A 57,671-nucleotide genomic window follows, 5' to 3' on the forward strand; every position below is an offset into this window, starting at 1 on the left:
CATCGCCTACTACAACCGCAAACGCGAACAAGGAAAACACCACAACGCCGCCGTCATCTGCCTCGCCCGACGCCGCTGCGATGTCATCTACAGCATGCTCAAGAACGGCACCCTCTACCAGGAACCGACCCTCGCCGCCTGAACACCACGAAGAACGAACACACCAGCCGCCACCGGCAAGGCGAAGCACGCCCACGACAACCAAACAAAACCCGACACATCAACCCCCTACGGAATTGACAAAAACATAGGAACACCCCCCCCCGCCGCACCCGCGCAGCACTCGCCCGCACACACATGAAACGTGTGTCCCATCGGACACTAGCCTGCCATGACCGCAAAGGAACAATCGCCTCCCTTCTGGAAAGGCCGACACCACCCAGCCACCACTCAGTCACCGCATATCCGCATATCCGCATATCCGCACACCCGCACACCCGCACACCCGCGCAGCACTCGCCCGCACACACATGAAACGTGTGTCCCATCGGACACTAGCCTGCCATGACCGCAAAGGAACAACCGACGCCCCTCCGGGAACCCCGACACCACCTAGTCACTACCCAGTCACTGCCCCGGCACCACCCAGTCACCACGCATCCGACACGGTTCTTCCTATGGACGGCTATCAGACGGCGGAATACCGCCGATTCCCGGCCCTGACGCGCATTCGCGCCGAAAGCGCGAGGCTGGTAGACCGGGAGCATGACCTCAGATCTCGTGCATCACGGCGAATCCTTCGACGGCACTCCCCTCGGCTTCGCCACCAAGTCCATCCACCTCGGCAACGGGGTCGACGCCGAAACCGGCGCAATCCGTCGCCCCATCACCCTCGCCAACGCGTACGCGCTGCCCTACGACCCCTCCGACATCAACTGGTCCAGCTCGGACGTGAACCTGTACACACGCAACGGCCACCCCAACCAGCGCTACCTCGAAGCGAAACTCGCGAACCTCGAAGGCACCGAGGACGCCGTCGTGCTCGCCTCCGGCGTCGCCGCACTCGCCGCCACCTTCACCACGCTGTTGAACCGCGGCGACCACGCGATCTTCTCCGACACCACCTACATCGCCGCATACCGTCTGCTCAACCAGATCCTGCCCGAAAAGTACGGCATCGAAACGTCCATCGTTGACACGTCGGACCCCGCCAACATCGCACGCGCCATCAGACCGAACACGAAGCTCGTGCACATCGAGACGCCCGCCAACCCCACGCTCAAGGTGACCGACATCGAGGCGGCGGCGAAACTCGCGCACGACGCCGGCGCGCTGCTCAGCGTCGACAACACGTTCAACTCGCCGTTCAACGTGCGACCCGCAAGCCTCGGCGCGGACGTCGTCATCGAAAGCCTCACCAAATACATCAACGGACACGGCGACGCGCTCGGCGGCGCCATCGCCACCCGCAAGGAGCTCACCGACCAGATCCGCTTCACATACCAGGTGAATTACGGCGGCATCATCTCCCCGTTCAACGCATGGCTCATCAACCGCGGATCCGTCACGCTGCCGCTGCGCATGCGACAGCACAACGCGTCCGCACTGGCCATCGCGAAGCACTTGGAATCGCTGCCGCAGGTGCGGTTCGTGGCGTATCCGGGGCTCAAGTCGCATCCGGGGCACGACGTGGCCGTCCGCCAGCTCGCCCGACCGGACGCCGGCTTCGGCGGCGTGCTCTCGTTCGGGCTCGACACCGACCACGACGGGCACAACCGCTTCGTCTCCAAGCTCAACGTGATCACGTCCGCCGTGTCGCTCGGCCACGACGAAAGCCTCATCGTGTTCCTCGGCGAGGACGACGAACGCCAGTACCTGTACCCGCCCGAGTTCCACCGCGGCTTCTTCCGCCTCGCCGTGGGCCTCGAAGACACCGACGATCTCATCCGCGACATCGACCACGCGCTCGCCGAGGCCAGGTTGTAGGCCGGGTTGCAAAGGTCGGGCCGGGCCACACCATGCGGACATGATGGGGCATGAACATCGAACGGGGGTCATCCCGGACACTGGTTCCGGGACGACCCCCGTTTGTGAGACCGGCTGAAGCCGCGCCGCGTACGTCAGCGCACGTCAGTCGCGCCGACGGCGTGCGAGCGCCACGCCGCCCAAGCCGATGGCGGCAAGACCCGCGGCCGCGGCGAACAGCGCGGCCACGTCCGAACCGGTCTTGGACAGGCCGGTCGTCTTGCCGGACGTAACCGGCCTGGCCGAGGCATCGCCCTTCGCGCCGTCGCCCGAGCCATCGCCGGAACCCGAACCCGAACCGGAACCGACCGCCACCAGACCGTCGAACGCACGCTGCAGCGCGTCGGACGTCGCCGTCAGCGACGACTGGGTCGTCGACGCGTCGGCGAGCGCGGCGCGCGCCGCGGACAACGCGGCCGCAAGCGCGGCGAACGAATCGGACGTGTACGCGGACTGCTGCACGGCGGACGCCTTGTCGACGAGCGACTGCAGCGCCTTACGGGTAGAGGGCCATGCCTTCGCGAGATAGTCAGCCGCCTCAGGCGTGCGCGTCACCTCGTCGAGCGCGGTGAGCGAGCCGAAGCCGGACGAGACCGCGCCGTCGTCCACCACGCCGTAGTAGACGCCCTTGCTCACCTCGCCCTGCGGATAGTATTCCGCAGCGCCGCGCACCTGGGCGGTGCCGGAGAGGCGCGGGGAGTCGTTGAAGTAGTCGAACGCCTGGAAGTTCGTGTCGACCACCGCGTCACCGCTGACGGACGCGTCGGTCAGGAGCACGGAAATGCCCTTCACGACGGCGTTGCCGGACACCGTGCCGCCGTACATGGTGACGTGGTCCTCGATGCGCGCGTTGCCGGAGACAGTGCCGCCGAACACGCGGGCGTGCGGGCCGACGTACGCCGTGTCGGCCACGGTGGCGTCGTCGGACACCCAGCCGCCGCCGTTGGCGTGGCGGTGGCCGCCGGTCAGACCGGCCGTGTTGTCCGCGGGCGTGGCGCCGTCGAGATCCACGTAATACGGGTAGCGGTAGATGCTGTAGTCCTTCTGGTTCCACAGATAGTTCTGCATGGTGGACGGCGCGCCGGAGACCACAAGGTAGAGGGCCTTGTCGTCGCTCTTGGTGTCGAACGTGAGGAAGCCGTCGGTGGACGACTGCAGTTCGCTGTAGCGCGGCGTGCCGTCCGCACCCACGGCGACGAGACCCCACCGCCAGCCGGAGTCCGGGACGGGCACGGTCTTCGGATTGTCGTTCTCGCCGGCGAACGAGGGGAACGCGTCCGTGCCGGCCTTGTCCTGCACGATGCCGTGGAAGCCGACGGTGACGGTGGTGGTCTGGTTGGTCTGGGAGGTCGTCTGCGGGTCGAGTTTGACGATGTTATAGCCGCCCTGCTGCGGCGCCTGTTCGGTCAGCACACGGTAGCGGCCGTCCACCGGCTTGCCGTCGGCGTCGCTCACCTGATCGAGGTAGGTGAGGCGGTTCGTACGCACGTAGCTGTGCGCTTCGACGGACGCGTCCTCGACGGAGCCGTACGACTTCGCCATCGCCTCGCCCACGGTGGCGCCATCCGCGTTCTTCGCCGGATAATCCCAGGTGACGTCGTGCATGGCCCACTGGGCGAACACGTCGTTGAACTGGGCCTGGGTCATGCCCATGGCCAGACGCATGATCTGCATGGGGTTCTCGGGCAGGCCCTTGTAGAAGTCGGGGAAGCTCTGCGATTTGCGCCAGATGTCACTGACCACGCGCGGCCCGTACGTTTCGGCCGCGTATTCGAAGAACGGCCAGTTGCAGTACATGTCGCGGCTGGAACCGAAGTTGATGTGCGGGTTGTCGACGATCATGGCGCTGCAGTGCACGTTGGTGGAGCCTGTGGCGCGGAACGCCATCCAGTTCGCCACCGATTCGAAGATCCAGTACATGCTGCTCTCCGGGGTGACATAGGAGCCGTTGTACACGCCCACGCCGAACTGCAGCGTGTGGGTGAGCTCGTGCGCCACGCCCCACGCGTCCTTGAGGTCGTGGGGCAGCATCCACATGGCCGGGTAGTGGGTGCCGTTCTCGGTCCAGCCGCCGGCCAGCCCCTGCTGGTTGTTCACCATGACCACGATCTTGTATTTGGTGGCGGAGGTGCAGTACGGTTCGGGGAAGTCGATGCCTTGGGCATCGGTGTAGAAGTCGTAGTCCTGTTCGAGGGTCTTGGCGCCGGTCTGGATTTCGTTGACGTCGACGGGCTTGCCGTCGTCGGTCTTCACGTCGCTGGTCCAGTAGAACGCGAAATGGTCGGTCTCGTACTGCAGTTCGGTGCGGGTCTTGTCGTTCGGGTCGATGTCGGAGCTGGTGCCGAACGTGGACGGGTCCGGCGCGGTCCAGGTGCCCGGCGTGCAGCCGGTGTTCGTGTCCGGATAGTTCGGGTATGCGGTGGTGGCGGCAGCTGCGGTGGTGCTGGTCGCGGTAGCTGCGGTAGCGGCCGAGGGCATCGCGACCAGTCCGATGGCGGCGGCGATGGCCAGTGCGCCGGCGGACAGTCGCTGCAGGATACGGGGTTGCGGCTTCCGAGGTTGCGATGTCCGGGGTTGCGATGTCCGGCGGGATGGTGCTTGGTAAGGCATGAGGGTGCTCCTGATGCGGTGGCGTGGTTCAGGTGGACGCCGTGGGCCGGGCTGGGTCGTCGGGTTACCGACGCTCGACGCCGAAACGACGAATCGAATCGGAGTCGTGGTTCCGACTATCAGCCGTTATCGCTCACAGCATGGCCTCAGATATAGCGGCACGCTGTTTACGTGCATGTTTCATCGACGCATCAGTGGACATGCGCACGACGGCAGGCCTGGACATGACACCGGAACGCCACACGGCCCGCAAATGCCACTCCGGCCCACGTCACCTTGGTACGGAACACAGTACCGGCCACCAAATCGCACTCCGGGGCCACAATCCCTGCACCCGGAACACACCAACACCGCCTTCCCCGCACTCCGGACCACAGCCCCCTGGTCCGGAACGCGATACTGGTGCCAAATCGCACTCCCGGGCCACAATCCCTGCACCCGGAACACACCAACACCGCCTTCCCCGCACTCCGGACCACAGCACCCTGGTCCGGAACGCGATACTGGTGCCAAATCGCACTCCCGGGCCACAAACCCTGCACCCGGAACTCACCAACACCGCCTTCCCCGCACTCCGGACCACAGCACCCTGGTCCGGAACACCACACAGTCCCCGAATCACATTCCCGGTCCACTATCCCCTAGCCCCAGCGAAGCGACCTGGCAAGAACCACCCGAACCGCTTCACAATCCCCCCCTCTCAGCGAGGCAATCCGTCAGGAAACCGCTGACTTGCTTCACTAACCGGTCACCCCACGAAGCAAGACGACAAGAACCACCCGAACCGCTTCGCAACCCCCATCTCAGCGAAACAACCAGTCAGGATTCCGCCGAACCGCTTCACAAACCAAGCACCATGCGAAGCATACGAAAGGGGCCGCTTCCGAAATGTTTTCGGAAGCGGCCCCTGACCAGTCGGACTCAATCAGGCCCACGCTTCAGGCGTCAGACCCAGGCCCCAGCATAAGCCGAATCAGTCCTCGAACGGATCGAAGTCGCGGCGCACGCGGCGACGCGGGCGCTCGTTGCGCTCCACGCGGTCGGCGTGGTACTCGTCGTAGTTCTCGTCGGTGGCATAGCGCGGGTTGCGGTCGTAACCACCGCGGCCACCACGGCCGCCACGGGAGCCGCGACGGTCGTCGCGATCATCGCGATCGGCGGAACGACGGCGGCGCGGACGATCGTCATCGCGGTCGGAACGGTCGGAACGGTCGGCGCGGGAGCCGCGACGGTCGTCGCGATCGTAGTCGCGGTCGTCACGGTCATCGCGATCGGCGGAACGACGGCGACGCGGACGATCGTCGTAATCGCGGTCATCACGACGATCGTCGTCGTAATCGCGGTCGGCGGAACGACGGCGACGCGGACGATCGTCGTAATCGCGGTCGTCGTCATCGTCGCGGTCCACCGGACGGCGACGACGCGGACGGTCGTCGAAGTCGCGGTCGTCACGATCGTCACGGTCGCGACGCGGGCCACGGCCGCCGCGCGGACCACGGTCGCCACGATCGCCACGGTCATCGCGGTCGTCACGGCCGCCACGCGGACCACGGTCACCGCCGCGACGGGCGCCGGACTCCTGGTCCTCGAAGCCGGGGATGGCGAGGGAGATCTTGCCGCGGTCGTCGACGCCCTGGACGACGACCTCGACGGTGTCGCCCTCCTTGAGGACGTCCTCGACCTGGTCGATGCGCTCGCCGTTGGCGAGATTGCGGATCTGGGAGATGTGCAGCAGGCCGTCGGTGCCCGGCGTGAGGTTCACGAACGCGCCGAACGACGTGGTCTTGACGACCTTGCCGTTGTAGGTCTCGCCCGGCTGCGGCACGTGCGGGTTGGCAATCTGGTCGATGATCTCCTTGGCCTTCTGCGCGGCCTCGCCGCCTTCGGAGGAGATGAACACGGTGCCGTCATCCTCGATGGCGATCTCGGCGCCGGTGTCCTCCTGGATCTGGTTGATCATCTTGCCCTTCGGTCCGATGATCTCGCCGATCTTCTCGACCGGGACGGTGGTGGTGATGATGCGCGGGGCGTACTCGCTCATCTCGGCCGGGCCGTCGATGCACTCGTTGATGACCTCGAGGATGGTGGTGCGGGCGTCCTTGGCCTGCTGCAGGGCGGCGGCCAGGATGTCGGCGGGGATGCCGTCGAGCTTGGTGTCGAGCTGCAGGGCGGTGATGAACTCGGAGGTGCCGGCGACCTTGAAGTCCATGTCGCCGAACGCGTCCTCGGCGCCCAGGATGTCGGTCAGGGTCTTGTAGATGTGCTGGCCGTCCACGTCGCCGGACACGAGGCCCATGGCGATGCCGGCCACCGGGGCCTTGAGCGGCACGCCGGCCGCGAGCAGGGACAGGGTGGAGGCGCACACGGAGCCCATGGAGGTGGAGCCGTTGGAGCCGATGGCCTCGGAGACCTGACGGATGGCGTAGGGGAACTCCTCGCGGTCCGGCAGCACCGGGACGAGGGCCTTCTCGGCGAGGGCGCCGTGGCCGATCTCGCGGCGCTTCGGGGAGCCGACGCGGCCGGTCTCGCCGGTGGAGTACGGCGGCATCTCGTAGTTGTGCATGTAGCGCTTGGACTGCGGGCCGGAGAGGGAGTCGAGCTGCTGCTCCATCTTGAGCATGTTCAGCGTGGTGACGCCCAGGATCTGGGTTTCGCCGCGCTGGAACAGGGCGGAGCCGTGGACGCGCGGCACGATGTCCACTTCGGCGGACAGGGTGCGGATGTCCTTGAGACCGCGGCCGTCGATGCGGTAGTCCTCGGTGAGGATGCGGCGGCGCACGATCTGGCGCTGCAGCTCCTTGAACGCATTGCCGAGCTCCTTGTCCTTCTCGGCGTCGTCCATGTCGGTGAACTCGTTGGCGAGGATCTCGCGCACGTGCTCCTTGATCTCGTGGATGCGCTCCTGACGCGGCAGCTTCTCCGCGATGGTGAGGGCCTCGTCGAGGTCCTTGTGCGCGATCTCGTCGATGCGGTTGTAGAGGTCCTCGGTGTACTCCGGGAACAGCGGGAATTCGCGGGTCTCCTTCGCCGCGGCGGCCTTGAGCTCGTTCTGGGCCTCGCAGATGACCTTGATGAACGGCTTGGCGGCTTCGAGGCCTTCGGCCACGACGGCCTCGTCCGGCTTGGTCTGGCCCTCGTCGTAGATGAGGTGCCAGGCGTTCTTGCCGGCGCCGGCCTCGATCATGGCGATGGCGACGTCGCCGTTCTCGATGACGCGGCCGGCCACGACGATCTCGAAGACGGCGCGCTCACGCTCGCTCCACTTCGGGAAGGCGACCCACTGGCCGTCGATGAGGGCCAGGCGCACGCCGGAGACCGGGCCGCCGAACGGCAGGCCGGAGATCATGGTGGAGGCGGAGGCGGCGTTGAGGGCCACCACGTCGTACGCGTCATCCGGGTTGACGGCGAGGATGGTCTCGACGACCTGGACCTCGTTGCGCAGCGTGTGCGGGAACAGCGGGCGCAGCGGGCGGTCGATGATGCGGCAGGCTAGGATCGCGTCGTTGGACGGGCGGCCTTCACGGCGGAAGAAGGAGCCGGGGATCTTGCCGGCGGCGTACATCTTCTCTTCGACGTCGACGGTCAGCGGGAAGAAGTCGTAGTTCTCCTTCGGGCTGTTGCCGGCGGTGGTGGTGCTGAGCACCATGGTGTCGTCGTCCAGGTAGGCGGCGACGGCGCCGTCCGCCTGCTGGGCGAGACGGCCGGTTTCGAAGCGCAGCGTGCGCTTGCCGAACGATCCGTTGTCGATGACGGCCTCTGCGGCCTTGATTTCGGGACCCTCCATAGGGTTCCTCCTTTGTTCTTGTTCTGTTGTGTGTTCCTTGTTGTCCTGCAACCTGTGGCCCTTCTTCAGCCGGGCCTGGCTCTTCACATTCGCTTCTGGTTTCGGCGGTGCGTTCCGGCGCCTTCCGATTGTCCGGTTCCGGTGCCGTCCGTCGCCGCCGCGCGGCCCCCGGCCGCGTTCCTCGTGTCAACCTCTCGATTCGTAAAACCGGGCCTCTCTTGTCGGCCGCCCTTGCGGCCTATCCTCTTCGGCCCGTTCCCTTCTCGTCGGCGTTGCCGTTGGCAGGCGTATGCAAAACGCCCGAGCGCCTGTGGGCGCCCGGGCGGAAGTCTTGAGTTATCGACGCAGACCCAGCTTCTCGATCAGCGCACGGTAACGGTTGATGTCGTTGCGCTTGAGGTAGTCCAGCAGGGCGCGACGGTCACCGATCATCATCTGCATGCCGCGACGGGAGTGGTGGTCGTGCTGGTGCATCTTGAGGTGCTCGGTGAGGTCGGAGATGCGCTTGGAGAGGAGCGCGACCTGGACCTCCGGGGAGCCGGTGTCGCCTTCGTGCGTCGCGTATTCGTCGATGATCTGCTTCTTCTGTTCAGCCGTCAGTGCCACGGCATCCTCCTTATGGTCGGTTTGTTGCGCGGTGCCCCGGGCTTGCTGCTCGGAGCGCTCTCTATCCGCGGGCGATTTACGCCAAAGAGCAACTATAGGGGGTGGTGCGGACCATGCGGCGTTCCGTCGTCACGCCGCCGCGCCGACGGTGGCGAGCACGCCGCCGAACATCACGATGAGCAGGGCCGCGGTCTCGATGGCGAAGAACAGGATGAACGAGGTCCAGCTGCGGGTGAGTACGTTGAGCGGCGAGTCCTTGCGGATGATGACGAGCAGGCCCACCCACACCACGGCGAACACGGCCACGCCGAATCCGGCGGCGATGATGCCGAGGTCGGCGGCGTTGGCCATGGCCGCCGCATCGCCGTACACCACGTAGGTGGAGTACCAGAAGTCGAAGCGGAGAAGGCACACGCCGGCGATGAACTGTTCGGCGGCGAGGCCCGCGGTGAACACCACGCGCCACAGCCATCGCCCGGAGTCGACCACGGCGAGGCCGAGACCCGCCAACGCCACGAGGGTGACGGTCCAGGAGAGGAACGTCACGCCCTGCGGGGTGAACGCGGTGAAGCGTTCGGTCACCCATGCGGTGTGTTGCGCGGCGAGCATGCGTCCGTACCAGTAGGGGGCGATGATGGCGACGAGCACGGCCGCCCCGTACACCACCCATTGCACGGGGTGGGAGCGGCGGCGTTCGATGTCCGCCAGGGAGAGGTCGGTTTCGGGGATGGAGGGGTCCGGGTGTTTGGACACTTCGACCGTCTCCACCGCGCCGTCCACGATTTCGGTGGCTTCGTTGTGTTCGCTGCTGTCCGCCATGCGCCCGCTGCTCCGCCTTGTCTCGCCGTTGTTGTCTGGTTGCGTGGTCCAGTGTAGTAGGCCCGCCGGTGGAGGGATGCGCGACGCCACGCCGGCGCGACCATGCGGTCACGCGGACGCGGCCACGCCGGGATGGAGGTCGGCCTGCATGAGCGACGCGGTCTCCTCGCCGCCGTCGGCGGCTTCCGCGTCGCCCGTCTCCGGTTCGCCCACGCGACCGGCGGCTTTTTCGGCGTCAAGCATGGCGGTGAGCATGGCGACCTTGTGTTCGAGTTCGTCGATGCGTCGCACCTGCTGCGAGATGAGCAGGTCGCGGATGTCGTCGGACCCGCCCACGCCCATCGCGACGTCCGTCTCGCCGGACGCCGCGGGAAGCACGATGGCGCGTTGCGACGCGTCGACGGCGAACGACGCGGGTGTCTTCCTTCCGCGCGTCGCGCGGGAGGTCCATCGTCGCCGCTCCCCTCCGACGCCCTCCTCGCCGGACGTCCCCTCCGCCTGGTCCGAAAGGAGATCGCGGTAGTCCTCGCGCCAGCGCGCGAAGCAGCGTTCGATGCGCTTGTAGCCGATGAGCGCGGGGTCGAGTCCCGCTTCGCGGAACAGTTTGACGGGTGAGCCGCCTTGGTTGTATTGGATGATGCAGTATCGCTTGAAGGCCTCGGCGTAGGTGATCCGCTTGGGCGAGGCCTCGACGACCGCCGGCAACGATTTGAGATACGTGACTTCTTCGGGACTGAACTTCCCTCCGCCGCTGACCATGATGTACTGCGCTCCTTTGTCTACGGCGACGTTTCTGCTCGGATGGGGACGGACGTCGTTCATTCGTGGCGATTGCTCCCCCTCGTCGTCATATGGCGAAGATGGTAACCCCGCGGAACGGTTTACCAATAACCCCGATACGGGGGTATTTTTCTTCCCCGATGTCCGCGGGTCCTTTCGCGCGCATCCCGGTGGGTGGATGGAGATGACTGGGACGACGGAGCTGCCGGGATGAACGGCCCGGAACGACTTGGGAGACAGACGCAACCGGAACGACCGGAGGAGACCGGGACGCGGACCTTCCGATACGACGAGGTGGCCGGCCCGGAAATCCGGGCCGGCCACCTCATGTCGTCATCGTCCTTGCGTGTGCGGGTCTCGACCGTCGGGGCCGTGACCCGTCACACCACAGCAGCGATGGTGGTCAGGCTCACGCGTTGAGCGCGCGCTTGGTGCTGCGGCTCTTGGCGAACACGGTGGCCGCCGCGCCGGCGAGCAGGCCGCCGAGCACGACGAACAGGGCGATGCCCGCAGCACCGGTGAGCGGCAGCTGGGTGATGGACTTCACGTTCTTCACCGTGGCGGTGTTGTCACCGGGGGCCACCAGACCGAGCGTGTCCTTGGAGAAGGTCACGGTGCCGTCCTTGGCGATGGTCACGTCGAACGTCGGCAGGAACTGGGTGGAGTAGCCGTTCGGGGCCACGACCTCCTCGATGGTGTACTCGCCGGCGCGCAGACCCTTGAACTCCACGGTGCCGTCAGCAGCGCTGGTCACGGTGTAGTCGGTCTTGTTGGTGGTGGAGTGCCAGCTGGGCAGGGACCACTGATCGGTCTGACCGTACTCGAGGTACGTCTCCTCACCCTTGTACTTGATGGCGAACTGCGCGCCCGCCAGGGCCTTGCCGTCCGCGCCCTGCTTGGTGAACTTCACGTTCACGGTCTTGAGGGTGTCCGGCTTGCCTTCGACCCAGTTCTGGTTGTCATTGCCGACGGACGGGGTGTTGGTCACGCCGTCAGTGGCGGCATCCTCGGTCACGTATGCCGTGTAGGCGACCAGCAGGGTCTCGCCCGCGTGGCCGGCCACGTTGTCGATCTTCACGACAGTAGTGGTGCCGGTCTTGGCGTCGCCGGTCTGCGATTCGATGGAGTAGCCGCTCTTGAGCACTTCGGAGTTCTGCAGCTTGCCGTCCTTGTTGGCGTCGTAGCCGGCGCGGAAACCGGTGAAGTCGCCGACCTTGGCCGGGACCTTCAGGCCCTTGGACGCGACATCCTTGACGTACAGAGGCAGCGGGTGCGTCTCGTCATAGTTGGTGGTATCCGGAATGGTCGCCTTGATGGTGTAGGTCACGGACTCGCCGTAGCCGACCACACCGACCTCGTCCTTGTCGCTGGTCTTCCCCGGAACCGGGTTCTCGGAGTGCTTCGCGTTGAACTTGCCCGTCACGTCGATGCCATTCTGGGTCGGATCGGCGTTCGCGACCGGCAGGGTCTGGTCGTTCGCGTCGCCAAGCGGGGTCGCCACGATGGCGGACGCACCACCGGACACGACGGTGCCGTCGGCCTTGGTCACGGTGTCGGTCACAAGGTACCAGCCCTGGCCGCCCACGTTCAGCGTGGCGTCCTCGCCGGTGCCGGCCACGGAGCCCGCGCTGTCCTTGGTCGTGATGGTGACGTCGCCGCTAATGCCGAACTGGCCATCCAGGCTCTTGCCCAGAACCGCGGTGAATGCGTCGGCGAACTTGCGCAGCGTCGCCTGATCGAACGTGGTCACGTACGCGGCCGGCTCACCAGTGTACGGTTCCGGAACCGCGTCCACGCCGGCGGCCTGCGCGGCCAGACCGGCCACAACCTTCTCATAGCCGCTGATCGTCAGCTGGGCGCGAGAGCCGCTGGCGGTAGTCACCTCGACCTCGTTCTTGCCGTCACGCTGCACGAGCTTGAGATCGGCGAACTTGTACGCCGTGTAGGTGTGGCCCTCCTGCGAATTGCCCACGGTGATCGCGGACGGCACCTCCGCCGCATTCGCGGTGGCCGCGCCCAACGCGAGACCACCGAACAGGGTCGCCGCCGCGGCGACTCCTGCGAAAAGCTTCCTCAACTGCATGAGAAAACCCTCTCTTCCTTAACTGCTTGCCGTGCCGCCGACGGACGCCGCCGGCACGATGGTTGTTCTTGCAATCGCGGAGGCTCCGGCTCCTCCCAGAGCCTTCACGATCCGCAAATCTTCTGTTGCGCGGCCGGCCGGCAAGGGCCGGCCGCGTGGACCGGTCTCACCACCTCCCCGTCCGCGGGGTTCCGGCGAGACCAGCGGGACCGTCCGTCAGGCCGTCATGCGCCTGCGCCACACGGCGTAGGAGATGCCGGCCAGGGCGAGCATCACGCCGGACGCCGTCAGCCACATGCGTCCGGTCGTGCCGCCGGTCAGCGGCAGCGCGGAGACGGCGACCAGTGTGTTGGCGATCTTGCCATCTTCGCCGGCGCCCACCGTGAACTCGTTGTCCGTGGACGTGGCACTGCCGGGCAGGACCGTGACCTTGACGGGACTGGTGAGCTTGGCGTAGCCGCTCGGCGCCTTGGTCTCGGTGAGCGTGTAGTCGCCCCACTTGAGGCCGGTCACCTTGAGTGCGCCGGCGGTTGTGTCGGCGTCGTTATCGGCGTTGTCCTTCACGACCTTGTCGGCGAATCCGCTCACCTCGGTGGAGCCGAGGGTCCATTCGGATCCGGACAGTGTCTTGCTGGCGTCGTTCTTGTCGACCTTCTGCCATGCGATGCTGCCGGGCTTGGCGGTGTTGATCACCGTGCAGGTGACGTCCTTGCCTTGATCGAGGTTCATGGTCTGCGCGCCGCCGGAGGTGGTGGTGACCTTGACGGTCTTGCCGGCGGCATCAACGCAGGACCATGTGCCGGCGGCGTAGCCGCCGAAGTACTGGTACTTGGATGCGGCGTCCGCGGTCTCGCTCAGCGTGTAGGTGCCGGGGGTGAGCTTCGTCGTGGCGACGGCCTGCTTGGTGACCGCGCCTTCGGCGGTCTCCTTGCCTTCCGGGTTCTGGGACTGGATGCCGTAGGCGCCGTTGTTCTTCGTGGCGGAAAGCTGCCAGTACGAAGGCTTCGCGCCGTACTTGTCGCCGGCGTTGGTGTTGTCGACGCCGTTGACGAGCGTGAGGCTCGGCACATTCACCTGGATAACGGGCCTCGGGTAGGCGGCCTGCTTCTGCGGGCTCACCACCGGGTCCTGACCTTCCTGCTGGGTGACGGTCTTGTAGTACACCTGCGCAGTGGTGTTACCGTCGTTGTCGTCGGCGTTCGAGAAGAAGCCGGGCTTCCCTGAGCTGGTGTCGTTGCCTTCGGCGTCGGTGTTCGGTTCGCCGATGCTCGGGTACTGTGCAGAATGGTCGATGAAGTACTGGTACGCCTCGTCGGACGGCTTGAGCATGATGCTCACCGTGTAGGTGACGCTCGGGCTGAGCACGGTGCCTTCATCGAAGTTCAACGACAGCTGCTGGGTCTGCTGATTGTAGACGGCATGCATCTTCGTGGCGGCCGGGTCGGTCTTGGATACATCGTTGCCGTCTGCGTCATGCGCGGAGGCGGAGAGTAGATAGCCGGTGCCGCCGTTCTGGTCCGTCGAGACCGCATACCCGGAGAGCGTGTCCTTGATGAGCACGTCCTGGTACTTCGACTGCGTGGTGATCTGCTCGACGATGGAGTCGAACGCAGCGGCGAGTTTGCTTGCGTTGGTACCGTCGAAGAACGTGCCTTTCGGATCGATGGTGTTCGCGAACTCCTGCATCTTCTCATTCGCCTCGGAACCGGTGCTCACCGCATACAATGAGGCGCCGTTGCGCTGGTTGGCCTCGTTGACGGCGGCATCGAAGTTGTAGTTCTTGTAATCAGGAAGGCTTGATATACCACTGCCGTATACGCCGTCGGACTTTAAATAATCGCAATCCGTGAATTCACGGTCCCAATTATCCCTACCGGCAACCCCGCAATCGGTGTTCATGGAGCTGTTACGGAACGTCGGCGTACCGTCGGACACGAACACGATATATTTCTGCACACCGGCGCGTGCGGTGTTCAGCGTGTTGGCGTCCTCGAGCGCGGCCTCCCAGTTGGTGCCGCCGGTGACATCCATCCTGCCAAACGAATCGATGACGCTCTGCGCGGACGTGGTCCACTGCTGCCTGCCGAAGTTCACGATGTTCGACTTCGTACTGAAGTCAACCACGGACATCTGCACCTGCTGGTCCGTCGGCAACGCCGCATTCGCGGACGTCAGCAGCTTGCGGGCGAGCGTGGAGGCGGCCGACGTGGCGGTCCGCCAACGGTCGCCCGCCATGCTTCCCGAAACGTCCATCACGAGCACCACGTCCGCGGGCTGGTTCTTCTGCTCGGTGCTGGCGCGGGAGGCGCCGGTCACGTCGAGGCTCAGCCAGTACGTGCCGTCGTTGTTGTACTTGATGTACTTGTTGTGGGTCGGCGCGCCCAGATCGGAACCATTGTCTGCCGCGGTCGCGACGGCGGTGCTCTTCGGACGCAGCTGCTTTGCCTCATCGGCCTTCGCCTCGGCGAGTGCGGCCCGCTTGGCCGCGGCCTTGGACGCCTTGGCGGACGTCGTGTTCTTCGTGCCGTCCGCGGCCGTGGCGGCCATCGCGCTGGCGGTGACGCCCACAACGCCGGTGAGCATGGCGGCTGCAGCCACCACGGCGGTGATCCGTTTGCCGTTCCTCTGCGCCGCTTCCCCTAGGGCGGCGAGCCAATCTGCGAACTTCCTCATGTCTTGCCTGTCTTCTTGCCTCCACGCGCCAAGTGCTGGTGCGCCTCATACAGAAGCCCAAGCTATGGGGATTCACCATGCCATGCGTCCACCCTCCAAGTGGGTTCCCGCTCCCCGATTTTTCGCGGTTTCCTGTCTTCAGGCCGTATGTCTTCCCCCGCCATGTCCCCGTCCGTAACGGACAATTTTCACCATGCGGCCCATGTCCCGGCATGTCACGCGATTATGGTCCGCCATCGACGCCGTCATGATGCGCACCCCGTCACCCGCACACTGACGCTTGACGATGCCATTAGCAGACATTGGTATCATTTCATGCAAATCAAATCGGAAATCCAACGAAATCCTCTACGGGGGCTATCGATGTCTACTTCGACGACTACCACGACTGATTACTACAGCACCCCCGGCGAAATCCTCGACGAAGAATTCCTGCAGCCGCTCGGCATCAGCCGATACCGTCTCTCCAAGAGCATCGGCGTCAGCGAAACCGCAATCGGCGAAATCGTCAACGGCAGGCGACGCATCACCACCGCGATGGCTTGGCGGCTGTCCAAGGCCCTTGGCACCAGCCCGGAATTCTGGGCCAACCTGCAGACCGACTACGACCTGCTGACCTTTGACTCCCGTTCCCTGGGCGATATCCACCCACTCGTCGAGGCCTGAGCGGTATAAACCGGTTCTTCGCATTGTGGCGTGCAGGAGGGCGCGCGGTCTCATCGTGGCGGTCTCATCATGTCAGAGCGACACGCCCGATATGAATCACCACGGCACGTCACGCGCGCCGGGAATGGTACGCAACACACGATTGCGGCAGCCGGGCCGTTGCATACCACCAATCCGGGGCACACGACGCGGTCTCCGGGCCTTTCCACATCATGTACCAATCGCTCTATGGGGGCGTGTCGCGCCGGATATTCCAAGAATGTTGGAATTCCAGTCTTTCTGCGGAATCCGCGAATGGTACGTGAACCAATCAGGGACGGTTCGAGCGTCGTGTACCACAGGGCATTGGTACAAAACCATGCGGCACGCCGTCACGGCATTGCGTACCACGAATTCCTGGTACGCACACATATTCCGAGACTGTTTCGTGTTGAATCCCAATGACGCCCGCCGCCGAGGCGGGAGACAACACCGACCGATCCGGACAACACATCCGAACCACCCCACCAGCCACACGCCACAATGCGAAGAACCAGTTATCCGGCACGACAGCGACCGGCCCGGACCCCGGCTCCCAGTGCGGTGAGGCGGGCCTGAGAAAACGTCATATCCTGCGTCACATTTCATTGTTCGCAGTATGGAGCAAGGTACGTGAATCGTTGGAATACCGCCGAAACGACGGGGTAAATAGTGGAGCGGGCGACGGGAATCGAACCCGCGTAATCAGTTTGGAAGACTGAGGCTCTACCATTGAGCTACGCCCGCGTGCCGCCTCGCCGCTCGCCCGGGCAACGCTTCCAGCACACATGCCTCGGGTTCGCAATCGAAACAACTCGAGCCATTATACACAACCCCGCGCCCGCACCTCCCCGCGCGTCGCGGACGCGGCAGACGCGACGGGCGTCGCACCATCGGCCGGCTCAGGCCGGCAGCACGCCCACGTCGGCGGTGCGCACCACATGCATCGCACCATCATCGGAACGCAACGCCAACGACGCGTCGTCGTTCAACGCGATCGCCTCGCCCACCAACTCACGCCCGTCGACGAAATGCGCGACGGCGCGACGTCCCAACGTGACGCAGCACGACGCCGTCTCACGCCTGAGCGACACGGCCTCGCCGTGCGGATCGGCCGTGAACGCGGCAAGCCGGCGACGCAGCGCGGCGACGGTGCCCGCCGCGATCATGTCGCGCATCGCATCGCCCTCGGACAACGGACCATAGTGCAGATGCAGCGACGTGGCCTGCGCCGTGGGCAGCCGGTCCGCGGGCACGGCGAGGTTCAGGCCGACGCCGAACACGATGGCCACGTCGGCGGGCGAACCGGACGCGGGAGAACCAGACACGGGCGAGCCGGACGCGACACCTGGCAAGGCATCAGACGCGACGCCGGACACGGTCTCGGACGCGCGCCGCCCCTCCGGCAGCGGCACGAGTTCGGCGAGGATGCCGCCGAGCTTCCGGTCGCCTACGAAGATGTCGTTCGGCCACTTGAGTCCGAGTCGGTCGGCGACGACGACGTCTCCGGAAACGGGAACGGACTTGCCCCCGGCGACGGCGACGGCATCGCCGTCGGCTTCGGCATCGGCGTGCAGCGGACGGGCGCCCGCCCGCCGCAATGCGGCCCGCAGGCCGTCGAGCGTGGCGAGGCCGGCAATCATCTGCAGCCAGCCGTTCACGGTTTCGTCGCGGGCGACGTCGTACGGCACGCGCATCACGTACGACACGGTGGACGACTCCCCCGCGCCGCTCACCCACGTGTGGTCGAGTCGGCCGCGGCCGGCGGTCTGACGGTCGGTCGCCACGACGTCCACGGACGGCGCCACGCCCATGCGTGACGTCTCGTCGGCGACGGCGAGCGCGGCGGATGCGACGAGCCGACGCGCCAACGTGTTCGTCGAACCGGTCTCGTCGACGAACGCCACGCGTCGGGCCACGGCCGCCGTGCGCGGCATGCGTTTCGACGCAGCCGTCCAGTCGATGTCGTCACGCTCGTTGCCGTCGTACGCACCGCCGTCGCGGACGATGCCGTCGTGTCCGATGCCGTCCGACGTTATGCCGTGTTCGTTTTCCTTACGATGATCTTCACGAGGCTCTTCCATACCCCACGACCGTACGCCGCGACGGACGGAAGTACAACCGGAGACCGGGACCGCCGGACGCAGGACGCAGGACCCGCCCGCCGGGCGTCACTCGTGCGCGACGACCACCTGCGAGCCGTACGGCTCGAGCGCGATCTCGCGCGGCAGCGGCACGCCGTCGATGCTGTCGAGCACCGCGGTCTCGTCGGAATCACGGAAGTTGAACACGCCCACCACCACGCGGGAGCCGGACTTGCGGACCACGGCGAGCACGCCGTCGTCGTGCGCGTTCCACGTGGTGACCCAGGCGTCGGGCGCGAAGCACGGGTCGTGGCGCATCGCGCGCAGATCCTCCATGCCCTCCCACAGACGGTTCTGCAGCGTGCCGGACTTCTCGCGCAGCGCGGCCTTCGACCAGTCGAACGGGCTGCGGTGCAGGTTGCGGCTGTCCTCGATGCGGTCCGGATCCTCCTTGTACTCCCAGCCGTTCAGCTGGCCGATCTCGTCGCCGCAGTTGAGCATCGGGAAGCCGCGCAGGAACGCGCACGCACGATGCATGAGCAGGTCGCGCCTGACGGACTTCTCATAGGCGACATGGTCATGCGTGATGAGCGCCTTCTCCACGCCGCACAGGGACGCGGTGGTGCCACAGCTGCGCGCGTCGCCGGTGGCGGCGTCGTAGTTGTACAGCTCGCCCATCGACCAGCTGCCGGGCGTGCAGCCCTCGTAGAAGTGGTAGAGGTACTGCTTGTGCAGGAACGGGTCGATGCCGAGGCGACGCTCCTCATCCTCGTCGAGACCCCAGCCGATGTCGTCATGGCAGCGCAGATAGTTCACGAACCAGCAGTTCTCCGGCAGGGCGTTGAGCTTGTCGAGCTGCGCAGCGAGCAGACGCGTGTCGCCGGTGGCGAGCGCGCCCCACAGGTTCACCATGATGGACACGTTGTACAGCATGTGGCATTCGGGATGCTCCGGGGTGCCGAAGTAGGCGGCGAGCTCCTTCGGGGCCATGACCACCTCGCCCTTGAGCACCACGGCCGGGCAGACCACCTCGAGCATGATGCGCATCATGCGCACGATGGTGTGCACCTCGGGCAGATTGCGGCAGTTGGTGCCGAGCTGCTTCCAGATGTACGGCACGGCGTCGATGCGGAACACCTCCACGCCCAGGTTGGCGAGATGCATGACGGAAGTCATCATGGCCGTGAACACCTTGGGGTTGCGGTAGTTCAGATCCCACTGGAACGGGTAGAACTGGGTCATGACCCACTTGTGCATCTTCTCGTTCCACGTGAAGTTGCCGGGCGCGGTGTTCGGGAAGACCTGGGGGACGTGCGCGTCGTACTCGTCGGGCACGGTGCGATCGTCATAGCAGAAGTAGTAGTCCTGGTATTCGGGGTCGCCTGCCTGGGCCGCCTTGGCCCAGCGGTGGGTGGAGGCGGTGTGGTTCATCACGAAGTCGAGGCAGAGGCTGATGCCCGCCTTGCGCAGCTTGGCGGTGAGGTCGGCGAGGTCCTGGTTGGTGCCGAGCTGCGGGTCCACGGTGTCGAAGTCCTGCACGGCGTAGCCGCCGTCGTTGTTCGGGTGGGGCATGTCGAGCAGCGGCATGAGGTGCAGGTAGGTGAGCTTCTGCTCCTTCAGGTAGTCGATCTTGCCGGCGAGCTTCTTCAGGTCTCCGGCGAAGAGGTCGGTGTACATGGTCATGCCGAACATGTCGCCGCGCTTGTACCACTCGGGGTCCTGTTCGCGGGCGCGGTCAAGGGCCTTGAGGTCGGCGGGGCGCATGGCGTGGGCGGCGGCCATGGCGCTTTCGAAGACGCCGAGCTCCTCGCTGTCGCCGTAGAGGGAGCGGAACAGGCCTTCGAGCTCCTCGCGATGGCGGGCGAAGCGCTCGTTGTAGATGCCGCGTTCGGCGGGGTCGTAGGTGGAGGGGGCGGTTTCGGCGACGGTCTCCGCGGAGACGTCCGCGTGCGCGGTGTCCTTGCGCGTGGTGCGACGATGCGTGCGGTTGGTGTGGTGCGAGGCCATCTTCAGACTCCTTCTTCGGCGTTCCTGCTTGTCATGCCGTTCGACTGTTCGGCTATGGCGACCGTTCGTTGTCGCGGTGCGTTGCGTCCAGTGTATGCGCGTGCGATTCACGTCTCAAACCGGTTCGATACCGGCGTGTCGAACCGTTTCGATATGTGCCGCGCCATCGGCGCCGCGGCAAACGGCCGCCGAACAACTCCCGGCGGCCGAAAACCGCGGAAAGCGGGTCAACGGGAGCAGAGCATGACGACGGCGGAGGCGACGGGGCCGTCGTGACTCAATGAGATATGCCAGATCGGACCGGAAGCCGCCGCGGACACGGCCATACGCTCGGCTGCGGGCGCGGCGGAGGCGGCGGCCATCATCGCAGCCGGAGTCGGCGTCGCCTCGGACGCGGAAACGGAAACGGACGACGGACCGCCGGCGACGGGCGGCAGGGAGGAGCGCAACGCGGCCTCGACGTCGGCGCGCAGATCCACATGGGGCACGCCGCGCGAATCGTCGAGGATCTCGACGCCGGCCCACGGGAAATCATCGAGCGTGTACGGCAGCGGCATCTCCCCCAGCGCCTCGCACCACGCCTTGAGCACCGCCTCCTTGCCGGCCCATCGCGCGGCGAGATGCACGGCCTCGCCGTCGTTCTTGAGACGGGCGCGCGACATGGCCTGCCGCACCTCGCGCACCGAGAACAGGTTCCTCATGCGCGAGCCCGGTTCGGCGAGCTGTTCGCCGAACGCCGCCACGTCGACCACGTCATGTCCCAACCCCAATACGGACATATCCTCTGCACCTCGCATCCCATCGGTCCGGTCATCGCATGACACCACTGTATTGCGCCCCGGCCACCGCACCGGCATCCACGTCCGGCAGCCACGCATCGATCGGATGTCGGCACCATATCAACCCAGTCCCGCCAGAGGCGGATCGCCGACCACAGGCAACCGCAGGTCTGCCGGCATGTTGGATACGAATCACGGATCGACGGCGGGTCGGCCGCCGACCAGCCGCACCGCCGGCGCACCGGACGAACGTCAGTCACACGTCAACCGGACGTCGAACATGCGCGAACGAACGTCCATCGACATACACGATTGACGAAAACGTCAAACAGTCAAAATGTTGACCTCTCTACGAAACAGTCAAAAATGGTGTAAATCCTAGCGACACACCGCATCAACCATTCGTTGAAGTCAAACGTTTGACGTCTTAACTTGGTTAACACAAGCCGACAAAGGCTGGAGAGAGCACCACTGGAGCAACCAAGGGAGGAGGAGCCGTGGTCACGATGAAGCAGATCGCCAAACGCGCCAACGTCTCCATCTCCACTGTCTCCCTCGTCCTCAACAACCGTGACGCCGGCCGCGTCAGCCCGGACGTCGCCGCCCGCGTCCGCGACATCGCCGCAACCCTCGGCTACCGCACCAACCGCCTCGCCAGCGGGCTGCGCACCAACCGCACCCGCATCATCGGCCTGCTCAGCGACGAAGTGGCCACCACGCCCTTCGCCGGCAGGCTCATCGAAGGCGCGCAGGACGCGGCCCGTGCGCTCGGCTACATGCTGCTCACCGTGGGCGTCAACGGCGGCCCCGCCGGCGCCGACCGCGAGATCGTCGCCCTGCGCCAGTACGGCGCGGACGGCTTCGTGTACGCGCGCATGTACAACCAGCAGACCATCCTGCCGCAGTCGCTGGAGGGATGCCCGGTCGTCGTGGCGGACTCCACCGACGCCACCGGCGAGGCCCCCAGCATCGTCCCGGACGAGCACAGCATCGGCTTCAAGGCCACAAGCCACCTCATCGAGGCCGGATGCAAGCGCATCGCCTACGTGGGCACCGTCTACAACATGGTCGCCCAGCCGGGGCGTGTGTCCGGATACATGGACGCACTCGCCGAGCACGGCATCGCGTTCGACCCAGAGATCATGATCAACGTCGAATCCGGCAGCGACGCCGCCGCACGGATGCCCTCCTTCTTCGACAGGCATCCCGACGTCGACGGCTTCTTCTGCTTCAACGACACCCGCGCCTGGTGCATCTACACGGAAGCCATGCGGCGCGGACTGGCCATCGGATCGGATATCGCGGTGGTCGGCGGCGACAACCACCAGGTCATCGCCGAATCGCTCGACCCGCCCCTGTCCACCGTGGAGCTGCCGCACTACGAGATGGGCTACTGGGCCGTCGGCAAACTCGTCTCGATGATCGAAGGCGAGCAGGTCGACCCGTTCCCACGCAACGGATACCCGGTGGACCGCGTGCCCCCGCCCCCGCTGACCGACCACACCGCCAAACTCGACTGCAAGCTGATCGTCAAACAATCCTGGGTGAGGCCGCGCAAACCGTAGCCGCATCCACACCACAAGCCACGCCCCACAAACCGCGAACCACGTCCCCGCCCGCACCGCCAGCCCGCGACGCACCGCAGCGTAACGGACCGACCACCACCCCACCACCGACCACCACCCCAGCAACCAGCCGACCAAGCCAACAACAACCCAACAACCACCAACCAACAGACTTCACACGTACACCGCACGGACCGGCCTCAAACCGGTTCGACATTCAAGGAAGAAACAGGAAAAAGGAGGAGCATCATGCCCCATTCCATCAGGCGAACCGCCGTCAAGGCAATCGCCGCCGCACTCGCCCTGGCGGGCATCGCGACCGTCTCCGGTTGCGGCGAGGCGCAACGCGCCGCCGCCAAGGCCAACGCCAACGAAATCACCATCTGGACGCACACCGCAGGCTCCGAAGCCGAGCTCGCCGGCGTCCAGCAGATCATCAAGGACTACAACGCCAGCCCGGACAAGAAGGCCACCGTCAAGCTCCAGTCCTTCCCGCAGAGCTCCTACAACGATTCGGTGATCTCCGCCTCCTCCGCCGGCAACCTGCCGTGCCTGGTGGACGTGGACCAGCCGAACACCCCGTACTGGGCCTGGGCGGACATCCTCGCCCCGCTCGACGACGAGGCGCTCCTCAAGCGCACCAAGGACCTCATCCCCTCCGCCACCGGCAAGTGGAACAACACGACGTACACCGTGGGCTACTTCGATGCCACCATCGCCCTGTTCGCCCGCAAGTCCGTGCTGAACAAGCTCGGCATCCGCATCGCCACCGTGGACAAGCCGTGGACCAAGGCCGAGATGGACGACGCGCTCGCCAAGCTCAAGGCCACCGGCGAATGGACCTACCCGTTCGAGATCGGCACCGCCGACAACAAGAGCGAATGGTACGCCTACGCGTACGCGCCGATCCTGCAGTCCTTCGGCGGCGACCTCGTCAACCGCAAGGACTACCAGAGCGCCGACGGCGTGCTCAACGGCAAGGAAGGCAAGGCGTTCGCCCACTGGATGCGAGACCTCGTCGACAAGGGCTACATCTCCTCCAAGGGCGGCTCCGACACCGCGCTCGACTTCGTGAACAACAAGTCCGGCCTGCTCTACGGCGGCATCTGGTCGATGAGCACCTTCCAGAAGTACGCCAAGGACTACAAGGACATCGTCGTCATGCCGATGACCGACTTCGGCCACGGCTCCGTCACCGGCGGCGGCTCCTGGACGGTGGGCATGACCACCACCTGCGCCAACAAGGAGGCCGCACAGGACTACATCCGCTTCTCGCTGCAGGACAAGTACATCGCGAACATGGCGAGCGCCGGCATGAACATCCCGACCACCAAGGCCGCGCAGCAGCTGGTCAAGCCGTTCGCCAAGGGCGGCGACATGCAGATCTTCACCGAGATCTCCGAGAAGTACGTGAAGATGCGCCCCGAGACCCCGGCCTACAACTTCATCTCCACCGAGTTCCGCAAGACCATCGGCGACATCATGAACGGCGCCGACGTGGACACGTGGCTCGACAAGGCCGTCAACCACATCGACGGCAACATCCAGGGCGCTGACGGATACAGGAAGAACTGAGAGGACCCATCATGACCAACGCAACCGCACCCGTCGCCAAGTCCACACGCACCGCCGAGCAGCGGCATGAGAACGCCGTCGGCTGGGGCATGATCCTCCCCGCGGCCATCCTGCTGCTCCTGTTCATCGGCATCCCGGTGCTGCTGGCCTTCGGCCTGGCGTTCACCAACGCCCGCACCATCAGCCCGAACCCCACCCGGTTCATCGGCGTCGAGAACTTCACCCGACTGTTCTCCGACCCCACCTTCTGGCATGCGCTGCGCAACGTGGCCGTGTTCGCCGTGGTGGTCGTGCCCGTCCAGGCCGGTCTGGGCCTGCTGCTCGCCGTGCTCATCAACAAGCAGGTGCGCTCCTCCGTGTTCTTCCGCACGGTCTACTTCCTGCCCGTGGTGACCTCCATGGTGGTCGTCTCCCTGCTGTGGATGTTCATCTACCAGAACGACGGCATGCTCAACCAGGTCATGGCCAAGCTCACCTTCGGCCACTGGCAGGCCGTGGACTGGCTCAACAACCCGAAGACCGCGATGGCCGCGATCATCGTCATGTCCATCTGGCAGGCCGTGGGCCAGCACATGCTCATCTGGCTGTCCGGCCTGCAGACCATCCCGGGCGAGCTGTACGAGGCCGCCGAGCTCGACGGCTGCAGCGCCTGGGAGCAGTTCAAGAACGTGACCTGGCCGTGCCTGCGCTCCACGCGCAACATGATCCTCATCACCATCACCATCGCCGCGATGAGCCTGTTCACCCAGATCAACGTCATGACGCAGGGCGGCCCGCGCGACGCCACCACCACCGTGGTGTTCGAGGCGGTGCGCTCCGGCTTCCAGCAGCAGGAGATGGGCTACGCCTCCGCGATCACGCTCGTGTTCTTCTGCATCATCATGATCATCACCGGCATCCAGCGCTACCTGACGCGCGAGAAGTGAACGGAAAGGAAAAGGGTTTCCAATGAGCAACGCAACCGCAACCACCGCGCATGACAAGCGCGCGGCCAAGGAGTCCAAGAAGGTCGCCTACAAGCACAACCGCCTGACCGTGGGCGGATGGATCGTGCGCATCCTGTTCGCCTGCCTGTTCGCCTTCCCGCTGATCTTCATGGTGGTCAGCTCGTTCAAGCCGGACGATGAGATCATGGCGGACCTGGGCTCGTTCAAGGCGTTCCTGCCGGTGGGCCACATCAGCCTCGACAACTACGCGCAGGTGTTCACCCGTGTGCCGGCCGCCACGTTCCTCATGAACTCGGTGATCATCACCCTGGTGACCGTGGTCCTCGGCGTCATCGTCAACTCGATGGCCGCGTTCGCCCTGCAGCGCCTCCAGGTGCGCGGCAAGAAGGTCATCTTCACCTTCATCCTCGCCACCCTCATGGTGCCGTTCGAGACGTACGCCATCCCGCTGCTGTGGTGGGTCAACCAGCTGCCGCGTCCGGCCGTCGACCAGTTCGGCCTGTACTTCACCCGCGGCTGGATCGACACGATGCCGGTGCAGATCGTCCCGTTCATCGCGAACGCGTTCTCCATCTACCTGTACATGCAGTACTTCGAGACGATTCCGAAGGACCTCGACGAGGCCGCCCGCGTGGACGGCGCCGGCTGGTTCCGCATCTACTCGCGCATCATCATGCCGCTCTCCGGCCCGGCCACCGCCACCGTGGTGATCCTGAGCTTCCTGCCGATGTGGAACCAGTACGTGTGGCCGCTCATGGTGGTGCAGTCCGAGAGCCTGCGCCCGGTGATGATCGGCGTGCAGTACTTCCAGCAGATGACCACCTCGTGGGGCCAGATCATGGCGTACAGCTCGCTGATCACCGTCCCGATCATCATTGTGTTCGTCATCTTCCAGAAGCAGTTCGTCAGCTCCATCGCCTCCTCCGGCGTCAAGGGCTGACGCGTCAAGCAAACAGCCCTGTGGGCTGTTTGTAGCGACAGCCGCGAGGAAACACTGAGCCTCGCCGAAGGCGAGTCCTCAATCGCAGGACCGACGCGTCAAGCAAACAGTCCGGTGGACTGTTTGTAGCGTCAGCCGAGCGGCGACAGCCGCGAGGAAACTACCAACCACTCACAATCCCCCGGGGAGGGGAGTCGCTTCGGGCCGCAGGTCCAGCGCCTCCTCCCCTCCCCGCCACACATACTCGCCGGATGGGTTCTTTCCCCTTTTTCACCCATCCGGCCTCATTCATATCCGCAACCGCTATATTGGCAACCGTCCGGCGATCGCCCGCCGACTCCCCCGGAACCATCCAACGGCCGCAGTTCCCGCCGGCACCGACCGCCACGAGCAGGTCGGCCCGTCCATGCAAAGGAGCATCAATGACCACCGTCACCACTTCCGCCACCGCCGCGCCGTCCGACGGCACCGTCATCGCCGCCGACGGCTACACGGCCTTCGAGGCGTTCGTCGCGTACGCCGGGGACGGCGACCGGCCGGGACTCCTGCGTCTGACCCCGATCGCGCCGGACGCAACCGCCGACACCGACGCCACCGCAACCACCGCCGCAACCACCACCGCTCCCCTCGAAGCGACCCTGACGCGCGAAGAGCGCCGCGGCCGCATCACCCTGCCCATCGATCCGGCCGCGCGCTACACGCTGCACGTCGAGGGCCTCGAGCTCGGCTTCGCGTATCTCACCGGCGGCGACGACCTCATCGACCGCGGCATCCGCATCGTCACGCCGGACACGCGCGCCACGGCCTACCGTCCGGACGCGCATTTCGAGCCGGCGCAGCATTGGATGAACGATCCGAACGGCCTGTGCCGCTTCCAGGGCCGCTACCACCTCTTCTACCAGTTCAACCCGTACGGCTGGAACTGGGACGACATGCATTGGGGCCATGCGGTGAGCCGCGACCTCGTGCATTGGACCGACCTGCCGGTGGCGCTGCTGCCGCAGCCGGACCTCACGCGCGAGCCGGATCTGGCCGGCGGCGCGTTCTCCGGTTCGGCGGTGACCGTCGACGACGACGGCCGTATCATGCCGGGCGACGAGGCGAGCGCAATCCGCGCGTATCTGACCCGTCATTGGGAGCGTCGCGGCGACCGCACGTCCGTCATCGAGTTCCAGACGACGACGGTGAGCCGCGACGGCGTGACGTTCGGCCCGGAGACGGAGGCGATCCGCCGTCCCGTGGACGACATGGGCTTCGACTTCCGCGATCCGAAGCTTGACGACACGTTCCTCGACCCGTCCATGTCCTCCGTGGCGTCCTCCGTGACGTCTGCTGTGACGCCCGCCACCACTTCCGCCACTTCCGCCGTCACCTCCTCCCCCGACACCCCCACCCCGGTCATCGTGGTGGCGACGAACCTGCCGTCCGACCAGGCGCCGGCGGCCGGCGAGCCCGGCTCCACGCCGCGTCCGGCGGAGGGCGACTACTGGTTCGGCGAAGGCGGGTTCGCCGCGGCCGGCGAGCAGACGCCGGACATGGCGCACACGCCCGCGCTGGCGCTGTTCCGCGCCGCCGACGGCCGCACGGACGCCCAGGCCTGGGAGTATGCGGGCCCGCTGCTGTTCGAGACGGGGCTCGCCGAATCGTTCACCTACGAGTGCCCGGACGTGTTCGGTCTGGACGGCTCCGCGGTGGCGGTGGGCTCGCTCATGCACCTGCATGACCACACGGGCCGCTTCCAGCCGATCCGTTGGTACGCGGGTTCCGTCGAAAACACTCTCGAAAACGCGGCCTCCCCGTGTCTGGCCGTGGCCGAGACCGGCTGGTGCGATTTCGGCTCCTGCTATTACGCGGTGCAGTCGTTCCGCGACCGTCATGTGGCAGAGGACGGCACGCCCGTGGACCGCCGCATCGCGATCGGCTGGCTGTGCGACTGGTTCGGCGTGCGCATCGAGCGCGAGACCCACGCGAACGGCGTGATGAGCCTGCCGCGCGAGCTGCATGTGCGTGACGGCCGCATGGTCTCCCGTCCGGTGGACGAGGTCTATGACCTGCTCGTCGGCGACGTGCTCGCCGAGATCCCCGCCGAAGGCATCGACCCGCGCCGGCCCGTGGTCGTCGACGCGCCGCGCGGCGCGTACTACGCGGACATCCGCCTGACGCAGGACGCCGCAGACGCCGCGGAACAGCAGGGCGATCCGCTCTCCATGACGCTGGTCTCCGGCACGCGCACCCAGCAGGACGGCTCCGTCGTGCCGGCGTTCCTGAACCTCACGTGCGACGGCGAGCGCGTGCACCTCACCACCGCCGGCCTGCCCACGGACGGCTTCGACTACGTGTCCGCCACCGGTCGCGTGGAGCGCGTGGAGGTGTTCTACGACCGCGGTGTGGCCGAGGTGTTCGTCAACGACGGCGAGGATGCGGGCGCGATCCTCTTCGACTGCGACGGAATGGCCGACGACGGCTTCTCCTCGCCGCTCGTCGTGGAGCGTCTCGACGGCGAGGCCGTCGTCCGGGAACTGCACGGCATCCGCTGAGCGCCCGACCCATCCCAGCTATAAGGGGTACATCCGGCATCTCGCGGACATCCATCTGCGTTACAAGGGGTTGTTGACCGAAGTACAACGACCCCGGAACGGCGGAATGACGTTGCGGGAAAGCCGTCTTGCGGATGAGCGGCACCCCTCATAGAGCAGATAGAGCCCTGCAAGGCCACGAATGTACCCCTTGCAACACGGAAAGCCCTTCCGTGGTGGAACCTCCGCTGAGGATTCCACCACGGAAGGGCTTTCGTCATGCCTTGCGGCCCCCGGGAGCCGGGACGGGATCAGGCCTCGAAGTAGCCGGACGCGCCGAGACGGGCGTTCGGGTCGAGCAGCATGGCCTTCTCGACCTCGTGGGCGTCGTAGCGCGTGCCGTCCGCGAGCTTCGTGCCGTCCTCGCGGAAGCGGCGGTTGTCGATCGGCTCGTACAGCGCGGCGCGGCCCATCATGCCCTCCTCGAGGCGGCGCTGGCCGGCGGCCAGACGCGCGTTGGCGCGTTCGCGCCACTGCTCCAGGGCCTCCGAGCCTTCGGTCTTCGCCACGGCGGCCTCGAACGCGCCCGGGTTGACGAGCGCGACGAAGCCGGAGACGTGCCCGAAGCCGAGCGACGTGGCGAGCCCCGCCTTGACCGGACGACCCTCCGCGACGCGGCCGAACGCGTCCTCGCCGCCGCCGATGCGCAGCGGTTCGCGCAGCCACACCATGTGGTCGTCCTTCGCGAGCTTCGGGTCGACACAGTCGAGCGAGGCGTTCGCCGGGATGACGCCGGAGGCGAACAGCTGCGTGAGGCCGTTGACCTGGAAGACGCAGGCGCCGCCCTTCGCATGGCCGGTGAGGGTCTTCTGCGAGATGACGAACAGCGGGTTGCCGTCGGTGCGGCCGATCGCGTGGGCGAGCGTGTTGTGCAGCTCGGACTCGTTCGGATCGTTCGCGTTGGTGGACGTGTCGTGCTTGGAGACCACGGCGATGTCGTCCGGCGTGACGCCGAGCTTGGCGAGGTCGTGGACCAGCTTCGAGTCGCGTCCGCCGAGGCCGGCGGCGAGCGCGCCGAGGCCCGGGGCCGGGATCGACGTGTGGGCGCCGTCCGCGTAGGAGTGGATGAAGCCGATGACGCCGGCGACCGGCAGGCCCAGCTTCAACGCGATGTCGCCACGCGTCAGCAGGATCGTGCCGCCGCCCTGGGATTCAAGGAACCCGCCGCGGCGACGGTCGTTCGCGCGGCTGAAGAAGCGCGCGTCGATGCCCTTGCCGTACATCTCGGCGGAGTTGGCGGTCGCGTTCATGTTGCCGAAGCCGATGACGGATTCGACGCCGATGTCGTCGATCGCGCCGGTGACGACGAAGTCGGCCTTGCCGAGCGCGATCTTGTCGGCGCCCTCCTCCAGCGACACCGCGGCGGTGGCGCAGGCGGAGACCGGCTGGATCATGTTGCCGTAGCCGCCGATGTAGCTCTGCATGACGTGTGCGGCGACGACGTTCGGCAGCGCCTCCTGGAGGATGTCGGTCGGGATCTCGTGGTTGAGGAACCGGTCGAGGTAGAGCTTGCGCATCGAGGCCATGCCGCCGAAGCCGGTGCCCTGCGTGCTCGCCACCAGCGAGGGGTGGATCGCCTGGAGGATCTCGGCCGGGTTGAATCCGGCGGACAGGTAGGCGTCCACGGTGGTGACGATGTTCCACAGCGCGATCTTGTCGACGTCGCCCACCATGGAGGCGGGGATGCCCCACTTGACCGGGTCGAAGCCCTTCGGGAACTGGCCGCCGACCGTGCGGGTCATGGCGGCGCGGCGCGGCACGCGAATCATCGAGCCGGCGTGGCGGGTCACGTTCCATTCGCCGGATTCGGCGTCCTTGGCGATGGACGTGTGGGCCTCGTCGAGCTTGACGTATTCGCGGGCGACCTGCTCGGTGGGCACGGAGAAGGTGACGTCGTGGTCGAGGTAGACCTCGGCCTCCTCCTCGTCGGCGCCGTCCTTGTAGTCGTTGCCCATGCCCTCTTCGAACGGGCGGATGCCGGAGCGGGCCACGACCTCGTCGTGGTAGCGTCCGGCGATGTCCTCCTCGGGCACGAGTTCGCCGTCAGTGTCGTACCAGCCGGGCTTCGGGCTGTCCTGCCAGGTGAGCAGGCCCATGTTCCAGGCGAGTTCGAGCACGGCGCCGGCGTTGAGGTCGACGGTGCCGTCCGGGTGGATGCCGAGTTCGGCCTGGGCGCGCGTGCGGCCGGAACCCCACGGGCCGAGTTCGCCGACGGAGACGATGACGATCTCGTCCTCCGGGCGGGCGGTGACGCCGGTCCAGTCGTTCAGGTCGACGTGCGGCTGGTGCGGGACGTGCGGCGTGGGCAGCGCCTTGATGAGTGTCTCGTCCTTCGACGCGGCGTCGGTTTCGGTCTCCGCCGTCGTTTCGGCGGCCTTCGCGGCGTCGGCCTCCGCCTCCGCCCTGAGCGCCTTGATGTCGATGGACGTGTCGCCGAGTCCGCCGGTCAGGTCCACGTCGAGCGGCGCTTCGACGGCCGCCTTGCGCGCGTCCGCCGTGCACAGGTCGAGCAGTTTGGCGGCAATCTGTGCGGTGGAGTACGTGTGGATGCCGTGGCGTTCGACGACGGCGACGAGCGGGTCGTTGCCGCCCATGAGGCCGGTGCCGCGCACCCAGCCGATCTTCGGGTGGGCGAAGGTGACGCGGTTGGACCATGCGTCGCGTTCGGCGCGGGCGCGGTTGACGATCGCGTCGAAGGCCGACTTGACTTCGCCGTACGCGCCGTCGCCGCCGAAGCGGCCGCGGTTCGGGGAGCCGGGCAGGACCACGTGCAGCTTGTGCTGCACGTCGGTGTCGGCGCCGATCTTCGACAGTCCGGCGATCGCACGCTCGACGCCCCACAGCATGAGGCGGGCCTGCGATTCGAACAGTTCGCCGGAATCGGCGAGCGTGCCGTGGACCGGCGGGGCGGCGAACGGGAAGAACAGGGTGGGTTCGTAGGCAGGCTTGAGGATGGTGGTGGTCGCGCCGTTCACCTTCTTCTGCACGTGGCCCACCCAGTCCGCGAGCGCGTCCACGTCGCGGAAGCTGGACAGGTTCGCGGGCACGAGCCTGAGCCTGGCGTTTCCGGCCGCGTGCGAACGGTACGCCTGCTTGGCCCACGCCTTGATGGACGGCTTGAAGCTGTGCGAGGTGGCGATGACGGTGGCGCCGCCGGCGAGCAGGCCTTCGACCACCTGTGCGGCGATCGAGTTCGGGCTCACGCCGGTGACGACGGCCACGTCGCCCGCGAAGCGGGACGCGGTCTCATCGGCCGAGGCCGGTTCGAGGGCTTCGGTGGCGATGCGGGTGAACTCGTCGGCAAGGTTGACGAACGTGTCGTCGGTCTCACCGGCCGGGACGAACACGTCGGTGACCGCGAACGAGTCTTCGTGGCGTCGCGACACTTGCGCGGCGAACCACTTGGCTTCGTCGGCGACGGCCTTGCCGAGGCCGACGAACGAGCCGTCGAGCGCGGCGGCATCGTGCTCGTAGAACGCGCGGGCGAGGTCCTCGCGGGCGGAGGCCCAGCGGTCGTCGAAGAGGATGGCCTTGGCGGCGTCGAAGCGGGGTTCCACCTGCTTCGGCCAGTCGGAACCGAGTTCGGCTTCGACGGCCGCGACCACGGCGGCGTTCCCGTCCTCGCCCGGTTCGGGGGCCGGGGCGGCCACACCGAGCTCGTTCAGCACGAAGCGGGCGGTGGCGGCGAGCACGCCGTTGGAGCCGGTGACCTTCTCGGCGAACGCGTCGAGCGCGGCGGAGTCGACCACGGCGCCACCGGCGGAACCGCCGGCGGACGGCTTGGAGACCGGCACGCCCTTGGTCTGGCCGACGAGCGTCACGGCGTCGTCGATGAGCTGGTCGGCGGCGGCCGCGTTGGCGGCGGCGCCGGTGGGTAGCTTGGCGAGGTCGCCGCCGCGGGAGCTGGCGCCTTCGCGGGTGTCGAGCAGCAGCGCCGCGGTGGTGGCGGCCACCCAGCCTTCGCCGAGGCCCCACACGCCGGTCACACGTTCGCGGATGTGCGCGGGCTTGACGCCTGCGGCGCCGAACAGGGCGCGCAGACGGTCGCGGATCGCTTCGGACAGGACCGGGCCGAACGGCTTGTAGTTCGGGGCGACCTTGTTGACGAGCGCGGCGAGCTGGTCGAGCGTGGCTTCGGCGGCGCCGTCCACGCTGGCCACGCCCAGTTCGGAGCTGATGTCCATGAGCAGCTGGTTGCGGCGGGAGGAGACGCCGTTGGTGAGCGTGTCGGTGGTGTCGGACGCACCGATCTGGTCGAGGCGCAGCTTGGCGGAGTAGGCCATGAGCACGCCGATTGCGTCGGACGCCTTGAACGGCAGGTCGGCCGCCGGACCGTTCGCCGCGGAGCCGGAATCGGCGGCGGCCGGATCGACTGGAGCGGGGGCGGCGGCCGGAGCCGGAGCCGCAGCCGGCACCGCCGGAGCGGCGGAACCGAGCTTGGCGACGGCGGAACCGCCGGCGGGCGCGGTCTCGGCCTTCGTGGCCGGAGCCGCGGATGCGGCCTCGGCGCTCTCCTCCGGCTCGTCGGGCACGAGGGAATCGGAGTCGGTCATATACACGCGGCCTTCGTCGCGGCCCACGTTGTACACGGTGACGTCGGTGTTGGAGAACTCGGGCAGACGCAGGGTCTTGGTGCCGAGGTTCGCGAGGGTCGGGGCGTTGCCGAGGCCGACCTCCACGTACTCCTCCACGCCGAGCCCGCCCTGCGCGGCCTTGCGGAACAGCAGGGACTGAGTCTCGATCCAGCGCACCGGGGAGGCGAACTGCCAGGAGAGCAGTTCGGTGAGCAGCAGGCGGCCGAGCTTCTGGTCGTCGGCGGCATAGGAATCCCACACGGCCGGGTCGTCGAGCGCCTCCTTGATGCGCTCGGAGGGCACGACCTCGAGGATCTTCGCGGCGAACTCCTTGGTCATTTCGAACGGCGCGGCCACGAGGTTCGGGATGTAGCGGCCGACGAGGCGTCCGCGGTAGTCGATGTGCTGCGGGAGCAGCGCGTCGAGCTTGTCGCGGAACTCCGGCACGCCCTTGCGCAAGAGCGTGGAGTGGAACGGCACGTCGATGCCGGGCACGAGCATGAACGCCGGCTTGCCGCCCGCCTCCTTGGCACGGCGGTTGGCGTCCGCCTGCAGGGCCTTGAGGCCGGCGATGGTGCCGGCGATCGCGTACTGCGCGCCGGCCAGGTTGTAGTTGACGATCTGCAGGAACTCGCCGCTCGCCTCGGCCACGGATTCGACGTACGCCTTGACGTGCGCGTCGTCCACACCGAACTGGTTCGGGCGCAGCGCGCCCATGCGGTAGTTGGAGCGGCCCTGCGCGTCGCGTTCGATGAGGTGGTGCATGGTGGAGCCGCGGTGGAACACGAGCTCGAGCACGGTCTCCAGCGGGATCACGCCGGCGAACGCCGAAAGGGCGTTGTATTCGCCGAGCGAATGGCCGGCGAAGTAGGCGGGCCAGATGTCGCTGCCGGATTCGCGCAGACGCGCGGTCTGGGCGAACGCCACGGTGGCGAGCGCCACCTGCGTGAACTGGGTGAGGTTGAGCAGGCCCTCCGGGTGGCGGTAGGTGACGCCGTTGGCGGTGAGCTCCTTCGGGTTATCGCGCACGAGGGCGATGATCGAGAAGCCGAGCTTGGCGCGGGTGAGCTTGTCGGCGCGCTCCCACACGTCGCGGGCGGCGGGCGACTTGGCGCGCTCGTCGAGGGCCATGCCCTGCTTCTGGATGCCTTGGCCGGGGTAGACGAACGCGGCCTTGGGGGCGCGCACGAGCGCGGTGCCGCGGGAGACGAGCTGGCCGTCGATGCGGCAGGTGACCTCGAGGGCCATGCCGCCGTGGTCGAGCTTGCCGACGCGTTCCACGGAGATCTCGACCTCATCGTTCAGCTGGACCATGCCGTACATGTTGTAGGTCCAGCCGGCGATCTCGTAGTGGGCGCCCTTGTCGTCGGTCGCCTGGACCGCGTGCTGTGCGGTGGCGGACAGCCACATGCCGTGCACGAGCGGCGCGGCGAGGCCGGAGATGGCGGCGCCCCGCTTGGAGGTGTGGATGGGGTTGAAGTCGCCGGAGGTGCGGGCGAACGCGGTCATGTCGTTCGGCGCGGTCACCTTGACGCGGCGCAGGAGTCGGCGCGGCGTGGGCAGGACCTTGGTCTCCTCTTCGCCGTCCTCCTCGGATGCGGTGGGGTGGGCGGCGAGCCAGTCGCCGTATTCCGGCGCTTCGGCCGGCAGCGCGTCGGAGTAGACGCGGCCGCGGATGGCGAAGCGTTCGGTCTCGCGGGCGAGCAGGGTGCCGTCGGCGGCGGTGTGGGTCACGTGGATGGTGACGACGCGTCCGGAGGCGGATTCGACGTAGTCCTCGGCCCACGATTCCAGCGTGATGGTTTCGCCGACGTGCTGCAGCAGTTCGTCCTCGGTCTCCTCGAGTTCGATGAGGTGGTCGAGGTGGACGGCGTTGAGCAGGCCTTCGATGACCGGGTAGCCGTGGACGGACACGGAGCCGAGCGCCGCGTAGATGGCCGGCCATGCGGGGCCGACGAGCGCGTCGGGCGCGATGCGCGAGGCCCTCAGGGTTCCAGGCAGGGCGCCGCCGGTCGCGGCCTCGTGGTCGTAGCCGAGGTTCGCGGAGAGGGTGTAGTGGGCGTGCGCTTCGCCAAACGGACGCGAAGCGGCCGTTACATGCGAAGCGCGCGAGGAGGAGGACAGTCCGGTGGACTGTCCGACGACGGAGCCATCCGTTTCCTGTCCGGGCACCGTCTCGATCTCCGGCATCGCGACGAGCTTGTCGCCGGTGATGGCGGTGTTGCCGATGCCGGCGGTGGCGGCGAGCATCGCGTACACGTCGGGGATGAGGCGTTCGCGGTTGACGATCGGCATGCCGCCGGTGGCGTCCTTCGGCACGGTGAGCGGGATGACGATGTCGCGCACGGCGTGCTTGGACGTGCCGCCGTCCGGGTCGTCGTCCCAGTAGGTGTCGAGGTGGATGTCGAGGTCATATTCGCCGTTCGTCTCGTCGACGGCGCGGATCTCGTAGTGCTTGTCGCCGAGGGCGGTGCCGTAGGCGGGGTTGTCGGTGACGTGGCCCACCCAGGAGATGTTCGGGGACTTGCGGATGTAGTCCTCGGCGCTGACGGCCTCGCCGAGCGTCGCGTACAGCGGTTCGGCGGAGGTGGTTTCGGCGGAGTCCGCGGCGAGCGTCTTCGCGCGTTCGATGGCGGCGGTCTCGAAGCGGCCGAGGATGTCGGCCACCGGCTCGTCCACGGTGGTGATGCCGGCCACGGAGATCGGGCCGGGGATGACGCGCACGGAATCGGCGGAGTAGCGCGGGTCCTCGGACTGCCACAGCTGGTCCTGGCCCCACCAGCGCAGCAGGTCGTTGTCGATGACCGGCACGAACGGCATGGGCTTGGGGTATTCGCGCACGAGCACCGGGAACCAGGCCTCGTCGGCGGGGGTGACCTTGAGTTCGGCGGCCTGCGGGTACGCCTGCGCCAGCGCCTCCAGCGCCGGCTTCGGGTCGGCGATGACGTCGTCGCGCGTCACGTCGAGCTTCGAGGCGAACTTGCCGGAGTCGACGTCGGCGACGCGGGCCTCGATGCGGTGCAGCAGGTCGAGGAAGCGGTCGGCGTACGTGTCGTCGACCCACGGGTAGGCGAGGTCGGCGAAGCGCTGCGCCCACTGGAGGTAGGTCATGGTCTTGAGGTCGCCGAAGTACGGCTTGGCGGTCTTGTCGAGCGCGGCGATAATCTCGTCGCGGCGGGATTCGAGCTCCTCCGGGTGCTTCATGACGCGCACGAGCAGGCGGCCGCAGGCGGCGGAGGCGTTCTCCACCTCGTAGATGTCGGCGTGCAGGTGGCTCAGGCCGGAGGCGACGCCGCCCACGGACTTGCCGGACGGCACCCACGTCTCGCCGGCCGGGCCGAACGGGTCGGTCTTGGCCGCGGCCGCGGCGGTCTCGGGCGTGATGCCGGGCGTGGCGACGAGCAGCTTCTTGACCTCGGGGCTGGTGTGCGCCTCCTTGGCGGTCATGACGGCGGTGCCGACGAGCACGCCGTCGACCGGCATGTCGGGCAGGCCGTAGGCGCGCGACCATTCGCCAGACAGGTAGTCGGCGGCGCGTTCGGGCGTGCCGATGCCGCCGCCGGCGACGAGCACGAGGTTCGCGCAGGCGCGCACCTCGGCGTACGTGGAGGTCAGCAGGTCGTCGAGCGACTCCCAGCTGTGGTGGCCGCCCGCGGCGCCGCCTTCGACCTGCATGAGGATGACGGTGGGGGCGACGGCCTTGGCGATGCGAATGACCTGGCGGATCTGGTCGACGGTGCCGGGCTTGAAGCTCACGTACGGCAGGCCGTCCTTCCTCAGCTGCGCGATGAGCGCGACGGCCTCGTCGAGTTCGGGCACGCCGGCGGAGACGACGACGCCGTCGATGGGGGCGCCGGACGCGCGCTTCTTCGGCACGATGCGGGTGGAGCCGAACTGGAGGTTCCACAGGTAGCGGTCCATGAACATCGCGTTGAATTCGACGGTGCGGCCCTCGTCGAGCAGCTCCTCGAGCTTGGCGACGTGACGGTCGAACACCTCGGCGGTGACCTGGCCGCCGCCGGCGAGCTCGGCCCAGTAGCCGGCGTTCGCGGCGGCCGCCACGATCTCCGGGTCCACGGTGGTGGGGGTCATGCCGGGCAGCAGCACCGGCGGCTTGCCGGTGAGTTCGGAGAACTTGGTGACGAGGCGGTCGCCGGCGGGCGTGTGGGCCACGCGCGGGGCGAACGCCTTCCAGTTCTGGGTGCGGGAGGGTTCCTCGGTGGCGGTGGACAGCGCGGCGCGTTCGGCCAGCGTGGAGGCTTCGACGACGCCCACGCCGGTGCCCTGCGCCACGTTGCCGATGAGCTTGCCGAGCGTGTTGCCCGGGCCGAGGTCCACGATCCACAGCGTGGAGGGGTCGTTGTCTTCGAGCGCGGCGCGCACGCGGGAGGCCCAGTCCACGTGGTTGAGGAGCACCTCCTCGGCGAGCGCGCGGGCGCGGTCGGCGTCGAAGCCGCACGTCTCCGCCCAGGCGACGGTCTGGTCGACGGCCGGCTTCATGAGCGGGGAGTGGAACGGCAGGGTCACGTCGAGGTATTCGAGGACGGGCGCGAACACGGCGCCGCCGCGCACCTTCCCTTCGCGCAGGGCGGCCTGCTTCCTGTGCTCCTTGGCGACTTCGACGGCGAAGGCGGCGAGGTCGTCCGGGAAGCCGGAGATGACGTGGTGGTCGGCGGAGTTGGTCACGGCGACGGCGATGGGCCCGCGCGGGTTGTTCACGCGTGCGGCGAGCAGGTCGACCTGTTCGCGGGTGGCGCCGCGCACGGACAGCATCGGCGTGGCTTCGCCGTGGCGCGGGTTGAGGGCGAGTTCGCGGGCGGCGCGCGTGCCGGCGGCGCCGATGAGGGCGGCGGTGGCGAGGATCTCGTCGATCTGGTCCGCGGCGGCTTCGATGGAGCCGGCGGCTTCGATGGCCTTGACCATGTGCACGGCGAGCACGCCCTGCGAGTGGCCGAGCACGGCGGCCGGCTTGGCGGCGGCCACGTCGTAGCCGAGGTGCTGCAGGTCGATGAGCGCGCCCAGCTGGGTGAGGGCGATGCCTTCGACGGAGGCGGTGGCGTCCGCGGCGGCGCCGAGGCGGGCCGGGTTCGGTTCGAAGCCGAACAGGTCGACGGGCCTGCCGGTGGTGGCGAGCAGGTCGGCGTTCACCGGGGTGAGCTTGGTCGCCGCGGCCTTGACGTGCGCGTGGAGCGCGTCGGCGAGGTCGGGGTCGGCGGTCTGGTCGGCAAGCGCGGACGGCCACGGCGTGGATTGTCCGGCGAAGGCGAGCGCGTGCGGCTCGCCGGCGGCCAGGCGGTTGAGGAAGAATGCGGTCATTGGTGTTCCTATCTGTGTGTATCTGTGTGTTGCGTTTCGGGTTGTTGCGTAGGTCTGTGGTTACGTTCCGTCATGCGGATGGCTCCGTCGGAGGACAGTCCACTGGACTGTCCTCCTCGCGCTGTGACCTGCCGAGCGGGTCACAATGGCTGGTTGCCATGGTGCTTGTCGACCGGCCTCACACGGCGTTTGCCGGCGAGGGTGGCGAGCGAGGAGGCGATCGCCTCGCGCGTCTGCTCGGGGTCGATCATCGCGTCGATCTGCCCGAGTTCGAGCGAGAGGTTCGCGTTGACGGTGGTGGATTCGTAGTCGGCGATGTACTTCGCGCGCAGCGCCTCCACGTCCCCGCCGGAGGCCTTGGCCTTGGCGAGGTCGTGGCGGTGGATGATGTTGACCGCGCCGGCGGCTCCGAGCACGGCGATCTGGGAGCTGGGCCAGGCGAAGTTCATGTCGGCGCCGATGGCCTTGGATCCCATCACGATGTATGCGCCGCCGAACGCCTTGCGCAGCACCACGGTGACGAGCGGCACCTGCGCGTTGGCGTACGCGTAGATGACCTTGGCGCCGCGACGGATGATGCCGGCGTGCTCCTGTTCGGCGCCGGGCTTGTAGCCGGGCGTGTCCACGAGGGTGATGACGGGCAGGTTGAACGCGTCGCACAGGCGCACGAAGCGCGCGATCTTCTCGGAGGAGTCGACGTCGAGGATGCCGGCGTTGACGTTCGGCTGGTTGGCGACGACGCCGACGGGGTGGCCGTCGATGCAGGCGAAGCCGACGAGCGCGGAGGCGGCGAACCGTTCGTGCACCTGCACGAATTCGCCGTAGTCGACGATGCAGCGGATCACGTCGATCATGTCGTAGGGCTGGCGGTCGTTGTCGGGCACGATGGCGGCGAGGCGCTTGGCGGTGTCGCGTTCGGCGCGGGTGGCGGCGTACGCGTAGACCGGCGGCTGTTCGCCGGCGTTGGACGGCAGGTAGGCGAGCACGGTGCGCGCGTAGTCGATGGCGTCGGATTCGTCCTCGCCGAGGTAGTGCGCGACGCCGGATTTCCGGCTGTGCACGTCGCCGCCGCCGAGGTCGGCCATGGAGATGGTCTCGCCGGTGGCGGCCTTGACCACGTCCGGTCCGGTGACGAACATGTTCGAGTTCTCGCGGGTCATGATGATGAGGTCGGTCAGGGCCGGGCAGTAGACGGCGCCGCCGGCGCAGGGCCCGAGGATGAGGGAGATCTGCGGGATGAAGCCGCTGGCCTCGCAGGTCTTGCGGAAGATGCGCCCGTATTGGGTGAGCGCGGCGACGCCCTCCTGGATGCGCGCGCCGCCGGAGTCGACGATGGCGACGACCGGGATCCGCAGGGCGATGGCCATGTCCATGAGGTGGCAGATCTTCTCGCCTTCGGCGGTGCCGAGCGTGCCGCCCTTGACGGAGAAGTCCTGCGCGTAGACGGCGACCTTGCGACCGTAGACGAGGCCGAAACCGGTGATGACGGCGGAGCCGGCCTTGCCGGCGTTGATGTCGCCGCCCTGGAAGCGTCCGATCTCCTCGAAGGTGCCGGCGTCGAACAGCAGGTCGAGGCGTTCGCGCGCGGTGCGCTTGTGCTTGGCGTGCTGCTTGTCGCGCGCGCGGTTCTCGGCGTCGCGCGCGAGTTCGGCGGCGCGGATGACGGCGGCGCGCAGCGGCTGGCGTCCGTTGGCGGCCGGCGCGGCGGTCGCCGCCGACGCCGAGGCCTCCGATTGTTTCACGCCGTGTTCCACGGCTCCGGTGGACTGTTCCACGCGTTGTTTCACGGCCTGCTGCACGGCGGGCATGTTCACGATGTCGGTCATCTCAGGCCTCCTTCGTCTTGTCGCCGGCGGCTCCGGCGGCCGCGGGGGCCGGCTTGCCGGCCGAGCCGGACGCCCCAACCACGTCCAGCGTGACCAGCGTGTCACCGGCCTCCACGCCGTCGGCGGGGCCGACGAAGATCTTCGTCACCGTGCCGGCCGCGGGCGCGTACACGTAGTTCTCCATCTTCATGGACTCCAGCACGACGAGCAGGTCGCCCTTCGCCACCTGCTGGCCGGGGGCCACGTTGACGCGCGTGACGACCGCCTGCATCGGGGAGGCGATGACGCCCGACTTCGCGCCGTCGTCGGCGGCGCGGGCCGTGGCGGCGGCGTGCGAGCCGGCGCCACGCAGCGGCTGGGTGGGCCGTTGCGCGCCGCGCGCCCGGGCGGAGCCGGTGAGGTTGTCGACGACGTCCGCGGGGATGGTGAGCTTGACGCGACGGTCGTTCATCTCGATGACGAACGTCTCGGTGGGCGCCGGCTTGCCGGCGTCCGCGTCCGCGGTGAGCGAGGCGGGCTGGCCGGCGCGGGCGGCGGCCGCGCCGCGGTTCAGGTACGTGCGTTCCAGCCATTTCGTGCTCACGTCGAACGGGTGGCCGTGTTCGGCGGTGAACGCGTCGTCGCGGAAGACCTGCTTGAACAGCGGAATCGGCGTGGGCACGCCCTCGATGACCATCTCGTCGAGGACGCGACGCACGCGGGCGACCGCGTCGAGGCGGTTCTGCGCGGTGACGACGACCTTGCCCATCATCGAATCGAACTTCGGGGAGACGGTGTCGCCCTCCACCACGCCGGTGTCGATGCGCACGCCGGGGCCGGACGGCCAGACGATGCGCTCCAGCGTGCCGGCGGAGGGCGTGAGGTTCGTGGCCGGATCCTCGGAGGTGATGCGCAGCTCGAAGCTGTGGCCGCGCGGCTCGGGCGCGGGCGTGAGGTGCCCGCCGGCGGCGATGACGAGCTGCTCGCGCACGAGGTCGAGGCCGGAGACCTCCTCGGAAACGGTGTGTTCGACCTGCAGGCGCGGGTTCACCTCGAGGAAGTAGACCTTGCCGTTCGGCGTGACCATGAACTCGCAGGTGCCGAGGCCCGTGTAGCCGACGGTCTCGAACAGGCGGCGCGAGTACTCCTTCAGGGTCTCGACGACCTTGTCCGGCAGGAACGGGGCGGGCGCCTCCTCGACGAGCTTCTGGTTGCGCCGCTGCAGCGAGCAGTCGCGCGTGGAATAGACGGTGAAGTCGCCATGGGAGTCGCGGCCGGACTGCGTCTCGACGTGGCGCGCCTTGTCGATGAACTTCTCGATGAAGTATTCGTCGAGGTCGCCGCCTTCGAGCGCGTCGTGGTTGGTGTAGAAGCGGCGCAGCTCCTCGTCGTCGCGCACCACGGTGATGCCATGGCCTCCGCCGCCGTCGGTGCGCTTCATCATGATCGGGTAGCCGTGCGTGTGCGCGAAGTCGAGCAGCGTGCGGATGTCCCTGACCGATTCGGACAGACCGGGCACCGGCGGCACCTTGGCGCGCATGGCCACGCGGCGCGCGGTGATCTTGTCTCCGAGCTCGGTGAGCGCGGTGTGGTGCGGACCCACCCAGATGGCGCCGGCCGCCTCGACCTTGGCGGCGAACTCCGGCACCTCGGAGAGGAAGCCGTAGCCCGGGTGGACGGCGTCCGCGCCGGACCGGTGGATGAGGTCCACGAGCAGGTCCTGGTTGAGATACGTGTCCTGATAGGTGTCGCCGGGCAGCAGGTACGCCTCGTCCGCAAGGTCGACGTATTGCGAGTCGCGGTCCTGTTCGGCGTACACGGCCACGGTGGCGATGCCCATCTCGCGTGCGGTCCTCACCACGCGCAGGGCGATCTCGCCACGGTTGGCGATGAGCAGTTTCTTGACGATAGTCCCCATACCGTCAGGATTGTGCTCTCATTTCTTGACGCTTTCAAACGAATCGTCTACAAAACCGGCGTTGAACTTTTGTTACCTTCCACAAACGTCACCGTAGCTTCGCGGATTTATCCTCGGTGACAACACCGCCAGCCCGGCCGTACCTGGAGCCGGGAGCCGGGCGCACGCCATCGCGCGTCGCCCCGGACGGCGGCATGACCAGCCGGGGCGCCGCGCCCCGCGCGAGAAGGGAACCATCATGCAGTCCAACACCCCAGCCACCTCCCGTACCGCCGCCTCGAGGGCCGCGGCCGTCGCCCGCCGCGCCGCCGGCGCCTCCTGGAAGCCCGCCCTGTTCTTCGCGCTCCTGTGGGTGTCGTCCGCCGCCGGCGCCATCCCGATCCCCGGCACGCCCGTGCCGATCACCCTGCAGACCTTCGTGGTGATGCTCGCCGGGCTCATGCTCACCTGGCGGCAGGCCGGCGCGTCCGTCGCCGCCTATCTGGCCGCCGGCGCGGCCGGCCTGCCCGTGTTCGCGGGCGGCTCCTCCACCATGGCGCTGTTCGGCCCGAGCGCCGGCTTCCTGCTCGGCTTCCTGCCCGGCGTGGTCGTCATCGCGCTGGTCAAGGGCCGGTCGAACGGTCGCGACATCAAGGCGACGGCCCTCACCGCCGTGCGTTATCTCGCCGCGAGCGTCCTCGGTGGCGTCGTGGTGGTCTACGCGTTCGGGTTCATCGTCCAGTCCGCGATGACCGGCGCGCCCCTCGCCGCCGTGGCCCTCGCCTCGATGGGCTTCGTCATCGGCGACGCCGTCAAGGCCGTCGTCGCCTCCCTCGTCGCCGCGGGTCTCGCCCGACTCTGACCGACCCCGGTTCCCGATTTCCACCCCCACGGAATCGGGAACCGCGATCATCGCAGTACACCCACCTCGCTGGCCAGCAGCGCCCGTTCCTCACCAGAATCGGTGCGCACGTTCAGCGAGGCGTCGTCGTTGAGCGACGTCACCACGCCGTGCACGCTCGAACCGTCCACCAGCTGCGCGTCCACCACGCGGCCCTTCATCCAGCACACGTGCCGCATCTCGGAACGCAGACGCGACGACTGCACCACCGGCATCGCGATGAAATCGGACAGACGCGTGCGCATCGACGCGACGAACCGGGAGATGATCTCGTCGCGCAGCTCGTCGACGGGCGGCAGGGGCGCCACGTTCATCTGCAGCGACGTGGCCTTCGCCGTGGGCAGCCGGTCCGCCGGCATGAACAGGTTCGCGCCCACGCTGCACGTCAGCGCGCGCGTCTCCCCGTCACCCGGCACCGGCATCGTCTCCGCGACCGTGCCGCCGATTTTGAGCCCGTGGCAGTAGATGTCGTCCGGCCATTTGAGCGTGAACCCGAAGTCGTCACCGCACGGCAGCGCGCCGCACGCGTCGATGGCACCCTCCAGCGCGTCCAGGGCCGCCAGCTGCGTGATGATCGCGAGCCAGCCGTTGACCATCTCGTCGTCCGCCACCTCGGCCGGCACGGGGAAGACCGCCGTGGCGGTGAGCGAACGGCCCGGCGCGCAGATCCATTGGCGTCCGAACCGCACGAGCGCATTGCTCAGATAGTCCGCGGCGATCACGGTGGCGGGGATGCCGCGCTCCGAGGAGAGCACGACCTCGCCGCGTTCCAACATGCGGCGGGCCTCGGCATGCGTCGAATCCAATTGGTCGTAGGAGACGACCTTGTCCGCCTCTTCGCGGGTCTTGTCCAGTCGCGGCGCTGCGACCTTCAACAGTGAGATCATGGTCAACATCCTATGCCGCGCCGCTGCGGGCGTCAAAAAACCGTCAACGTCCGCCATGACCCGGGCAGACGGCCACCGGTAGAATACTGCCCTATGAGCAATCCCGTCGAACATCCCTCCACGTCCGTACGCGCCTCCGCCGCGAATCCGACGGATCCGGCGCGGCCGACACGTCCGGCGCGCGTGGCCCCGGCCGCGCGGTGGGCCCTCGCCGTGGCCGCGTGCCTGTGGCTCGCCTGGTGCACCGCCGTGGGACCGCTCTACTGGGACGACTCCTCCCTCGCCGACTTCAACTGGGTGAATGCGTCGTACGGCGTCGTCGCGTTCGTCGTCTATCTCGCCATCGTCGCGGCGATCGTGCGTGTGGGACGACGCGAACCGCTGTTCGGCCGTCGCGCCCATGGACGACGCGACGGACACGACGGCCGCGACGTCACCGGGCGCACGTCGTCGGAAGACAAGCAAACCGCACGGACCGACGGCCGCACACGCCGCATCGCACGCGCCGTACGCACCGGACTGCACCGCGCAGGGGCCGTGGTCCAACGCTGGATCGTGCGCGGCACGGACGCGCGCTGGAAGATCGGCGTCATCCTGTTCCTCGGCTGGCTGTGGGCGCCCACCACGCTGCTCGCCGCATTCGGCGCGGACCTGCGGAGCCAGGCGCGCGAGTTCAGCTGGGCCTGGAACCAGTGGACCGGACTCAAGCAGCCGTACATCGGCTTCTTCTCGTTCGCACCGATGGACATCTACCCCACCGCCCACTACATGTGGCCCTCGGACCCCACCTATCTCACCGACCAGCACAACATCGTGCTCACCCTGTTCTACGGGTCCGTCATGGCCGCGTCCCGCTACCTCACCGATTCGAACGACTGGGGCATCGTGGTCCTGGCCGCCGTCCAGTTCCTCTTCGCGGTGGGCTGCGTCACCGCCACCGCGCACCGGTTCCTCAACATGCCGTGGCTGCGCCGGGCGGGACGTCCGGGCAGGGCGGGCCGTGCCGGCTATGTGGACCGCACCGACTTCCAGCATCCGGAGCGCGGCGTGAACCTCCGGCCGCGCCGCTTCGGCCGCCCGGAGCTCGGCGTGCGCGCCACCCTGCCGCCGCAGGCCGCGCACGCGGGCGCGCGCGTGGCGATCATCCTATTCTTCCTCGTCTGCCCGCTGGCCGTGTTCTCCACCATCTCGCTGACGAAGTCGCCGGTGTTCGCGTTCGCGTTCCTCTGGGCGTTCGGCATCTGGTACGAGCTGCACGCCACGCACGACGCCCGCGACGACACCCGCGCCTCCACGCGGGGAGGCCGTCCCCTGTCCGCCTGGTCCGGCCGGCTCGGTCGATTCCGATTCCTCCGGCATGGCCGTTCCGACGCGACCGTCCCGTCCGGCCGCCTCGCCGTGCCGATCGCGCGCCTCCCCCGCCGCACGCTGCTCGCGTTCACGGCCGCGAACGCCGTCATGCTCATCTCCGCGAAATACGCCTGGTACGTGCTCGTCTTCGAGTTCGCGCTCGCCATCGCCGCCGACCGGCGCCGCTGGACCACGTACGTGACGGCGCTGCTGCTGCCCACCATCCTCATCCACGGCGGCATCTCGCTGGCCATCGGCTCCGGCGCGATCATCGGCGGCGACCCCATCGAAAGCCGCGGCGTGCAGCTGCAGATGATCGCCCGCGTGGCCGAACGCGACCCGGACTCCATCCCGAGCTCCGCCGTGAGGAACCTCTCCCCCGTCTTCAACCTCGACCAGATGGCCGACGCCTACTTCCCGCAGGACGCGGACCCGGTGAAATCGTCCGGTATCCAATCGAAGAAGGTGAGCTACAAGTGGCGTTCCGTGCAGCCGCAGGACATGGACGGGTTCAACCAGGCGTGGCTCGAGATCGTCAAGGCCAGCCCGGTGATCGCCGCGGACGCGCTCATGGCGAAATGCTTCGGCTACTTCGACATCGCCGACCAGCCGTACGTGGCCATGACCTACTACGTGGACAGCGACTACGTGCAGGTGAACTCCACGTGGATCAAGTACTACGACCACGACTGGCGCGCCGCGGTGGCGGGCGCCGCGGACGCGTGGAGCGCCGTGCCGGTGCTCGGCTGGCCCATCCACGGCAACTTCTACGTGATCGCCACGCTGCTGGTGGGCGCCGCAGAGGTGATCCTGCGCCGTTGGCGCGCGCTCGCCTGGCATCTGCCGCTGCTGCTGCTCATGGGCGTGATGATCACCGCGCCGGCGAACAACTTCGAGCGGCACATGCTGCCGGTGGCGTTCTGCTTCGGTTTCCTGCTGCTCACGTTCTGGCGTGATTCCCGCGCTCCCGCGCCACGGACGGCCGAACTACACTGATGCGTATGTCTGATTTTCTGGGGTTGCTGACCGGATACGGCTCCGATGCGCCGGCGGACGGCCGCGACGGGACGGACGGCGGGAAGACCCATACGAACGACCGGGACGCACGCGACCTGCTGACCGCCGTGGCGTTCGAAAGCCTCGCCTCAGGTCTGGACGACGCCCGCGTGGCCTCGCTGCTGCGCGTGCTGGGTTGGGACGGCGACGTCCCCTGCTTCGCGGTGGCCGGCCGTCCGGCCGTGAACGCGGCGGGCGCGCTCGCCGCGGTGGACGCCGCCGTGTCGGATCTGGGCGGATCCTCGCCGATCCGCGGCGTGCATGACGGCGTCGTCGCGGCGGTGGTCCGCGTCGAGGCGGCGGTCAGTCCGGAGGTGGCGTGCACGGCGATGGCGGACGCGTTCGACGTCGCCCGCACCCCGTTGTGTCTGGGACCGGTGCGTCACGGCGTGTCCGGCGCGAAGGCGACGTTGGGGGCGGCGCTAGCGACGGTGGCCGCGGCCCCCGCGTTGGTCCCGGCCGCGCCGGACGGCCCGTCCGGCGCGGCGCGGCGTCGCCGCGCGTCCACGCCGTTGCGCGCGGAGGACGCGCTGCCGGAGCGCGCGCTGGTGGGCGACGAGGACGCGAAACGCGAGCTCGTCGACGTGGTGTACGCGTCGCTCGCCGGCGGGCACGGCGACAATCCGGACGATCCGACGATGGTCACCGTCTCCACGTTCCTCGCTTCGGGCGGTTCGTTGGAGACGACGGCGCGCACGCTCAACGTGCATCCGAACACGGTGCGCTACCGTCTGAAGCGTGCGGCCGATTCGACCGGCTGGGACGCCACCGACCCGCGCGAGGCGTACGTGCTCACCACCGCCATCGCGTTGGGGCGCATGCGGGCCGCGTAGGGACGCGCCTCGCATCGGGCGTTTCCGGACGTCCGACGCGCCCGGATACGGGAAGACCCCCGGTTCCGTACGGAACCGGGGGTCTTGGCGTATCACCGGGCTTGGCCCGTCACACGTTCGCGTCCCCTGATGCGAGGATGCCTGAGAAAATCAGGCGATCGCGGCGGTGTCGACCGGGATGCCGGGGCCCATCGTGGAGGTGATGGTCGCCTTGGTGATGTAGCGGCCCTTCACGGTGGACGGCTTCAGACGCTTGACCTCTTCGGCCACGGCGTGGAAGTTCTCGTCCAGCGCGGTCTCATCGAAGGAGGCCTTGCCGATGAGGAAGGAGAGGTTGCCGTGCTTGTCGACGCGGAACTCGATCTTGCCGCCCTTGATGTCCTTGACGGCCTTGGCCACGTCCATGGTGACGGTGCCGGTCTTCGGGTTCGGCATGAGGCCACGCGGGCCGAGCACGCGGCCGAGACGGCCGACCTTGCCCATCATGTCCGGGGTGGCGACGACGGAGTCGAAGTCGAGGAAGCCGCCCTGCACCTTGGCGATCAGATCGTCGTCGCCGACGATGTCGGCGCCGGCCTCCTGGGCGGCGGTGGCCTGCGGGCCACGCGCGAACACCAGGACCTTGACGGTCTTGCCGGTGCCGTGAGGCAGGCTCACGGTGCCGCGGACCAGCTGGTCGGCCTTGCGCGGGTCGACGTTCAGGCGGAGCACGGCCTCGACGGTCTCGTCGAAGTTGCGCGCCGGCATGCTCTTGAGCAGAGCGATGGCCTGGTCGGGGGTGTACAGGTTGTTGCGATCGACCTTCTCGGCCGCCTCACGGTACTTCTTGGAATGCTTAGCCATCTGTCCTTCTCCTTATCAGTCGGTCACCGTGATGCCCATGGAGCGGGCGGTGCCTTCGATGATCTTCATGCCGGCTTCGATATCACGCGCGGACAGGTCGGCCATCTTCGTTTCGGCGATTTCGCGGACCTGGGCCTTGGTGACGGAGCCGACCTTGTGGGTCAGCGGGTTCTCGGTGCCCTTCTCGATGCCGGCGGCCTTCTTCAGCAGCGCAGCCGCCGGAGGGGTCTTCAGCACGAAGGTGAAGGTACGATCTTCGTAGACGGTGATCTCGACCGGGATCACCTGTCCCATCTTGTCCTGCGTCTGGGCGTTGTACGCCTTGCAGAAGTCCATGATGTTGACGCCGTGCGAACCGAGCGCAGGACCCAGCGGCGGGGCCGGGTTGGCCTTGCCAGCCTGAATCTGCAGCTTGATCAGCGCGGAGACTTTCTTCTTGGGAGCCATGTGATGGTTCTTCTTTCTATAACGCGGTGCGACCGGTCGCCGTTCGTCTCCCCGGCGCTGCCGCCGCGGAGGCCCGTACGGTCTCCTCCCGCAACTTATATTGCTGTGCTGTGCTAGCGGGTCTCCCCTCCAGACACGAACTTTCTAATATTGCCACCGAAGCCAGACCGACGACACGCCGTGGATGCGGGCCCGGAAACGAGAAATCCCCGCACCGTGCGGGTGCGGGGATTCTTATGACACATCACCGGAATTCAACGATGCGTGCGGTAGCGAGGCGCACCGAGGGAAGGCGTACAAAGGTACGTCGACCGAGGAGCAACGAAGCTAACGCTCCATCGTTGGATTTCAGTCCAGCTTTTCGACCTGGTTGAAGCCCAGCTCCACCGGCGTATCGCGGCCGAAGATGGACACGAGCACGGTGAGCTTCTGGGTGGTGGGCTCGACGTCGGAGACGACGGCGGCCATGGTGGCGAAGGGGCCGTCGGTGACGGTGACCTGATCGCCGATGGCGTAGGAGACCTCGATGGTGCGCTTCTTGGCGGCGGCGGGCTTGTCGCCGGCCTTCTTGAGCGCCTCGGAGGCGATCATCGGGGCCATCATGGCGACGACCTCCTTGCGGCTGAGCGGGGCCGGATCCTTGGTGGGTCCGACGAAACCGGTCACGCCTTCGGTCTCGCGCACGATGCGGCGGGCGTTCTCGTCAGGCCACATGCGGATGAGCACGTAGCCGGGGACGCGCACGCGGGTGATGACCTTCTTGCCCTTGTCCGTGTGCTTCTCGACTTCCTCCATCGGCACTTCGATCTGGAAGATCTTGTCTTCGAGGCCGAAGGACTGGATGCGGGATTCGACGTTGGTCTTGACGCGCTTCTCGTAGCCGGAGTAGGTGTGCAGCACGTACCACTTGCCTTCGAGGGTGCGCAGCTCCTTGGAGAAGGCTTCGACGGCGGCCTGGCCGGCGTCGGTGGCCTCGGCCTGCTCGGATTCGTTGGTCTCGGTCTCCTCGTCCTCGTCGAGGTTGAGGGCGGGAGCGGATTCGACGGACGCGACCGGCGCTTCGGCGGCGTCTTCGGAAGCCGGTTCGGAGGCGACGGGAACCGCAGGAGCCTCTTCGGCGTTCGCGGCGGCGGCCTCGACCGGTTCGGTCTCCGGCAGGTCGGGCAAAGCGTCGAGGTTCTCGAGATTCACTTCATCACTCATGCGATTTCACCTTCGGGATTCGTGTTGTTCGTTCGGGATACGATCAGCCGAACACCCACAGCGTAAGCTTGCCCAGACCGAAGTCCATGCCGGTGACCAGAGCCATCAGCAGCAGCACGAAGATGAAGACGGCGAGGGACCAGAAGAACAGTTCCTTGGCAGTCGGGGTAACGACCTTGCGAAGCTCGTCGATGATCTGCTTGATGAACAGACCGATGCGCATGAAGACGTTCGGCTTGACGACCTTTTCGCTCTTGCTAGCCTTCGCCATAATCATCCTTCGCTTGGGGTATTCGTCATAACTTGGCAGGGAAGGCGGGACTCGAACCCACAACCTACGGTTTTGGAGACCGTTGCGCTACCAATTGCGCCACTTCCCTAGGTGAACTTCACCTCGGTTCCGCGTCCCGAAGGAACGCTTCGCCACGGCGAAAACCGCCAAGCAGATAGTGTAGCGACTCCCCTTGATTTCGTCAATTCATGGTGTCCACATACAGGAAATCCCGTGGTGAAACCACGGGATTCCAACGGTTGTCACGGCATGTCGGGATATGGACGGCGTCCCGTCCGTCACCCTCGCCGAGAGGAGGGTCAGGCTTCGACGTATGCCTTCATGCGGCGCATGCCCTCGGCGAGCTGGTCGTCGGCCAGCGCGTAGGAGAAGCGCAGGTAGCCGGGCGCGCCGAACGCCTCGCCGGGCACGGCGGCGACGTGCGCCTCGTCGAGCAGGGCGGCGGCGAATTCGGAGGAGGACTGCGAGACGGTGCCGTTCGGACCGAGCGGCCTGCCGAGCAGCGCGGTGATGTCGGCGAACGCGTAGAACGCGCCGGTCGGCGTCGGGCAGTGCACGCCCTCGATGTCGTTCAACGCGGCGACGATGGCCTTGCGACGCACGTCGAACGCCTCGCGCATCGTGTACACGGCGTCGAGCGGACCGGAGACGGCGGCGATGGCGGCGCGCTGGGAGACGTTGGCCACGTTGGAGGTCATGTGTCCCTGGAGCTTGGCGGCGGCCTTGGCGACCGGCTCGGGGGCGATGAGCCAGCCGACGCGCCAGCCGGGCATGGCGTAGGTCTTGGCCACACCGTTGAGCACGATGAGCTGGTCGCGCACCTCGGGCACGGCGGCGCCGATGTACGTGGTCTTCGCGTCGTCGTAGTTGAGGTGCTCGTAGATCTCGTCGGAGATGACCCACACGTGGTGCTCGATGGCCCATGCGGCGATGCCCTTGATGGTCTCGGCGCTCCACACGGCGCCGGTGGGGTTGTTCGGGGAGTTCACGATGATGGCCTTCGTGCGTTCGGTGCGGGCGGCCTCGATGGCCGCGAGGTCCGGCTCGAAGCCGCGGTCGGCGCCGGCGAACACCTCGACCGGCACGCCGCCGGCGAGCTTGACGGCCTCCGGGTAGCTGGTCCAGTACGGGGTGGGGATGATGACCTCGTCGCCTTCGTCGAGGAGGATCTGGAACGTGGAGTAGACGGCCTGTTTGCCGCCGTTGGTGACGACGACCTGCTCCGGCGCGACCTCGTAGCCGGAGTCGCGCAGCGTCTTGTCGGCGATGGCGCGGCGCAGCTCGGGCAGGCCCGGGGTGGGCGTGTACTTGTAGTTCTTCGGGTCGCGGCAGGCGGCCGCGGCGGCGTCGACGACGTAGTCAGGCGTCGGGAAGTTGGGTTCGCCGGCGCCGAAGCCGATGACGTCGAGTCCGGCGGCCTTCATGGCCTTCGCCTTGGAATCGACGGCGAGCGTGGCGCTCGGGGTCACATGGTTGATGCGGTCGGAGAGAGTCTGCCATTGAGCCATAGTCATGGCTCCCACAATAAACCCGGGGAACGAGAACGGCAATGGTGTTCAGGGCCGTGCCGCGGCAGGCCGCCGGCGGGGAACGCGCCGTCCCGCCGGCTCAACCGATGGAATCGTTGTTGGCGGTGTGATAGCCCAGCTCCGCGCTGATGCGGGCGGCGGCGTCCATCACCACCGGACCGAGGGCCTTCATGCGCTTGGGCGGCATGAACGGCAGCGCGGCGGAGACGGAGATGGCGGCGACGGTCTTGCCGCGACCGTCGCGCACGGGGGCGGAGACGCAGCGCACGCCGGGCTCGTTCTCCTCGAGGTCGTAGGCGAAGCCCTGCCTGGCGAATGTGGCCATGGCGGCGGAGAAGGCGGATTCGTCGGCGTAGTCGTGTTCGGGGTCTCGGCCGGTAAGGTTGCGGTCCTGCACGTACTGGCCGCGCCAGCGTTCGGGGGAGTCGATGAGCAGCGCCTTGCCGATGCCGGTGTAGGTGAGCGGCATGCGGGCGCCGATCCACGAGCGGATTTCGATGCCGCGCGTGCCGTGGATCTTGTCGAGGTAGAGCGCCATGCCGGAGTCCTCGACGGCGAGGTGCACGGTGTCCTTGGCCTGCCGGGCGAGGTCGACGAGGATGGGATGGGCGATGGTCTGCAGGGAGACGCTGTCGAGCGCCTGGAAGCCGAGTTCGATGAGGGCGGGGCCGAGCTGCAGGCCGCCATCGGCGTTTTCGCGAAGGAACCGTTCGACGCGCAGGGTCTGGATGAGACGGTGGGCGGTGCTGCGGCTCAGTCCGGTCGCCTCCACCACGGATCGCAGCGACGATGCGCCGGCGGCCACGGCCCGGACGACCATGATGCCGTGGACGAGCGTGCGGGTGCCGGCGGGTGCCGCGGTCTGCGCTTCGATGCGCACTGTGTTCTCTGCCATACCGTCCCACCTTAGCCGATGGACCTCGCCACGTTCCCGCCTTCGACGAGAGGGCGGCGGCGCGGGAACAGCCGCCGCTCTCTCAGTCAGCCCTTGTATTGGGCGATGTCGGCGGCCAGCGCGCGCACGTAGAGGTCGGTGTCGCCGGCCACGGCCACGAAGGTGGCGCCCCACTCGTAGAACCTCTCCACGGTCGGACGGTCGAACGCGAGCGAGCCGATGGCCTTGCCGTGGGCCTTGATCACGTCGAACGCGTGGTGGATCCGGTCCATGATGGCAGCGGCGTCATCCGGGTGGCCGAGCGATGCGGACAGGTCGGCGGGGCCGATGAAGATGCCGTCGATGCCGTCCACGGAGGCGATCCCCTCAATGTCGTCGAGCGCCTCCCGGGATTCGACCTGCACGAGCAGGCAGATCTCGTTCCCGGCGTCGCGCATATAGTGGGGGATGCGCCCCCAGCGGCCGGAGCGCGCGATCGGCGAGCCCACGCCGCGAATGCCTTCGGGCGCGTAGTTCACGGCCTTGACCATGAGCTCGGCCTCTTCCTTGGTGTTGACCATGGGCAGCAGCAGCGTCTGGGCGCCAAGGTCGAGCACCTGCTTGATGAGCACCGGGTCGGCGGCGGCGGGACGCACGATGGGCGTGACGTCGTATGGGGCGACGGCACGCAGCACGTCGAGGATGGTGTTGAGGTCGTACGGGCCGTGCTCGCCGTCGACGAGCATCCAGTCGTAGCCGGCGTCGGCGGAGATCTCGGCGATGGTCGGCGAGGCGGAGGCCATCCACAGGCCGTACTGCGGCCTGCCTTCCTTGATGGCCTGCTTGAACGCGTTATGAGGTAGGGATGTCATTGGAGATCCTTGGTGGTGAATGCCGAAGCCCATCGGACTCGGATCAGTGCTCGAACGGACGCTCGAGCGGGCAGTCGCGGTTGAGTTCGACGCCGAAGCCGGGCTTGTCGAGCTCCTCGGCGGTGATGACGCCATCGTGCGGCACCGGCTCGTCGATGAGGACCGGGTCGAACTGCGGGCGGACGTAGTCGGCGTGCGGCGAGGTCATGAGCATCTCGCTGAACGGCGTGTTGGTGAACGTGATGACCGCGTGGTGCGAGTACACGGAGGAGCCGTGGGGCACCACGAGCTGGCCGCGGGACTTGGCCACGGCCGCGATCTCGCACAGCGAGGTCACGCCGCCGCACCAGCCGACGTCGGGCTGCAGGATGTCCACGCCGGCCTCGGAGAGCTCCTTGAAGCCCTCAAGCGTGCCGGTGTGCTCGCCGGTGGTCATGAGCATGCCCTTCGGCATGTTCCTCTTGAGCTCACGGTAGGACTCGATCTGCTGGGGAGGGAAGCACTCCTCCAGCCACTTCAGCCTGTAGGGGACCGCCGCGTGCGCCAGTTTGGTGGCGTAGTTGACGTCCTGGCTCATCCAGCAGTCGAACATCAGCCAGAAGTCGTCGTCGACGCGCTCACGCATCTCCTTGAGGGTGGCGATGTCCTTGGCGATGCCTTCGTCGCCGTCGGCGGGACCCCAGTGGGTCGGCATCTTGCCGCCGATGAAGCCCATCTTCTGCGCGAGGTCCGGGCGTGCGCCGGTGGCGTAGAAGTGGATCTCGTCGCGCACGGCGCCGCCGAGCAGCTTGTAGACGGGGAGCTTGACGACCTTGCCGTAGAGGTCCCAGAGGGCCAGATCCACGCAGGAGATCGTGTTGATGACGACCCCGCCGCCACCGGAGTAGTACTGGGTGGCGTTGAGCATCTGGTCGTGGATCAGCTTGATCTGGTCCACGCGCTTGCCTTCGACGAAGCGGGACAGGTGGTGCTCGACGATGAAGCAGCCGACCGTTCCGGCGGTGGAGATGGCGAAGCCGGTGGTGCCGTCGGAGGCCTCGACCTCCACGACGAGCGTGCCGAGCACGTTGATGCCGAAGGACTGACGGGACTGCTTGTACTCCTCGTATTTGCTCATCGGCGTCGCGATATGATCGTCGATCCAGTGGTCCTTGCCCTGATCGTGGTAGTCACCGCCGCCCTGGCCGTGTACCTTGGCCGCGGCGCCGCCCATGCCGTACGCGCGGATGTGCGTGATCGTGGGCAGCTTCAGTGATGGAGCCAATGCCATAATGTCCGTCCTCGTGTTGTTCCGAACCGGTGTTCCGGGTTATGAAGTCGTATTCGTGACGCTTCGTTGCATCGATACCGCGATGTCGCGGCGTCTTGAATCGACGACACCCGTCACTGTACCAGTCATGGAATGCCGTCCCTATATGTGGAATATCGCAATGTCATCGATGACGTTCCAGGCGCATTCCCCTGAACCACCGTCCCTATATATGGGACCGCCGCCCATTCCCTCCTATACTATGCGATGAGCACAGGAATCGGACAGCGTAGTCGACGACAACTCGGCGAATGACCAACGGAGAATCCCCAACCATGACCGCTAATTCCTACGACTTCACCGGCAAGGTCGTCATCGTCACCGGCGGAGGCACCGGCATCGGCCGCGCCATCACCCGCGGCTTCCTCGACAACGGCGCCACCGTCGTCGCCGTCGGCCTGCGACAGGACCCGCTCGAGGAGACCGTCGCCGGCTACGAGCACGGCCGCACCCACATCACCGACGTCTCCAGGCACGACCAGGTGCACGACCTCATCCAGGACGTCGTCGACGAATTCGGCCGCCTCGACGTCGTCGTCTCCAACGCCGGCATCTTCGAAGGCGGCGAGATCGAGAACGTCTCCGACGACGTCTGGCACAAGCTCTTCTCCGTCAACATGGACGGCCTCTTCTACCTCACCAAGGAGGCCCTCCCCTATCTCAAGGAGACCAAGGGCAACATCGTCGTCGACACCTCCGTCTCCGGCCTCTACGGCGACTGGGGCCAGACCGCCTACAACTCCACCAAGCACGCCATGAACGGCTTCGTCCGCTGCGTCGCCCTCGACTACGGCCGGTACGGCGTCCGCATCAACGCCTTCGCCCCCGCCTTCATCGAAACCGACATCAACAAGGAGGTCTGGACCGACCCCGAACGCCTCAGGCCCTACATCGAACGCGTCGCCCTCGGCCGCACCGGCAAGCCCGAAGACTGCGCCGACCTCGCGCTGTTCCTCGCCTCCCCCGGCGCCTCCTACCTCACCGGCCTCGTCGTCCCCGTCGACGGCGGCACCACTGCAGCCACCGGTCAGGGACGGAACAACTACGACAACGACACCCGCTCCGTGCTGTGATCCGTGGCGGTGCGTCGGGTCTTCGTCGCCGCCGAAGACCCGACGCACCGCCCTCTCCATCCCGCGCCCCCTCCACGGAGAGGGCGTTCGGCGCGGCCAACCACATTCCGAATCCAAGGAGCACGACCAATGACGCTCGGCGAGGATTACCAACGGCCGGTACCCGGCCGCATGTACACCATCATCCCCGAAACCCCGGAGCACGAAGCCGCGCCCCGTCCCTTCATCGACACGCACGTGCACCTCATGCACACCGACCTCTACTCCTGGTTCAACCCATCCAAGGCCCTCACCTTCGAAGGACCATGGGATCCGCTGTTCCAGGCCGGCGACTACGTGGCGTCCGACCTGCTCGACGAGGTGCACGGCAGCACCATCGGCGTGGTCGGCGCCGTGCACGTGCAGGCCAACGCCGACGATCCGGTCGCGGAAATCGCCGACGTGGAACGGCAGAGCGAGGAGACCGGCCTGCCGGTCATGATCGTCGGCGGCGGCGACCTGTCCGCGTCCGACTTCGCCGAAACGCTCGAGCGCGAACTCGACCACCCGCATCTGCGCGGCGTGCGGCAGAACCTCAACATGCATCCGCATCCGCTCTACCGGTACGTCGACATGGCGTACATGGACGATCCGGAATGGCTGAACGGACTCGACCTGCTCGCCGGCCACGATCTCAGCTTCGACATGCAGTTGTACCCCACGCAGTTCGCGCGCGCATGCGAGGTGATCGACGCGCATCCGGACACGCTGTTCATCATCGACCACATGGGCATGTGGGCCGACCGCGATCCGGCCGGCTGGCGGCTGTGGAAGAACGGCCTGTATGAACTCGGCAAGCGCGACAACTGCGTGATCAAGATCTCCGGTCAACCATCGATGGACCACTACTGGACCATCGAAAGCATCAAGCCCGGTATCTACACGACGCTCGACGCGTTCGGCATCGACAAGACCATGTTCGCGTCGAACTTCCCCGTCGACAAGCTGCACTGCTCATACCTCGACCTGGTGCACGCCTACGCGCGCTGCGTGGAGACCCTCTCCCCCGGCGAACAGGACATGTTGTTCGTCGGCAACGCGAAGAGGTACTACCGGTTCTGAACGGCCTTCCCTCCCATGTGCGGGGACGCCTGGCTCACCTACACCAGCACGAGGTTGTCCCGGTGCACGAGCGGATGCGTGTACTCCTCGCCGAGGATGCGCTTGAGCTGCGCGGTGTTGCGGCCAAGCATCCGCGGCACCTCCTCGGAGTCGTAGCCGGCGAGTCCGCGCGCCAGATGCGTGCCGTCCTCCGCGTCGATCCACACCGGGTCGCCGGCGGAGAACGCGCCGCGCACCTCCACGGCGCCCGCGGCGAGCAGGGAGGCCAGGCCGCCGCGTACGGCGGCCGCGGCGCCCTCGTCCACGATGATGGTGCCGCGCGGTTCGGCGGCGAAGCCGATCCACAGGCGTCGTGCGGATCCGCGCTGCTTGACCGGCGCGAAGACGGTGCCCACCGGGTCGCCCATGAGGGCGGGGCCGGCGTTCGCCGCGCTGGTGAGCACGGCGGGGATGCCGGAGACGGCGGCCACGCGCGCCGCCTCGAGTTTGGTGACCATGCCGCCGGTGCCGACCTTCGATCCGGTGCCACCCACCTTGACCTCGCCGAGCGCGTCCACCACGTTCGGCACGTAGGCGATGCGGCGCGAGCCCGGTTCGCTCGGCGGCGCGGTGTAGAGGCCGTCCACGTCGGTGAGGAGGACGAGCGCGTCGGCCCTCACCAGGTTCGCGACGAGCGCGGAGAGGCGGTCGTTGTCGCCGAAGCGGATCTCGTTGGAGGCGAGGGAGTCGTTCTCGTTGATGATCGGCACCACGCCCAGGTCGAGCAGCCGTCCCAGCGTGCGCTGCACGTTGCGGTACTGGGTGGCGCGGATGGTGTCCTCGGCGGTGATGAGGATCTGCCCCACGCGCACGCCGTAGCGGCCGAACGCCGCCTCGTAGCGGGCCATGAGCAGGCCCTGCCCCACGGCGGCGGTGGCCTGCTGGGTGGCGACGTCCGCGGGCCGCGTCTCGAAGCCGAGCGGACCGAAGCCGGCGGCGATGGCGCCGGACGAGACGAGCACGACGCGCGCGCCCATGAGGTGCGTCGCCGCG

Annotated in this window: 35 protein-coding genes, 2 tRNA genes and 1 pseudogene (1 of these 38 running past the window's edge); 13 read left to right on the plus strand and 25 right to left on the minus strand. The window is 67.3% G+C overall.

What is annotated here, in order from left to right; genetic code table 11:
• Both JS531_RS11100 and JS531_RS06735 read left to right on the plus strand, forming a co-directional pair.
• Nucleotides 1-142 (plus strand): annotated as a pseudogene (locus JS531_RS11100) (IS110 family transposase); the annotation flags it as partial.
• Nucleotides 143-705: 563 nt separating this feature from the next.
• Nucleotides 706-1,926, plus strand: a complete 1,221-nt coding sequence (locus tag JS531_RS06735; protein ID WP_214314357.1) for an aminotransferase class I/II-fold pyridoxal phosphate-dependent enzyme — start codon at nt 706-708, stop codon at nt 1,924-1,926.
• Nucleotides 1,927-2,070: 144 nt separating this feature from the next.
• Here the strand turns inward: JS531_RS06735 and JS531_RS06740 are convergent, their stop codons facing one another.
• From JS531_RS06740 to JS531_RS06770, 7 genes are all read right to left on the minus strand, one after another.
• Nucleotides 2,071-4,575, minus strand: coding sequence for a DUF6055 domain-containing protein (locus tag JS531_RS06740; RefSeq protein ID WP_214314359.1), 2,505 nt, complete (start codon nt 4,573-4,575; stop codon nt 2,071-2,073).
• Between the two features lie 973 nt (nt 4,576-5,548).
• Nucleotides 5,549-8,359 carry a polyribonucleotide nucleotidyltransferase gene (locus JS531_RS06745; RefSeq protein ID WP_214314361.1) on the minus strand — a complete coding sequence of 937 codons (2,811 nt, stop codon included), beginning with the start codon at nt 8,357-8,359 and terminating at the stop codon, nt 5,549-5,551.
• A 336-nt stretch (nt 8,360-8,695) separates the two neighbouring features.
• Complete coding sequence (gene rpsO / locus JS531_RS06750) at nt 8,696-8,965, minus strand: 30S ribosomal protein S15 (protein ID WP_214314363.1); 270 nt, start codon at nt 8,963-8,965, stop codon at nt 8,696-8,698.
• Between the two features lie 129 nt (nt 8,966-9,094).
• Entirely contained in the window at nt 9,095-9,784 is a 690-nt protein-coding gene (locus JS531_RS06755) for a hypothetical protein (RefSeq protein ID WP_214314365.1), read from the minus strand.
• Between the two features lie 108 nt (nt 9,785-9,892).
• Complete coding sequence (locus JS531_RS11105; protein ID WP_240542092.1) at nt 9,893-10,543, minus strand: HTH domain-containing protein; 651 nt, start codon at nt 10,541-10,543, stop codon at nt 9,893-9,895.
• Between the two features lie 430 nt (nt 10,544-10,973).
• On the minus strand, nt 10,974-12,647 hold the full coding sequence (locus tag JS531_RS06765; RefSeq protein ID WP_214314367.1) for a SpaA isopeptide-forming pilin-related protein: 1,674 nt from the start codon (nt 12,645-12,647) through the stop codon (nt 10,974-10,976).
• Nucleotides 12,648-12,863: 216 nt separating this feature from the next.
• Nucleotides 12,864-15,320, minus strand: a complete 2,457-nt coding sequence (locus tag JS531_RS06770; protein WP_214314374.1) for a vWA domain-containing protein — start codon at nt 15,318-15,320, stop codon at nt 12,864-12,866.
• A 363-nt stretch (nt 15,321-15,683) separates the two neighbouring features.
• Here JS531_RS06770 and JS531_RS06775 point away from each other — a divergent pair, with 363 nt between their 5' ends.
• A complete protein-coding gene (locus tag JS531_RS06775) occupies nt 15,684-15,986 on the plus strand; it encodes a HigA family addiction module antitoxin (protein WP_214314376.1) in 303 nt (100 codons plus the stop codon).
• A 691-nt stretch (nt 15,987-16,677) separates the two neighbouring features.
• On the opposite strand, the gene JS531_RS06780 is transcribed toward JS531_RS06775, so the two are convergent.
• From JS531_RS06780 to JS531_RS06795, 4 genes are all read right to left on the minus strand, one after another.
• Nucleotides 16,678-16,751: transfer RNA gene (locus tag JS531_RS06780), tRNA-Gly, on the minus strand.
• Nucleotides 16,752-16,906: 155 nt separating this feature from the next.
• A complete protein-coding gene (locus JS531_RS06785; protein ID WP_214314576.1) occupies nt 16,907-17,941 on the minus strand; it encodes a biotin--acetyl-CoA-carboxylase ligase in 1,035 nt (344 codons plus the stop codon).
• Between the two features lie 234 nt (nt 17,942-18,175).
• Entirely contained in the window at nt 18,176-20,095 is a 1,920-nt protein-coding gene (locus JS531_RS06790; RefSeq protein WP_214314378.1) for an alpha-amylase family protein, read from the minus strand.
• A 227-nt stretch (nt 20,096-20,322) separates the two neighbouring features.
• A complete protein-coding gene (locus JS531_RS06795) occupies nt 20,323-20,874 on the minus strand; it encodes a 4'-phosphopantetheinyl transferase superfamily protein (RefSeq protein WP_214314380.1) in 552 nt (183 codons plus the stop codon).
• Between the two features lie 506 nt (nt 20,875-21,380).
• Between JS531_RS06795 and JS531_RS06800 the strand changes: the two genes are divergently transcribed.
• The 5 genes from JS531_RS06800 to JS531_RS06820 all read left to right on the plus strand — a co-directional run bounded on the left by JS531_RS06800 (nt 21,381) and on the right by JS531_RS06820 (nt 28,438).
• The gene (locus JS531_RS06800) at nt 21,381-22,439 is read left to right on the plus strand and encodes a LacI family DNA-binding transcriptional regulator (protein WP_214314578.1); all 1,059 of its coding nucleotides are present in this window, start codon (nt 21,381-21,383) and stop codon (nt 22,437-22,439) included.
• 249 nt (nt 22,440-22,688) lie between these two features.
• Nucleotides 22,689-24,014, plus strand: coding sequence for an extracellular solute-binding protein (locus JS531_RS06805; RefSeq protein WP_214314382.1), 1,326 nt, complete (start codon nt 22,689-22,691; stop codon nt 24,012-24,014).
• Between the two features lie 11 nt (nt 24,015-24,025).
• Complete coding sequence (locus tag JS531_RS06810; RefSeq protein WP_214314384.1) at nt 24,026-24,940, plus strand: sugar ABC transporter permease; 915 nt, start codon at nt 24,026-24,028, stop codon at nt 24,938-24,940.
• 22 nt (nt 24,941-24,962) lie between these two features.
• On the plus strand, nt 24,963-25,901 hold the full coding sequence (locus JS531_RS06815) for a carbohydrate ABC transporter permease (protein ID WP_214314386.1): 939 nt from the start codon (nt 24,963-24,965) through the stop codon (nt 25,899-25,901).
• Nucleotides 25,902-26,323: 422 nt separating this feature from the next.
• Nucleotides 26,324-28,438, plus strand: coding sequence for a glycoside hydrolase family 32 protein (locus tag JS531_RS06820; protein ID WP_276313205.1), 2,115 nt, complete (start codon nt 26,324-26,326; stop codon nt 28,436-28,438).
• 290 nt (nt 28,439-28,728) lie between these two features.
• On the opposite strand, the gene JS531_RS06825 is transcribed toward JS531_RS06820, so the two are convergent.
• From JS531_RS06825 to JS531_RS06835, 3 genes are all read right to left on the minus strand, one after another.
• Nucleotides 28,729-38,367 (minus strand): type I polyketide synthase, encoded by a 9,639-nt coding sequence (locus JS531_RS06825; protein ID WP_214314390.1) that lies wholly within the window; start codon nt 38,365-38,367, stop codon nt 28,729-28,731.
• Nucleotides 38,368-38,507: 140 nt separating this feature from the next.
• The gene (locus tag JS531_RS06830) at nt 38,508-40,193 is read right to left on the minus strand and encodes an acyl-CoA carboxylase subunit beta (RefSeq protein ID WP_214314392.1); all 1,686 of its coding nucleotides are present in this window, start codon (nt 40,191-40,193) and stop codon (nt 38,508-38,510) included.
• Nucleotide 40,194: 1 nt separating this feature from the next.
• Nucleotides 40,195-42,090, minus strand: coding sequence for a biotin carboxylase N-terminal domain-containing protein (locus tag JS531_RS06835; RefSeq protein ID WP_214314394.1), 1,896 nt, complete (start codon nt 42,088-42,090; stop codon nt 40,195-40,197).
• A gap of 238 nt (nt 42,091-42,328) precedes the next feature.
• Here JS531_RS06835 and JS531_RS06840 point away from each other — a divergent pair, with 238 nt between their 5' ends.
• Nucleotides 42,329-42,931, plus strand: a complete 603-nt coding sequence (locus tag JS531_RS06840; RefSeq protein WP_214314396.1) for a biotin transporter BioY — start codon at nt 42,329-42,331, stop codon at nt 42,929-42,931.
• A gap of 47 nt (nt 42,932-42,978) precedes the next feature.
• On the opposite strand, the gene JS531_RS06845 is transcribed toward JS531_RS06840, so the two are convergent.
• A complete protein-coding gene (locus tag JS531_RS06845; RefSeq protein WP_214314398.1) occupies nt 42,979-43,857 on the minus strand; it encodes a biotin--acetyl-CoA-carboxylase ligase in 879 nt (292 codons plus the stop codon).
• Nucleotides 43,858-43,950: 93 nt separating this feature from the next.
• Between JS531_RS06845 and JS531_RS10865 the strand changes: the two genes are divergently transcribed.
• On the plus strand, nt 43,951-46,203 hold the full coding sequence (locus tag JS531_RS10865) for a DUF6020 family protein (RefSeq protein ID WP_221343563.1): 2,253 nt from the start codon (nt 43,951-43,953) through the stop codon (nt 46,201-46,203).
• 5 nt (nt 46,204-46,208) lie between these two features.
• On the plus strand, nt 46,209-47,096 hold the full coding sequence (locus JS531_RS06855) for a helix-turn-helix domain-containing protein (protein WP_240542093.1): 888 nt from the start codon (nt 46,209-46,211) through the stop codon (nt 47,094-47,096).
• A gap of 150 nt (nt 47,097-47,246) precedes the next feature.
• On the opposite strand, the gene rplA is transcribed toward JS531_RS06855, so the two are convergent.
• The 9 genes from rplA to rhmD all read right to left on the minus strand — a co-directional run bounded on the left by rplA (nt 47,247) and on the right by rhmD (nt 54,426).
• Nucleotides 47,247-47,939: a 50S ribosomal protein L1 gene (gene rplA, locus JS531_RS06860; RefSeq protein WP_214314402.1), complete on the minus strand. Its 693-nt coding sequence runs from the start codon at nt 47,937-47,939 to the stop codon at nt 47,247-47,249.
• 15 nt (nt 47,940-47,954) lie between these two features.
• Nucleotides 47,955-48,386, minus strand: coding sequence for a 50S ribosomal protein L11 (gene rplK / locus JS531_RS06865; protein WP_214314404.1), 432 nt, complete (start codon nt 48,384-48,386; stop codon nt 47,955-47,957).
• Nucleotides 48,387-48,734: 348 nt separating this feature from the next.
• Complete coding sequence (gene nusG, locus JS531_RS06870) at nt 48,735-49,589, minus strand: transcription termination/antitermination protein NusG (protein WP_214314406.1); 855 nt, start codon at nt 49,587-49,589, stop codon at nt 48,735-48,737.
• A gap of 43 nt (nt 49,590-49,632) precedes the next feature.
• A complete protein-coding gene (gene secE / locus JS531_RS06875; RefSeq protein WP_214314408.1) occupies nt 49,633-49,860 on the minus strand; it encodes a preprotein translocase subunit SecE in 228 nt (75 codons plus the stop codon).
• A gap of 33 nt (nt 49,861-49,893) precedes the next feature.
• Nucleotides 49,894-49,969, minus strand: a tRNA-Trp gene (locus JS531_RS06880).
• 211 nt (nt 49,970-50,180) lie between these two features.
• Nucleotides 50,181-51,389, minus strand: a complete 1,209-nt coding sequence (locus JS531_RS06885) for a pyridoxal phosphate-dependent aminotransferase (protein WP_214314410.1) — start codon at nt 51,387-51,389, stop codon at nt 50,181-50,183.
• Between the two features lie 100 nt (nt 51,390-51,489).
• Complete coding sequence (locus JS531_RS06890) at nt 51,490-52,305, minus strand: IclR family transcriptional regulator (RefSeq protein WP_214314412.1); 816 nt, start codon at nt 52,303-52,305, stop codon at nt 51,490-51,492.
• An 86-nt stretch (nt 52,306-52,391) separates the two neighbouring features.
• Nucleotides 52,392-53,156 (minus strand): HpcH/HpaI aldolase/citrate lyase family protein, encoded by a 765-nt coding sequence (locus tag JS531_RS06895; RefSeq protein WP_214314414.1) that lies wholly within the window; start codon nt 53,154-53,156, stop codon nt 52,392-52,394.
• Nucleotides 53,157-53,199: 43 nt separating this feature from the next.
• Nucleotides 53,200-54,426, minus strand: a complete 1,227-nt coding sequence (gene rhmD, locus JS531_RS06900) for an L-rhamnonate dehydratase (RefSeq protein ID WP_214314416.1) — start codon at nt 54,424-54,426, stop codon at nt 53,200-53,202.
• Between the two features lie 314 nt (nt 54,427-54,740).
• Between rhmD and JS531_RS06905 the strand changes: the two genes are divergently transcribed.
• Together JS531_RS06905 and JS531_RS06910 are read left to right on the plus strand one after the other, a co-directional pair.
• Nucleotides 54,741-55,538, plus strand: coding sequence for an SDR family oxidoreductase (locus JS531_RS06905; RefSeq protein WP_214314418.1), 798 nt, complete (start codon nt 54,741-54,743; stop codon nt 55,536-55,538).
• Between the two features lie 129 nt (nt 55,539-55,667).
• Entirely contained in the window at nt 55,668-56,639 is a 972-nt protein-coding gene (locus JS531_RS06910; protein WP_214314420.1) for an amidohydrolase family protein, read from the plus strand.
• Between the two features lie 38 nt (nt 56,640-56,677).
• Here the strand turns inward: JS531_RS06910 and proB are convergent, their stop codons facing one another.
• Nucleotides 56,678-57,671: the 3' portion of a glutamate 5-kinase gene (gene proB / locus JS531_RS06915; RefSeq protein WP_214314422.1), read on the minus strand. The gene runs 140 nt beyond the window's last position; 994 of the gene's 1,134 nt are visible here — the last part of the coding sequence; the start codon falls outside the window, past its right edge; it ends in the stop codon at nt 56,678-56,680.

Origin of the sequence: Bifidobacterium sp. CP2, from assembly GCF_018555635.1 — a bacterium.
GTDB lineage: Bacteria > Actinomycetota > Actinomycetes > Actinomycetales > Bifidobacteriaceae > Bifidobacterium > Bifidobacterium saguinibicoloris.

Excerpts from the sequence above, each read along its gene's own strand:
- JS531_RS06735 (WP_214314357.1), top strand. The coding sequence starts at position 706 with ATGACCTCAGATCTCGTGCATCACGGCGAATCCTTCGACGGCACTCCC.
- JS531_RS06740 (WP_214314359.1), bottom strand. The coding sequence starts at position 4,575 with ATGCCTTACCAAGCACCATCCCGCCGGACATCGCAACCCCGGACATCG.
- JS531_RS06745 (WP_214314361.1), bottom strand. The coding sequence starts at position 8,359 with ATGGAGGGTCCCGAAATCAAGGCCGCAGAGGCCGTCATCGACAACGGA.
- JS531_RS06755 (WP_214314365.1), bottom strand. The coding sequence starts at position 9,784 with ATGGCGGACAGCAGCGAACACAACGAAGCCACCGAAATCGTGGACGGC.
- JS531_RS11105 (WP_240542092.1), bottom strand. The coding sequence starts at position 10,543 with ATGGTCAGCGGCGGAGGGAAGTTCAGTCCCGAAGAAGTCACGTATCTC.
- JS531_RS06765 (WP_214314367.1), bottom strand. The coding sequence starts at position 12,647 with ATGCAGTTGAGGAAGCTTTTCGCAGGAGTCGCCGCGGCGGCGACCCTG.
- JS531_RS06770 (WP_214314374.1), bottom strand. The coding sequence starts at position 15,320 with ATGAGGAAGTTCGCAGATTGGCTCGCCGCCCTAGGGGAAGCGGCGCAG.
- JS531_RS06775 (WP_214314376.1), top strand. The coding sequence starts at position 15,684 with ATGTCTACTTCGACGACTACCACGACTGATTACTACAGCACCCCCGGC.
- JS531_RS06785 (WP_214314576.1), bottom strand. The coding sequence starts at position 17,941 with ATGCCGCGCACGGCGGCCGTGGCCCGACGCGTGGCGTTCGTCGACGAG.
- JS531_RS06790 (WP_214314378.1), bottom strand. The coding sequence starts at position 20,095 with ATGGCCTCGCACCACACCAACCGCACGCATCGTCGCACCACGCGCAAG.
- JS531_RS06795 (WP_214314380.1), bottom strand. The coding sequence starts at position 20,874 with ATGTCCGTATTGGGGTTGGGACATGACGTGGTCGACGTGGCGGCGTTC.
- JS531_RS06800 (WP_214314578.1), top strand. The coding sequence starts at position 21,381 with ATGAAGCAGATCGCCAAACGCGCCAACGTCTCCATCTCCACTGTCTCC.
- JS531_RS06805 (WP_214314382.1), top strand. The coding sequence starts at position 22,689 with ATGCCCCATTCCATCAGGCGAACCGCCGTCAAGGCAATCGCCGCCGCA.
- JS531_RS06810 (WP_214314384.1), top strand. The coding sequence starts at position 24,026 with ATGACCAACGCAACCGCACCCGTCGCCAAGTCCACACGCACCGCCGAG.
- JS531_RS06815 (WP_214314386.1), top strand. The coding sequence starts at position 24,963 with ATGAGCAACGCAACCGCAACCACCGCGCATGACAAGCGCGCGGCCAAG.
- JS531_RS06820 (WP_276313205.1), top strand. The coding sequence starts at position 26,324 with ATGACCACCGTCACCACTTCCGCCACCGCCGCGCCGTCCGACGGCACC.
- JS531_RS06825 (WP_214314390.1), bottom strand. The coding sequence starts at position 38,367 with ATGACCGCATTCTTCCTCAACCGCCTGGCCGCCGGCGAGCCGCACGCG.
- JS531_RS06830 (WP_214314392.1), bottom strand. The coding sequence starts at position 40,193 with ATGACCGACATCGTGAACATGCCCGCCGTGCAGCAGGCCGTGAAACAA.
- JS531_RS06835 (WP_214314394.1), bottom strand. The coding sequence starts at position 42,090 with ATGGGGACTATCGTCAAGAAACTGCTCATCGCCAACCGTGGCGAGATC.
- JS531_RS06840 (WP_214314396.1), top strand. The coding sequence starts at position 42,329 with ATGCAGTCCAACACCCCAGCCACCTCCCGTACCGCCGCCTCGAGGGCC.
- JS531_RS06845 (WP_214314398.1), bottom strand. The coding sequence starts at position 43,857 with ATGATCTCACTGTTGAAGGTCGCAGCGCCGCGACTGGACAAGACCCGC.
- JS531_RS10865 (WP_221343563.1), top strand. The coding sequence starts at position 43,951 with ATGAGCAATCCCGTCGAACATCCCTCCACGTCCGTACGCGCCTCCGCC.
- JS531_RS06855 (WP_240542093.1), top strand. The coding sequence starts at position 46,209 with ATGTCTGATTTTCTGGGGTTGCTGACCGGATACGGCTCCGATGCGCCG.
- rplA (WP_214314402.1), bottom strand. The coding sequence starts at position 47,939 with ATGGCTAAGCATTCCAAGAAGTACCGTGAGGCGGCCGAGAAGGTCGAT.
- rplK (WP_214314404.1), bottom strand. The coding sequence starts at position 48,386 with ATGGCTCCCAAGAAGAAAGTCTCCGCGCTGATCAAGCTGCAGATTCAG.
- nusG (WP_214314406.1), bottom strand. The coding sequence starts at position 49,589 with ATGAGTGATGAAGTGAATCTCGAGAACCTCGACGCTTTGCCCGACCTG.
- secE (WP_214314408.1), bottom strand. The coding sequence starts at position 49,860 with ATGGCGAAGGCTAGCAAGAGCGAAAAGGTCGTCAAGCCGAACGTCTTC.
- JS531_RS06885 (WP_214314410.1), bottom strand. The coding sequence starts at position 51,389 with ATGGCTCAATGGCAGACTCTCTCCGACCGCATCAACCATGTGACCCCG.
- JS531_RS06890 (WP_214314412.1), bottom strand. The coding sequence starts at position 52,305 with ATGGCAGAGAACACAGTGCGCATCGAAGCGCAGACCGCGGCACCCGCC.
- JS531_RS06895 (WP_214314414.1), bottom strand. The coding sequence starts at position 53,156 with ATGACATCCCTACCTCATAACGCGTTCAAGCAGGCCATCAAGGAAGGC.
- rhmD (WP_214314416.1), bottom strand. The coding sequence starts at position 54,426 with ATGGCATTGGCTCCATCACTGAAGCTGCCCACGATCACGCACATCCGC.
- JS531_RS06905 (WP_214314418.1), top strand. The coding sequence starts at position 54,741 with ATGACCGCTAATTCCTACGACTTCACCGGCAAGGTCGTCATCGTCACC.
- JS531_RS06910 (WP_214314420.1), top strand. The coding sequence starts at position 55,668 with ATGACGCTCGGCGAGGATTACCAACGGCCGGTACCCGGCCGCATGTAC.